Below are 44533 nucleotides of genomic sequence, written 5' to 3' on the forward strand. Positions count from 1 at the left end.
AAAAATGTGCTGGATGTTGTCGGCCACTTCGTTGGCCAGTTCGGCTTCGCGGGACGTGGAGGACGAAATCTGCTCGATCAGGTCGGCCAGGCGGCGCGACACGCGATCGATCTCGGTCAGGGCCGTACCGGCGCTGTCGGACAGTCGGGCCCCTTCCACCACACCCTGCGTGGAACGCTCCATGGCGGCCACGGCATCCTGCGTGTCGGTCTGAATGGCCTTCACCAGCGCCGAGATCTGGCGCGTGGCATCGGCGGAGCGCTCGGCCAGCCGCTGCACTTCTTCCGCCACCACCGAGAAGCCGCGACCGGCTTCACCGGCCGATGCGGCCTGGATGGCGGCGTTCAGTGCCAGCACGTTCGTCTGCTCGGTAATGTCGGAAATCAGCTCGGTGATTTCGCCGATCTCCTGCGACGATTCGCCCAGGCGCTTGATCCGCTTGGAGGTGTCCTGGATCTGGTCGCGGATGGAATTCATACCGCCGATGGCGTTCTGCACGGCTTGCAGGCCGGAATCGGCCGCTTGCAGCGACTGGCGCGCCACCGAGGCGGATTCCTGCGCCTGCGTGGACACTTCGTTGATTCGGCTCGCCATGTCGAGCACCGAGCGGCCGGTTTCGCGAATTTCGCGCAGTTGCTCGGTCGAAGCGGCCAGCAGCTCGGTCGAGGTGCTGTCCACCTGGGACGTCGTCTGTGCCACGCGGGTGGCCGTGTTCTGCACGCTGCCCACCAGCTGGCGCAACTCTTCCACCGTGTAGTTCACCGAGTCGGCGATGGCGCCGGTGATGTCTTCCGTCACGGTGGCTTCCTGGGTCAGATCGCCTTCGGCGACCGACTGCAGTTCGTTCATCAAACGCAAAATGGCGGCCTGGTTGGCGTCGTTCACGCGCTTGGCTTCCTGCTCCTGGCGGCGGGCGTCCTTTTGCTGCGATTCGGCAGAGGCCTGGCGCGAACGGCTGTCCATCAGCTGGACGCGCGAGATGCCGATACCGCACAACAGCACGAACAGGCCGGCGATGGCCAGCGCAGCGAACTGGCCGGCACCCAGGCCCGTCTGGGACGACAGCTTGGTCTGCAGGCCTTCCAGCTGGCGGCGCAGCGGTTCGCTGTCGGCAATGATGGCGGACTGCGCTTCACGGGCGGACACCAAGCCTTGCAGGTTACCCAGAATGGCGCTGGCTTGCGAACGCGTCTGTTCGTAGAGCTTGATCAGGCTTTCCAGCTGCTCGCGGGTCTGCGCGTCCCGGGTGGCGGCCAGGCGCAGGTCGGCGCTGCCGTCCAGCATGCCCTGGGCGATTTCCTTGAACGAGTTCAAGTCCTTGCCCAGCAGGAACACGGCCTCGGGGCTCACGCCTTCGGTGGTCTGGAATTCGTTGGCGGACTTGCCGATGCGCTGGGTCAGCATCACCAGCTGGCCGGCGGCGGAGATTTCAGCGGCCGGGGCGTTCTGCTGCAGCTTGAGCGAGGAGATCGTTTCGGCGATTTCCAGCAGGTCGGACGACTGGCGGTTGATGGTGCGAAGCGCGTCGCCCACCTGCGTCAGGATCTTCTGCTGGCCCATCACCACGCTGGCGTTGCGCTCGGCCCGCTCCATCAGCGGCGTCACGGCCTCCAGGTCGGGCTTGAACGTCTCGCCCAGCGCCTGCACGTTGCGTTCGTTGTCGCCGCTGTTCAATGCGCGCACGTCGCGTGCAAGCGAGCCCGAGCTTTCCATCACGTCCGGAAAGGCCTGTGGGCTGCCCACCAGCGCCTGCGAAACGGATTTGGCCAGGCGTTGCGACTGCATCAGCGACTGGCCGGTCGCGGCCAGCTGCTGTGCGGAACGGTCGGCCTGCTGCAGCACCCAGCCGGCGATCGCCGCCAGCACGATCACGCCGATGGCCAGCAGCATCAGCAGGCGGCGCTGGTGGCTGGCGGCCGTGGCCCGGCCCAGCAGGGGCAGCGAGATCAGGTCTTCGTCGGCGACTTCGCCCTCTGCGAACTGCGAGATCGCAGAAGGGTCACCCTGCACGCTGTTCATGGCGTCCGCCTGGTAGGAGTCACGCAGCGAGGACGCGTCGGACGTCAACGGATCCAGTCCGGCATCCGCTCCCGAAAGCCCTGGCTTGGCATCCGGCTCGGCGGGCTTGCGGTTGAACATTTTTGCAAATGGGTTGACGACGGACATGGTGCGGCCTTACAGAAAAACTCAAGCACTGATGCTGAGGAAAGCGGGGTGTTGGGACAGGGCTTGCAGGTTGAGCTCCTGCCATTGGACTCCCTGGGAATCCAGATACGTGGTGCCGTAGAACGGGGGCGCGTCTTCGGCGGGGGGCTCGGAGGAAACGAAGGCTTCCGTGCCGCGCAGGCCGGCCAGGCGATCGACCAGCAGCGCGGCGTTCACATCGAGCACCGCATTGAAAGCCAGCAGGCTGGCATCGGCCAGCGCCTGCTCAGTGCGGTGGGACGGCAAACCGAGCAGACCTGCCAGATCGACCACGCCGATCAGCGAGCCGCGCAGGTTGGCCACCCCGAGGAACCAAGCATGGGTATAGGGCACGGCTTGCACGCCCGCCCAGGGAAAGATCTCTCCCGACTGGCCCAGCGGCAGCAGGAAACGGCGCCCCGCCGACTCGACGGCCAGCCAGGACGAAACAGACACACCCTCGCCCCGCGCCGCCTGCAGGCGGGCTGCAAGGCGGGTCTGGAGCTCTCTCAGCGCTTCACGGTTGGCCATGGACGGTCCGGGCGCTTTTAGTTCAGTGCGTCGATCTTGGCTTGCAGCTCGGCAGGATCCACCGGCTTGGTGATGTAGCCGCGAGCGCCCTGGCGCATGCCCCACACCCGGTCGGTTTCCTGGTTCTTGCTGGTGCACATGATGATCGGCACGTCAGCGAACTGGGGGTCGCGGGTGATGGCGCGCGTGAGCTGAAAGCCGTTCTGGCCCGGCATCACGACGTCCATGAGGATCAGGTCGGGCTTTTCTTCCGCGAGGCGGCGGAAGGCTTCTTCGGCATTTTCCGCGGTGCGGACCTGCATGCCCTTTTTTTGCAGCAAGTCGGTCAGAAACATCAACTCGGTCTTCGAGTCGTCAACGACCAGTACTTTCTGGATAGGCATTACATCGCTCCTTGTTGGGCATTACCGAACTGCTGAACTGCTTTCAGCAGCTGGTCTTTGGTAAATGGTTTGGTGAGATATTCCTGGCACCCCACCATGCGTCCACGCGCCTTGTCGAAAACGCCGTCCTTGGAGGAGAGCATCACGACGGGCGTGTCGGCGAAGCGCGCGTTGCGCTTGATGATGGCGCAGGTCTGATAGCCGTCCAGCTTGGGCATCAGGATGTCGCAGAAGATCAACTGGGGCTGGTAGTCGTTGACCTTGGCCAAGGCATCGAAGCCATCGTCGGCGAGCAGCACTTCGTGGCCACCCTGCTTGAGAAAGATTTCTGCGCTGCGGCGGATGGTATTGCTGTCATCCACGACGAGCACCTTGAAGGATGCGCCTGTTGTAGTCAATTTCGTCACCGCTCCTGAAGGGGAAATAACAACGCTGGCAGGAGCCGCGCCTCAGATCTGGACCATTTCGAAGTCTTCCTTGCGAGCGCCACACTCCGGACAGGTCCAATTCATGGGCACTTGATCCCACGGCGTATTGGGCGCTATTCCGTGCTCAGGAGAACCTGTTGCCTCGTCATATATCCAACCGCAAATCAAGCACATCCAGGTTTTAGGGTCCGTCACAGCTTAAATGGCCTTCACATAGAATGCAACGATTGTATCCAAGCATCTCAACGGGAAGGCAGTTTCCGTGCCAACCGTTACGCTGGTGCGGCGCCATGACCACAGATTCCCCCCTCCCTCCAGACCTCTCCCCATCCCCCGATGAAGCCGATGACGACGGCGCCACCCCCGCCTGCGTGATGGTGTTCAACGCCAACGACCCGAGCGGGGCCGGCGGGCTGACGGCGGACATCGCCACCATCGCCTCCGTGGGCGGCCACCCGATCGCGGTGGCCACGGGCGCCTACATCCGCGACACGGCCGAGATCTTCGACCACTACGCCTTCGACGACGAGGCGGTGGCCGAGCAGGCCCGCACCGTGCTGGAAGACCTCACCGTGCAGGCCATCAAGGTGGGCTTCGCGGGCAGCCCCGAGAACCTGAGCGCCATCGCGTCCATCGCGTCCGACTACGACGACGTGCCCGTGATCGCCTACATGCCCAACCTGTCCTGGTGGCGGGACGACCTCATCGACCAGTACCTGGACGCCTTTCAGGAACTGCTGCTGCCCCAGGTCTCGCTGTTGGTAGGAAACCACAGCACCCTCTGGCGCTGGCTGCTGCCGGACTGGACCAGCGAGAAAAAGCCCTCCGCGCGCGACCTGGCCATGGCCGCGTCCGAACTGGGCGTGCCTTATGTATTGGTGACCGGCATTCCCGCGCCCGAGCAGTTCGTGGAGAACGTGCTCGCCTCACCGCAAACGGTGCTGGGCAGCGGCAAGTTCGAACTGTTCGAGGCCACCTTCGCCGGTGCCGGCGACACGCTCTCGGCCGCCCTGACGGCGCTGGTCGCCAGCGGCAACGACCTGGGCGAGGCCACGAGCGAGGCGCTCGCCTACCTGGACCGCTGCCTGGACGCCGGCTTTCGCCCGGGCATGGGCCACATCATCCCCGACCGCATGTTCTGGGCGCAGCCCGACGACGACGAGGATGACGAAGACGGCGAGCCCCCCACCGACCCCACCGCCATCGACGGCTTCGTGATGCCACCCCATGACACCCAGCACTGACCTCAACCTCTCCCTGTTCGAACGCGCCAAGGCGCTCATCCCCGGCGGCGTCAACTCGCCCGTGCGGGCCTTCAAGGCCGTGGGCGGCACGCCGCGCTTCGTGCAGCGTGCGCAAGGCGCCTACTTCTGGGACGCCAACGGCCAGCGGTTCATCGACTACATCGGCTCCTGGGGGCCGATGATCCTGGGCCACGGCCACCCGGCCGTGCTCGAGGCGGTGCAGAAGGCGGCGGTCGAGGGCTTCAGCTTCGGCGCCCCGACCGAGCGCGAGGTCGAGCTGGCCGAGGCCATCATCGCGCACGTGCCGTCGATGGAGATGATCCGCCTCGTCAGCTCGGGCACCGAGGCCGGCATGAGCGCCATCCGCCTGGCACGCGGCGCCACGGGCCGCAGCAAGATCATCAAGTTCAACGGCTGCTACCACGGCCATGCCGATGCCCTGCTGGTGAAGGCCGGCTCGGGCCTGGCCACCTTCGGCCACGCCACGAGCGCGGGCGTGCCGCCCGAGGTGGTGCAGCACACCCTGGTGCTCGAATACAACGACATCGCGCAACTGGAGGAGGCCTTCGCCCTGCATGGCCGGGATCTGGCCTGCCTGATGATCGAGCCGATCGCCGGCAACATGAACTTCGTGCGCGCCAGCGTGCCGTTCATGCAGCGCTGCCGCGAGCTGTGCACGCAGTACGGCGCACTGCTGGTGTTCGATGAGGTCATGACCGGTTTCCGCGTCGCGCTGGGCAGCGCCCAAAGCCTGTACGCCCGGAGCATTCCCGGCTTCCAGCCCGACCTCACGGTGCTGGGCAAGGTGATCGGCGGCGGCATGCCGCTGGCGGCGTTCGGCGGGCCGCGCGCGATCATGGAGCACCTGGCGCCGCTCGGGCCCGTGTACCAGGCCGGCACGCTGTCGGGCAACCCCGTGGCGACGGCCTGCGGCCTGGCCACGCTGCGCGAGATCGCCCGGCCGGGCTTCTATGACGCCCTGGGCGCACGCACCCGCTCGCTGGTCGAAGGCCTGGCGCAGGCCGCGCAGGCGGAAGGCGTGCCGTTCAGCGCCGACAGCGAAGGCGGCATGTTTGGCTTCTTCCTGCTGCCCGAGCTGCCGCAGAACTACCCCACGGTGATGGCGACGGACGGCGCGCGGTTCAACACGCTGTTCCATGGCTTGCTGGACCGCGGCGTGTACATCGCCCCGGCGCTGTATGAAGCCGGCTTCGTGAGCAGCGCGCACACCGCGCAGGACATCGACGAGACCGTGGCGATCGCGCGCGACGTGTTCCGCACGCTCGCCGCCCGCTAGGGACCGAGCCGCCCGCGGGGCAATCACCGCCCACCCACGGCGCTTCGGGTGGTGCGGCGCCGCTTCGTGCGGCCGCCCTGCAAAGCAGGCGCGCGGCGCACAGTGTTCGCGAAGCCACGCATGTTGCGTGGCATTTTGACCGACGGCCCGTTCCGCCGGGATCGCGAGCACCCATGAGCCCCATCGACCTTCTTTCTTCCTTCAGTGCCTGGAACACCCACCGCAAGGCCCAGGTCCAGTCCGGAAATTCCCCGTCCTCCGCCTCGGGCACCGACAGTCAGACGCTGCAGAAAGCCATCGAGTCCCTGCTCAAGGGGTTCCTGGAAAAGCTGATCAAGGACTTGACCGGCCAGCAGGGGTCCGGTTCATCCGGCGGCTCCGGCGGCGGGTCGCCGTCCCCTTCGCCGGCGCCATCTCCGGCCCCGTCTGCCTCGCCCTCGCCCGCCGCCGCGCCTTCTTCGGGACCGTCCCCCGGCGCAGCCACGCCAGCGCCCGCGCCCACGCAAGCCCCGGCGCCGACGGCAGCGGCGCCCACGCCCGACCCGTCCACGATCACGAACGCGCCCAAGCCATCGCCGACGCCTGCACCGCCGCCCCCCACGGAGGTGGGTTCGGGCGGCAAGGCACCGGCGACCGCGCCGTCGTCAGCCCCCACGCCAGCCCCATCCCCGTCAACGAATTCAGCCGTCACCAAGCCGCCGGCGAACATGAAGGTCGCCGAGCCCACGGGCGTGGAAGAGGTGAACAAGCCCATCATCGTGAAGGCGGGCACGACCTACGACGGGCAAGGCAAGCTGTTCAACGCCGGCGCCGGGCTGAACGGCGGCGGCACCGCCGAAACGCAGTTGCCGATGTTCATCCTCGAGCCGGGCGCATCGATCAAGAACCTGCAGTTCAAGGGCGGGGACGGCATCCACCTGCTGGGCGATGCCAAGCTGGACAACGTGCACGGCCTGCAGACCGGGGACGACTTCGTCACCGTGGACGGCGCGGAGAACAAGGCGGTCGACGCCCAGCGCGCCGGCATCTCGGCGAAGGACCTTCCGAGCGGCCCGGCCCAGGTGGAGATCACGAACTCGTCGTTCCAGAACAGCCACGACAAGGCGATCCAGATCAACGGCGACGTGAACCTGAAGCTCCAGGGCATCTACGCCGACAACATCGGCCAGCTGGCGGTCACGCGCGGCGGCTACCCGATCACGGCGAACGTGGACATCTCCGATTCGACCTTGCAGAACCTCAAGGCCTTCACCTTCCGCTTCGACTCCAAGCACTCCACCGTCAACATCTCGAACACCGACGTGGACGGCGGCAAGACGCCGGTGAATGTGATGGCGGGCGACCCCAGCAAGGTCCATGGCGCCGGCAGCGTGCGCCAGTCCGTGCAGACGGTCGGGTGACCTGACGCGCCGGAACGGCGAAGGCCCTGCCAGCGCAGGAAGGCAGGGTCTGCCTTTCCCGCGCTGGCAGGGCCTTCGCGCTTGGGGGAGGTTCCTGCCGCCCGGCTCAGTGGCGGAAGTGGCGCACGCCGCTGAACACCATGGCCACGCCGCGCTCGTCGGCGGCGTCGATCACTTCCTGGTCGCGCATGCTGCCGCCGGGCTGGATGACGCAGGTCGCGCCCGCGTCCACCACCACGTCCAGGCCGTCGCGGAAGGGGAAGAACGCGTCGCTCGCCACCACCGTGCCGGCCAGCGACAGGTTGGCGTGCTGCGCCTTGATGCTGGCGATGCGCGCCGAGTCCAGGCGGCTCATCTGGCCGGCGCCCACGCCCATCGTCATGCCGCCCTTGCAGAACACGATGGCGTTGCTCTTGACGTACTTGGCGACCTTCCAGGCGAACAGCAGGTCTTCCATCTCTTCCAGCGTGGGCTGCTTTTTCGTGACGACCTTGATGTCGATCATCGACAGCTCATGGTTGTCGGCCGACTGCAGCAGCATGCCCGAGCCGATGCGCTTGGCATCCATGGCGTTGCGGCCACGGTGCCAGGGCGTGTTGCTGCCCAGCGCGTATTCCGCCGCGTCCAGCGCCGGGGGCAGCGCGATCTTGAGCAGCCGCACGTTGGCCTTGGCCTTGAAGACCTCCAGCGCCTCGGCCGTGAAGTCGGGGGCCATCAGCACCTCCACGAACTGCTTGGCGATCTGCTGCGCCGCCGCGCCGTCCACCGGGCGGTTGAAGGCGATGATGCCGCCGAACGCGCTGGTGGGATCGGTCTGGAACGCCTTGCCGTAGGCGCCCAGGGCGTCGAGCCCCACGGCCACGCCGCACGGGTTGGCGTGCTTGACGATCACGCAGGCCGGCACGTCGAAGCTCTTGACGCATTCCCAGGCGGCGTCGGCGTCGGCGATGTTGTTGTACGAGAGTTCCTTGCCCTGCAACTGCACGCCGGTGACGATGGAGCCGGGCGCGGGGTACAGGTCGCGGTACAGCGCGGCCTGCTGGTGGCCGTTCTCTCCGTAGCGCAGGTCCTGCACCTTGGTAAAGATGCCGTTGCTCTGGCCGGGGAAGGCGGTGCGGGCGGGCACGTAGTCCTCGGCCAGCTTCTCGGCCTCGAACGTGACGGACGAGAGGTAGTCGCTGATGGCCGCGTCGTACTGCGCGATGCGGTTGAACGCGGCGACCGACAGGCCGAAGCGCAGGGCATCCGACAGCTTGCCCGACGCCTTCAGCTCGCCCAGCACGCTCTCGTACTGCGCGGCGTCGGTCACCACGCCCACGTCCTTCCAGTTCTTGGCAGCGCTGCGCACCATGGCGGGCCCGCCGATGTCGATGTTCTCGATCGCGTCGGCCAGCGTGCAGCCGGCCTTGGCCACCGTGGCCTCGAAGGGGTAGAGGTTGACCACCAGCAGGTCGATGGTGTCGATGCCGTGCGCGGCCAGCGCGGCCATGTGCTCGGGCAGCTCGCGGCGCGCCAGCAGGCCGCCGTGCACCTTGGGGTGCAGCGTCTTCACGCGGCCGTCCAGCATTTCGGGGAACTGCGTGACCTCGGCCACTTCGGTCACGGGCAGGCCGGCCTTGGCCAGCAGCTGGGCGGTGCCGCCGGTGGACAGCAGCCGGATGCCCAGCGCGTGCAGGGCCTGGGCGAATTCAACGATGCCGGTCTTGTCGGAGACGGAGAGAAGTGCGTTCATGGCAGGGGGTGGGGTTTGATTGAAATCGGGCTTCAGCACAATATCCACTAGGGCATATTGCTATTAAATATGCAGCAACCGCTGTTACAGCAGCTTGTGCTCCACCAGCTTCTTGCGCAAGGTGTTGCGGTTCAGTCCCAGCCATTCGGCGGCGCGGGACTGGTTGTTGTCGGCGTGGCTCATGACCACTTCCAGCAGGGGCTTTTCAACCACGCGCACCAGCATGTCGTACATGCCGTCCGGCGTCTCGCCCCCTAGGTCGCGAAAGTAGCCCTGCAGGCTCTCCCGCACGCACTCTTCGATGTGTTTCTTGCTCATGCCGCCAGGTCTTCCTGTTTTTCGCTGGGGTCTGCGTCCTCGGTGTGCGCGGGGGGCAGCCGGTCCATCCGTTGCCCGATCGCATCCAGATAGTGGGCCACCGCGTGCCACTGTTCGGAGCAGTCCTCGATGGTGTTGATGTGTTGCCTGAACGCCTCGCCGCCGGGCAGGGCCCGCACGTACCAGGCGATGTGCTTGCGCGCGCTGCGCATGCCGGTGAACTCGCCGTAGAGGCGATAGTGGTCCTGCAGGTGGTCCAGCAACAGGCGCCGCACCTCGGCCACCAGCGGCGGCGCCAGGTGCTCGCCCGTGGCGAGGTAGTGGCCAATCTCGCGGAAGATCCACGGCCGACCCTGCGCCGCGCGCCCGATCATGATCGCGTCGGCGCCCGTGGCGGCCAGCACCTCACGCGCCTTCTCGGGCGAGGTGATGTCGCCGTTGGCCACCACCGGCACGCGCACCGCGGCCTTCACGGCGGCGATGGTGTCGTACTCGGCCTGGCCTTTATAGCCCTGCTCTCTCGTGCGGCCGTGCACCGTCAGCATCTGGATGCCCACGCCCTCGAACGCCCGGGCCAGGGCCACGGCGTTCTTGTGCTCCTGGCTCCAGCCGGTGCGCATCTTGAGCGTGACGGGCACGTTGCGCGGGGCGCAGGCCCCGACGACGGCCTCGGCGATCTCCAGGGCCAGGGCCTCGTTCTGCATCAGGGCGGAGCCCGCCCATTTGTTGCAGACCTTCTTGGCCGGGCAGCCCATGTTGATGTCGATGATCTCGGCGCCCCGGTCCACGTTGTAGAGCGCGGCCTCGGCCATCATCTGCGCGTCGGTGCCGGCGATCTGCACGGCGATGGGGCCGGGCTCGCCCTCGTGGTTGGCCCGGCGCGAGGTCTTGAGGCTGTCCCACAGGTCCTTGCGCGAGGTGACCATCTCGCTCACCGCGTAGCCCGCCCCCAGCGCCTTGCACAACTGGCGGAACGGCCGGTCCGTGACGCCCGCCATCGGGGCGACGAACAGGCGGTTCGCCAAAGGAATGTGGCCGATGTGCATGGGAGGGGGGAGGCAGCGCGTGCTGAAAAAGGAGGCAGGATTGTAGCTGCTCAAAATTTCAGCAAATGAAAAGTGCGCGCGGCGCCGCCACCGCCCCCCATCGGCGGCCCGCCGCGCCGTTCTTCAGCGCGCCCCGCGGCGCTCGCGGGCCATGTGCTGCAGGTAGCTCACCAGATCGTCCAGATCGCTGTCGCTGAGCCGGTCCGGCGCGAAGCCGGGCATCGACTGCCCGGGCCACTGGCGCACGCTGGCCGGGTTGCGCACCAGCTGGCGCAGCGCCTGCGGCTGGAAGTACTCCACGGGGCTCATCGGCAGGTTCAGGTCGGGCCCCAGGCGCGCCTCGCCGCCGCCGTTCATGGTGTGGCAGACGAAGCACTGCGCCACGAAGATCGCCTGGCCGCGCCGACGCGCATCGCCCGCGGGCACCTCGGGCGCGACGCCGATCCGGGGCCAGCGCTTTTCCGGGGCCTCGCGCACGTGCAGCCGGGCCACGGCATAGGGCCACTGCTCGCTGAGCACGCCGTCGGCTACCGGCCAGACGATGTAGAACGGGCCGGGGCCCGACGCCTTGCCCGGCAGCGCGGGCCAGGGCGCACCGGCCGGCTCGACCGCCAGCCAGGCCTGGCCCCGACCCGGGCGCAGCACCAGCGCGCCGGGCAACTGGGCGACGAAGCCATCGAGCGCGACCGCCTCCAGCACGTCGCCCGCGCCCAGGCCCAGGCCGTTCAGCACGGCGGCCAGGGGCACGGCACGGTAGCGCATGGGCCGGTGGTAGGCCACGTCCGCCGGCACGTCGATGTCGCGCGCCTCGGGGTGGCGCAGCAGCGTTTCGGTATCGACCTGCCGGGCACCGCCCGGCCCCTCCAGGTGCAGGACAGCGGCCTGCGCCGCACCGGCCAGCCAGCAGGCCAGGCCGAGCACGCCCACGGCCAGGGCCCGGCGCACGGCCGGGACGGAAACATCGAACCATTGCATGGTGGGGAACCTCCTCTTGTATGGGTGTGCGGCAGCGGCCCACCGGCGGGCCGCACCGCGGCGCGATCGTAGCGGAGCCCAAGCGCCTGTCCGACAGCGAAGGCTTGCCGGCGTCCCCTAAACTGCGCCCCAGTTATGGAAATCTGGATGAACCACCTCATGGACCTGCTGGCGCTGCCCCAGTACGGCCTCAGCACGGTGTTCATGGTGTCGTTCATCTCCGCCACGCTGCTGCCGCTGGGCTCCGAGCCCGCGGTGTTCGGCCTCATCAAGCTCAACCCGGAACTCTTCTGGCCCGCCGTGCTGGTGGCCACCGCAGGCAACACGCTGGGCGGCGCCCTCAGTTGGTGGATGGGCCTGGGCGCGCACAAAGCCGTGGACCGCGCCCGGGGCGAGCATTCCAACCCCCGCGCCCTCGCCTGGCTGCAGCGCTTCGGCCCCAAGGCCTGCCTGCTGAGCTGGCTGCCCGTCGTGGGCGACCCGCTGTGCGCGGTGGCCGGCTGGCTCAAGCTGCCCTTCTGGCCCTGCGTGGCCTACATGGCGGTGGGCAAGTTCGGGCGCTACCTGGCCATGACGGCCGGGCTGCTGTACCTCTGGCCCGAGGCCGGGCGCTGAATTTCATTTGCTATTAATTCAATAGCAATATGCCCTAGTGATTCATGCGCTGGGGCCGGTTTTCACCTTGAACCGGCTGAATGCACCTGGCCCGGGTTCGGGCATGCGTCGGCACTTCACACCCCGCCCCGCCCGGCGTTCTTGCCCAAGGTTTGCATCCAGGACGGTCCGGAACGCATCACGCCCCGGGCGCGGGGGACTCGCCTTGCGAAGCATCGGGGCCGCCCCAGTCTTCCGGCAGCGCCGCCCTGTCGCGCAGCACCCCGTTGACCTCCGCGCCGAAGATCAACGTGGTGGCGCTGATGTACAGGAACACCAGCGTGGCCACCACGCCCGCGAAGCTGCCGTACACCAGCGCGAGCTTGCCGGCGCTGCGCAACGTGTACGACAGGTTGGCCGCCGCCCCCACCCACATCGCCGCGCCCACGATGGCGCCCGGCACCACGGTGCGCAGCCGCTGCCGCAGATCGGGCAGCCAGCCGTAGAGCAGCGCGTACAGCACCGTCAGCACCAAAAACGCCGAGCCGTAGCGCACGCTGTTGCGCAGCCAGGGCGTCTCCTGGCCCACGCCCACGTTACGCTCCAGCAGCTGCCACACGTAAGGCATGACGATCACCGAACTGAACGCCGCGAAGATGCCGCCGCCCACCACCACCGTGAACACCGTCACCTTGATGCGCGCCTTCCAGAACGGCAGGCCGCGCTCGATGCCGTACGAGCGGTTGAGCGCCGTGCGCACCGCCTGCATGCCCGACGACGCCGTCCACAGCGTGACCAGAAAGCCGATCGCCAGCAGCGCCTGGTTGCGCTGCGCCAGCACCTGCTGGATCACCGGCTGCATCGCGTCGCGCACCACCGGCGGCGCGTATTCGAGCACGCGCTGGGCCAGCGCGGCAGCATCGCCGGGCTCGCCCACATAGGCCGCCGTGGCCGACAGCAGGATCAGCAGCGGGAACATCGCCAGCACCGACGAGAACGCCATGCTCCCGGCCTGGTTGGCGCTCTGGTGGAGGATGTAGTTGCGGACCGCCAGGGCGATGACGGGCAGCCCCGGCACGGACCAGGCGATTTGCCGTACGCGGTGCAGGATGGTCTTCGGTGCCATGCGTTTGTCCAACTCTGCATCCTTCTTCGTTCCGCCGATCGACCGGCGCTCAGGTGAAACCAACCCATCGACACGCGAAGCGCCAGGAGGACCTGCGGCGCGGGGCCGCACCCGCTGACTGTCGCCCAAGCCACGCAGGCCCTCTGTAGGACTCGAAGAACATCCGAAGCCGCCCAAGGGGGACCGCCGCACCACGATGCCAGCGCCGCTGGCTGCAGCGCGCAAGCCCTTGGACAGCCTGCGCAGGTTACAGATGCATCCAGTGGTGACCGACCCAAAATTCCGAACAGCGGAAAGATAGACTGCGCGCGGTCGTTTGCGGAGAAGTCCGGACGACCGGGTTCATTCAATCAATACAACGGAGGAATTTCATGAAACGATTTCTGTGGGGCCTGGGAATGGCCCTGGCGCTGATCGCCCCCGGGGCGCAGGCGCATGGGAGCGCAGCAGCAGAAGCAGTAGACGGCCGCTGGACCCGGCTGGTCACCACGGGCGAGGGGCCGTCCGTGCGCTCGACGCCCGCCGTGGCACCGGTCCTCGGATCCATCTACTTGTTCGGCGGGGTCAAGGACGATTTCGCCAGCGGCGAGAACACGTTCTACGACGACCTGTACCGCTTCGACCCCCGCCTGGCCCGGTGGACGCCGCTTTCGCCCTCCGGCGCCAAGCCACCGGCCCGGGCCTTCGCCGCGAGTGCCGCCGTGCCGGCGCGGCACTGGATGCTGGTGTTCGGCGGCGCCAACTACAGCGCCGACCTTTCTTCGCTCACGTTCTTCGACGATTTGTGGGCCTACAGCGCCCTGCTGAACCGCTGGACGCAGTTGCAGCCCGGCAATCCGGGGCCCTCGGCCCGATCGCGCCCCGCCATGTGGGTGGATGGCGAGAAGGTCTATGTGTTCGGCGGTATCCAGACCGACTTCCACACCTTGAACGACCTGTGGGCCTTCGACCTGCGCACCAACCTGTGGACCCAGATCATTGCCAATGGCGACGCGAACTCGCCGACCTCGCGCCATGAGGCGGCGGTGGCCGGGCGCGCATGGGACGGGCAATTGACGCTGTACGGCGGGCAATTCAGCGACAGCGACGGCTTCGTCTCGTTGAACGACACCTGGCGCTTCGACCTCGCCACCCGCCAGTGGCAGAACATCACGCCCGCCGAAGCCGACAAAAACGTCGATGCGCCCCGCCACCAGGGATCGACCGTGCAGATCGGCCACGCGCTGCTGATGGCCGGGGGCGATCTTCCCGGGGGAAGCTCAGGATGCGGCGCTGCGTTCCCGCAGAACGCCACGTCCGAACTGTGGCGCTTCAACCTGCACGACCGCACATGGCGCCTGCTTGCCCCGGGCGGCGACGCCTTCCCGGCGATCAAACGCACCAACGCGGCCGCGGTGGGCGGGGTGATGTATGTGTTCTCGGGCTTCGGCTTCTCGTGCCAGAACGATGAGGGCGGGCAGGTGTGGAACCCTGACGTCTACGCCTTCCGGCCTCGCTGACCGGGGGCGCCCGTGGGCTGCACAAGGCAACCTGCGGGCGCTGGTCTGGGCGCTCAGGCATGAGCAGGATTCGATGGGTAGTCGTCTCTCTGCTTTGACGCTTGATGTACCCAGACGGGCCATGGAAATCCATCGGATAAAGGTGAGCACCGACGAACAGACGGGCGCTGTAATCGACCCAGAGCGTGTACTGGTCAAGTCAACTTGAAGGTCGACTAGCAGCGATCTCGGTCGGTCAGCGCGGTTCATCGTGTTAACGGTGACAGGCTCACTACGGTCATCGAGGCGTCAAACAGGCCGCAGTTTCAGTGACGGGTCTGCGAGTTAAAGCTGACGCTCGCGGAACTCATCGCAGCGAAGAGCCCAATCGGATGTCCGCCTCTCGTGACCGCGAACTCACGTAAATCGACCCGGTGCCCTCCTTCGCGGCACCGATTTAAACGACATGAACGAGTTCTTTGAAAGTCCATGCGCCACTCTGCGTCTCAACTTGGTTTTCGTGCAAAATGTAACGAGAATGAACTGGCGACTCTTCAAGTCCAGCACATGGGAGGGATATGTGGTACGTGAGGCGCACGCCCTGTTTTAATGTCGGAGCCACGTCATGAAGCAAGAAGATGTAGACGCCTGTCGCGCGCTTGCGACGAAGTACGTCTCGGCTCGCGGCGGCGGTGAAGTTGGCGCCAATCTGGGCGATGGCGGATCAGCAGCGGTTTTTCGCTGGGAAACAAGGTCAACCACTAAAGCTCTCAAGGTCTACGACCCCAAGTTCCTGAGTGGCCCGGCCGCTCCTGCGGAGCGCTCTCGCCTCGACTTGCAGCGTCGCTTCATCGGAAATCATTGCGGGGCCCTTATCGACACGTTGGCGGTCGAGGAAGAACATGGCACCTGCTTCGTCGAGATGGAGTTCTTTGCTGGCAAAGAGCTCAAGCGGGTTCTGCCCGATGTACCTGACTACGCTATCGCGCCTCTAATCGGTCAGTTGGTTGCCGCCGTTCAGTTCTTGGATTCGCTGGGGATTGTTCATCGTGACATAAAGCCAGAGAACATCCTAGTGTCGGCCGACTTCAGTGAGATGAAGCTACTGGACCTGGGTATCATCCGCGAAATCACCGAAGTGGAGGACCGCCCAGATGGTACGGACCACGGTGAACGGCGCCCCTTCATCGCCACAGCTCAATACAGCTCGCCTGAGTATCTTTTCAGACTTGAAGCCCCTTCGCCATCGCTGTGGAAGGCGCTCAGTATCTACCAGGTCGGGGGCGTTCTTCACGACTTGGTCTGCAGACGGCCACTCTTCGAGCGAACCGTTGCCGCTGACAACAAATACGCGCTGGCAATGGCGGTGATGAAAGAACAGCCGGATTTCGCGGGTGTACCGATCCATCTCTCGGCCTGGGCCGCCTTGGCCGCCAGATGCCTCGCGAAAGATAGCAGGGTCAGATTGCAATCTGTCGACTGGGGAGACTTCACCGTCGCGACTGAATCGCCCGCAGACCGCCTTCGCCGAGCCCTTTCGGGCCGCGCTGCTCGCGCTGTCCAAGCAGAAGAGGTACTGGCTCAAGCGGTGACCTTGGGCCGACAACGCGCGCTTGCCTTGGACGACTTGGTCAATGGGGTCAGGCGCCAACTCTTGACCGACTTCTCTCCTCAGCTTCGAATCGCGCTGCAAACTGTAGATGAGCACCGGGGTATCCTGCGTCTGACACTAGACGCCTGCGCACTCGAAGTGCTGGTCGCGCTGGAATGTCGCTGGGAGGAAGGCATCCGCGAAGCGATCGGAACCGTTTCGCTGGCTGCGATGTCAGTCCAGCAGCAGGGGGAGAACTCGCCTCCGGATGCCTTCAGCGGTGCCCGACGATTCGTCGGAGAGCTTTCTATTGGTTCTACTTCAACTGTCCTGTCGACGGGCGTCATTGAAGCTGTGAGTCAATTTACGGTCAAGCATGCCGAACTGGTCGATGCCGCCATCGCCACAGCAGGTCTTGACCTCGTCGCGATTTGCTGGCCACCAGCTTGATCGAGCACAGCATACGAAAGGAGAGGTGATGAAAGGTAGTGGGTGGACAACAATCGAGCAGATGGATACCGATCAGCGGGCGTTCGTTCGAATCGGCGCCGACGGTCGACACCTGCTGGTTGGACCGCCTGGGTGCGGGAAAACAAATCTCTTGGTGATGCGGGCTAGGTACATCTTTGGTCTAGGCCTAAAGAATGTACTCTTCCTGACTTACACGCGGGCCCTTGCAGACTTCATCCGCGCCGGCGTGGCCTCCAAGAAGGGGCTTCTTGAGCCGGAACAAGTCCAGACGTTTTCACATTGGGCTCTCATGCACATTGCGACTTATGCACCCGAGATGATGTCCAGGCTCGACCGCAATGCACCCTACGACACCCATCGGCAACAGGTTATTGAGGCGCTGACGACTGCCAATACCCGCATCGAGGGGGTGAACCTTTACGACGCGGTGCTGGTAGACGAGGTGCAGGATTTGCATATCGACGAGATTCAGGCACTCATGCGCGTGTCCGAGCGCGTAACCGTTGCAGGCGATGCGAAGCAGATGGTTTACGAGTCGGGCGGCAGCATTGGCAAGCTAGAAGCTTTCGGATTCAACAAGACAGAGCTGCGCTTTCACTACCGCATCGGTACGGCGATTGCCGATGTGGCCGACAAAGCTCTCCAGCCTGCGGATCCCGCCAACCGCCTCCGCGCAAACTGCAACTACCGCGAAGACGAGCAGCAGTCTCGCGCGCGCCTGACCGAGTTCGCCAGCCGTGATGAGCAGTTCGCAGCCATGCACAAGAGCATCGCCAGACAGTTACGTACCTATCCCAATGAAGGCATTGGCGTCATCGTTCCCCGTACCTTCCTACTGCAGGAACTCAAGGCACAGTTTGCGGCAGCAGACCCACTGCCGGGCGGCGTCGCCTTTCACGACATGGATGATGAAGAACATAGCTTCAGTTCAGGCAAGAATGTGCATGTCATTTCGCTGAAGTCGTCGAAGGGTGCTGAATTTCGTGCAGTGCACCTATACGGCCTCGAAGAGCTCAAATTTCCCCAGATCCGCCGCGAACTCGTATTTACTGCGGTCACGCGTGCCAAGACCTCGCTCGATGGCTATTTCACTGGAAAGGTACTGAACTCTGTCGCTTCGGCTTTTGCTGAGGCACCCGTGGCGCCCCTGTCTCCCGAAGAACTCATCTGAAGCGAGCGGAATATGAAATTACACTGGCATTCCGCGGATCGAGAGCAGGTCATCGACGCTCTGCGTAGGGTCGACAAGTCGCTGCGGTCCGGATTAGGTATCCCGAGCATTAACGCCCCTGGGCAAATTCGCTACGCGGTCTCACATGACGACGAAGTAATAAATCGTCGCGTCAAAATTGTTCTTCTTGGCGATAAAGGCAAAGAGTTCTTTTCCTGGGCATCGACTTACGCCGAAGACGTGTTTCCGGTGTCGATGTGTGCACGCGTCATGCTCGCGAGCGATTGGCACGCACTCAAGTTCGACGATCAGAGCGACCGGGTCGACTTTAAGAACTCGAGTGTCTGGGCCTCCATCGTATTAGGCGAGCTTCTCGGTCAGTCGCAGGGGGACGTAGATGCCACGTCGGCGCCTATCGGCCGCGCGCCCGCGTGCTTCAGCTATGCGGTTGCTCGCGCCGAACTCCTCTACCCAGGAAACCCGAGCGCCAGTACGGAGGTGATCAAACGACTTACGGCGACGGGAAAAGATGGGCGATTCGGACGGCGTGCGATAAGTCCAGACGCCTTATCTCCGGTTTGGTCTACCTATCGGCAGCTCTCTCACCTGCCAAGCGAAGACCTTGCCTCGCCTAGCACCATCATCAAAATTCTGGAAGTGGTAGACCCTGAAGCGGCTGCGCTTCTGAGCCGTACGGAGCACCTGTCCAGCGATTTCGCAGAACATCGAATTGAAGGATTCGATGCGGTGATCGACCAGTTGTTCTACCATCGCCCGCCGATGGAGCACAGAGAAGGCGGAATCGCACCCGCACTTGCGGCAGCAGCGTTGCTTGCAGGAAGAGGCACGAGCCATCTACAGTTGCTGGCCCCTGTGGGACGCGAGCTTCCCCAGGTCTTCGCGTGGTTCGGAATGTTCGCGGGCCTCCTCGGTCAAGGCTCTTGGGACCTTGCTTGGACCCGAGGTGCGAAGTCAGTCGATCGGTTCCTGCGTCAGCCGTTTCGCGTGGACGAGCCGGTTAGAGCCGACCTCTGCTGGATTGAGTTCGAGTGGCTGTCGGAGATGTTTGGCTCTGGGGATGTTTTCAACGAACTGCCCAAGAGCGCACCGAGAAGCCTCTTGATTGAAGTCGTTCCTGGGGTGGAATTTCAATTGAGTCTGCATCCAAGAGAACGCGCAAATGAGCAAGCCTCGACGTTTAGCGGGCCAGTAATCTCGCCCAAGGCTGTAGGTGAGGCTTTGAAGTTCATCGAAGCTGCGCATTCGCTGCTGCGTGAGATCTCGCCCAGTAAGCAGTCGGATCTCTTCGGCACTGTGAGCCCACCAGCCCCCAAGAAGAAGGCCAAGGCCGGCAGCACGGGTTCTCGTGGTGCCAAGCAGAAGTCTTGACGAATGTCCGCTATGTCGTCCGGCAGCAGCCCAGTGCCCTGTCTCGCAATGGGTCGGGATTTTCAGTTCGCCTCAGGCTCGACCGGCCGTTCGTGGCCGCATCGCGGCCAACCCACCGCTGAGTACCCGGTCTCGAATGTGAGGCGGTCGTAGACCGGGTTTCCTGTCGGATGACAGGTGGCCGCCGCTGACTGCATTCAGATCGCGAACAGCGTATGAATTGATTCAGCCTGAAGCAGCTCATGCACCTCTCCACACATCACGCTGTAGGCTTGGCCGCGCTCAATCCTTGAGGCTCACCCCCAGATTGCCCAGCTTTTTTGCATACGAGTCCCTGCGTTTTGCTGCCTTTGCAGCGGTTTCGGAGGCGGCTTGGACTGCCTTGGGGCCCTTAGCCGCAGCAGCTTTGATCAATGCGAACTTGTGAGCGGCATCTGCCTCGGCCCGCTTGAAAGTGGCGATGAGTGCAGCATGGGCAACGGATGGATTCACAAGTACTCCATATCGATCAGCGGCGTCACCCTTGAATTTGGACGTCGGTGCGAAGCAAGGCGGTTCTCAATTCCCGATTAGCAGGTTTTGAAACATCCACCTTTTGAACAGCCAGGTCGAACGGTGAGCCTGGCTTGATGCTGGTTGGCAGTATCTTTTTTGCTGGATTCTTGGCGGGGTACGTGCCCTGACCCGGACACATGCGAACGGAGAACCCGAATTCTTCGAGTGCACCTTTCGCATACAACTCCGCTAATTGTTGAAACGTTACGAAGGTCGAACGTTTGACGTCTTTGAATCCCGGCCGACTGACGTCACGAACGATCTCGAATTTACCAAGCGAATCTCGTTGTGTATCGGTAAACGGATGGAGCAAGAAAGTCTGACGAACCCCATTTTTGGACACCAGAGTGTGCTCGACGGCTATATCGGTTAACAGCATATTTTTCTCGCTCTTCAAGCTGCAGTTGCACAGCAGATCATTCGCCATCCCACCCAGGTCGCAGATCGTGTTTTCACGCCACGCCAATGGGAACCAATCGCTTTGGGACTAAAACTGCCTGCCAATGGGGGATTGGGTAAAAGCCCGAAATCAGCCTGAAACTGCTGTTCAGCCGAAAGAGAGCATGCCGGCCGATAGATGTCTGATGCGAGAAGCTTATCGCGAGCGTTCAGGTCAACGAACTGGCCGAACTCCACCAATGCAATATGCATCTGCGGCAAGGCTCTATCCAAGAAGCGCTATTTCGCTCTTGTTGAAATCAAGGAATCGAGCGCGCACTAGACAGTGCTTGCATTTTCCTGAGCGCTGGCCGACGCCCGCAAACGTCGGCCAAGCTTGAAAACCAACGCGTGCCGGTTTAAACGTTGAACAGGAAGTTCATCACGTCGCCATCCTTGACGACGTATTCCTTGCCTTCCGCGCGCATCTTGCCCGCGTCTTTGGCGCCCTGTTCGCCCTTGAAGGCGATGAAGTCCTCGAAGGCGATCGTCTGCGCACGGATGAAGCCGCGCTCGAAGTCGCCGTGGATCACGCCCGCGGCCTGGGGCGCGGTGTCGCCCACGTGGATGGTCCAGGCGCGCACTTCCTTCACGCCCGCCGTGAAGTAGGTCTGCAGGCCCAGCAGGTTGAAGCCGGCGCGGATCAGGCGGTTCAGGCCGGGCTCGGCCTGGCCCATCTCGGCCAGGAACATGTCGCGGTCCTCGTCGCTCATCTCGGACATTTCCGCTTCCATCTTGGCGCAGATGGCCACGACGGGCGCGTTCTGGGCAGCGGCGTATTCCTTGAGGCGCTCCAGCAGCGGGTTGTTCTCGAAGCCGTCTTCGCTCACGTTGCCCACGAACATGGCGGGCTTGGCGGTGATGAGGCAGAAGGGCTTGAGCAGCGGCGCGTCTTCCTTGCTCAAGGGCACGGTGCGCGCGGGCTTGCCCTGGTCGAGCGCGGCCTGGATGGGCGTGAGCAGGGACACCAGCTTGGCGGCTTCCTTGTCGTTGCCCGACTTGGCGGCCTTGCTGTAGCGGTTGAGCGCCTTTTCCACCGTGGCGAGGTCGGCCAGGCACAGCTCGGTCTGGATGACTTCGATGTCGGAGATCGGGTCCACGCGGCCGGCCACGTGGATGACGTTATCGTCTTCGAAGCAGCGCACCACGTTCACGATGGCGTCGGTCTCGCGGATGTGCGCGAGGAACTGGTTGCCCAGGCCTTCGCCCTGGCTGGCGCCGGCCACGAGGCCCGCGATGTCCACGAACTCGACGATGGCCGGCACGATGCGCTCGGGCGTGATGATGCCGGCGAGTTGCTGCAGGCGGGGATCGGGCACTTCCACCACGCCCGTGTTGGGCTCGATGGTGCAGAACGGATAGTTCTCGGCGGCGATGCCGGCCTTGGTCAGCGCGTTGAAGAGGGTGGACTTGCCCACATTGGGCAGGCCCACGATGCCGCATTTCAGGCTCATGGCAGGGCTTTCAGGTGTTCGGGAGACAAACCCGCGATTTTACGGGGTGGGCCCGGGGCCCTGGCGGCCGGGCGGATCCCGGCCCTTTTCGAACGGGCGATTCAGTCGAAGCGCAGATCGGCCGCGACGGGCTGGCCCACGCGCAGCATGCGGCCCGCGCCTTCGCGCACGATGGCGTTCATGCCGAAGGTGATGGCGCCGCCCAGCCGGCGATCGTGGCGGTAGGTGCGCATCATGTCGCTCACCTCGGGGCTGCTGGCGGCGGTGGCCGGGTCGATGTCCGGGATGGGGCAGCGCGCGCAGGGCTTGGTGGGCTGCAGGTGCACTTCCTCGCCCTCCCCGGTGCCGATGTAGAGCCGGTCGATGCGGTCCTCGTCGTGCGCGTGCAGTCCATCGACCACGATGTTGGGGCGAAAGCGCTCCATGCCCACGGCCGCGTGGCCGGCGGCCCGCAGCCGCTCGTTCAGCCCGTCCAGCGACGCCTGGCTGGTCAGCAGCAGCGGAAAGCCATCGGAAAAGAGGTTGGGCACCTCCAGGCCGTCGGTCCACTTGGGGCTGGACAGCCGGGGGTGCTCGGGGTCGAACCGCACCATGCGGCAGGGCTGGCCCAGGAAGTCGGTGAACCACTGGGCGGCCAGCGGGCCCATGTCCCAGGCGGGCACCGTGTCGTCCCACAGCCGCACGGTGGCGGGGCCTTCCACCTGGTCGATCGCCACGTGCAGCGCCAGCATGCCGGGGGCGCGCAGCACCATTTCGTGCACCTTGAGCTGGGGCCGGACCAGGGCCATGCGCGGCAGCGTGCGCTGGGTGAGGAAGTGGCCAGCCGCGTCCACCACCATCCAGGCGCGGTCCAGGTCCAGCCCGGTGTCGGTGAGCAGCGCCTGGCGCACTTCGATGCCGGCGCAGGATTTGACGGGGTGGACGAACAGGCGCGCGATGGTGCCGGCAAGGTCGTGGTCGGGGCGGAAAGTCACAGGGAAAAAGCTCCAGGGGCGCGGGCGCGAAACCCATCGGTGAAAGCGGGATTGTGCCCGCCCGTGCCGCCTTGGCCGGCTCCTACAATGCCCGGCATGGCCCAAACCTTTGATGTATGTATCCGTGGCGCTGGCGTCGTGGGCCGCACCCTGGCCCTGCTGCTGGCCCGCGAACGGCTCCGTGTGGCCCTGGTCGGCACGCCCGCCCCCGCGGCGGCCGATGTGCGCGCCTATGCCTTGAACGCCGCCTCGCGCGGGCTGCTCGAATCGGTGCGCGGATGGCCCGATGCCGCCCACGCCACCGCGGTGCGGCAGATGCAGGTGCATGGCGACCAGGGCGGCGAGGTGACGTTCGATGCCGGACGCCAGGGCACCGAAGCGCTGGCCTGGATCGTGGACGTGCCCGCGCTGGAGGCCCGCCTGGCCGATGCCTTGCGGTTCCAGCCCCAGGCCGAATGGGTGGACGCCCCGGTGCCCGCCGCGCTCACCGTGGTGTGCGAGGGCCGCGCCAGCCGCACGCGCGAGGAATTCGGCGTGGACTTCGCCACCATGCCGTATGGGCAGCACGCGGTCGCCACCCGGCTGCAATGCGAGCGGCCCCACGGCCAGGTGGCGCGGCAGTGGTTCCTGCCCGATGGCATCCTGGCCTTTTTGCCGCTGGACGGCGCCGCGGGGAACTCCGTCGCGGTCGTCTGGTCAGTCTCGCAGGACCGGGCGCAGCGCCTGGCGGCCCTGGACCCCGCCGAATTCGAGCAACAGATTCAGCAAGCCAGCCAGAACACGCTGGGCACCCTGCAGTTGAGCGCGGACCGCACGGCCTGGCCGCTGCAGCAGGCCCGCGCGGACCGCTGGTGCGGCCCCATGGCGGCGCCGGGCCAACCGGGCGCCGGGCGCAGCTGGGTATTGGCGGGCGATGCGGCGCACAACGTGCATCCGCTGGCCGGCCAGGGCCTGAACCTGGGGCTGGGCGATGCGCAGGCGCTGGCCCGCGTGCTGAACGGGCGCGATTACTGGCGCGGCGTGGGCGACCTGCGGCTGCTGCGCCAGTACGAGCGCGAACGCAAGGCGGCCCTGCTGCCGATGGGCTGGACGATGGACGGGCTGCAGCAGCTTTTCTCGCGCAGCGAGGGGCCTTTGACGGCGTTGCGCAACTGGGGCATGAAGGGCTTCGAGCGCAGCGGCCCGCTCAAGGATTGGGTGACGCGCCAGGCCATGGGCCTGCGCTGACGGGATGGACCGAAGGGCCGCAAGGCGGGCCGCTGGCGACCGCCGCGGCGCATTGATGAACAACGAGTTGAAGAACGAAAGAATCGCATGAAACTGATCTCCTCCCTGCTGGCCGGCGCCGCGCTCACCCTGTCCCTCGGCGCGTTCGCCCAGGAAACGGTCATCCGCAAGGCCCTGTCCGACCGCATTCCGCAGCTGGAGAAGATCGACGAGGTGCGCAGCACGCCCATGCAGGGCCTGTACGAGGTGCGCATCGGCACCGACCTGTTCTACACCGATGCCAAGGGCAACTACCTGATCCAGGGCGAGCTGATCGACACCAAGGCCCGGCGCAACCTGACCGAAGACCGCATCAACAAGCTCACCGCGGTGGACTTCGACGCACTGCCCTTCAAGGATGCCTTCACCATCGTGCGCGGCAACGGCAAGCGCAAGATCGCGGTGTTCGAGGACCCCAACTGCGGCTACTGCAAGCGCTTCGAGAAGGACCTGCAGAACGTGGACAACGTCACCGTGTACATGTTCCTGTACCCCATCCTGAGCCCCGATTCGGCCGAGAAGTCCCGCAACATCTGGTGCGCCAAGGACCGCGTTGTGGCCTGGCAGGACCAGATGGTGCGCGACAAGCCGGCACCCGCCGCCAGTTGCGACACCGCGGCCGTGCAGCGCAACCTGGCCTTCGGCAAGAAGCACAAGATCACCGGCACGCCGACGATCATCTTCGCCGACGGCTCCCGCGTGCCGGGCGCGATAAACGCGCAGGAAGTCGAAAAGCGCATGGCCGACGCCGGCGGCTCCGGCAATTGAGCCCCGGCGTGCGCGGCGGCCACCGCGGCGCACGCTCCTGACCGCCGGGCGGCGCGGACCACTCCCCGCGCCGGCCCGGGCCTTCCCCGACCCTTCAGCGCCGCACGCACCATGTCCGCCCTTCGCCACGTCCACCCCGCCGTCCACTACCGCGTCGAGCCCGCGCAGCTGCACGCCCACCTGTTCAGCGTGACGCTGACGGTGGCCAGGCCCGCGACCCGGCAGGCGCTGTCGCTGCCCGTCTGGATTCCCGGCAGCTACCTGGTGCGCGAATTCGCCAAGAACCTGCAGAACCTGCGCGCGCAGCAGGACGGCAAGGACGTGCCCCTCGCCCAGATGGACAAGTGCCGCTGGGAGGTGCAGTGCCGCAACGACCACCCGCTGGTGCTGACGTACGAAGTCTGCGCCTACGACACCTCGGTGCGCACCGCCTTTCTGGATGCCACGCGCGGTTTCTTCAACGGCACCAGCCTGTGCCTGCGCATGCACGGCCAGGAGGCGGCGCGCCACGACCTGGAAATCGTGAGCACGCCCGCCGTGGCGCGCTGGTCCGTCGCCACCGGGCTCGCCGCCGAGAAGACCACGCGCGCCGGCTTCGGAACCTACCGCGCCGAGCACTACGACGAACTGGTGGACTGCCCCGTGGAGATGGGCCCGTTCTGGAGCATCCGCTTCACGGCCTGCGGCGTGCCGCACCGGCTGGTGATCGCGGGCGCCGCCCCCTCGTTCGACGGCAACCGCATCGTGGCCGATGTGCGCCGCATCTGCGAGGCCGGCATCCGCTTCTGGCACGGCAGCGGCAAGCCGCCCTACCAGAACTACCTGTTCCTGCTGAACGTGGTGGACGACGGCTACGGGGGCCTGGAGCACCGCAACTCCACCGCGCTGATCTGCGGGCGGCGCGACCTGCCCCGCATCGGCCAGGCACGCGCGCCCGAGGGCTACAACACGCTGCTCGGGCTGGTGAGCCACGAGCACTTCCACACCTGGAACGTCAAGCGCCTGCGCCCGGCGGAGTTCGCGCAGTACGACTACACGCAGGAGAACTACACGCGCCTGCTGTGGTTCTTCGAGGGCTTCACGAGCTACTACGACGACCTGCTGCTGCGCCGCGCGGGCCTGATCGACAACGCCACCTACCTTCGCCTGCTTGCCAAGACCGTCAACCAGGTGCTGCAGACACCCGGCCGCAAGGTGCAGTCGGTGGCGCAGGCCAGCTTCGACGCCTGGGTCAAGTACTACCGCCAGGACGAGAACACGCCCAACAGCACGGTGAGCTACTACACCAAGGGCTCGCTGGTGGCGCTGTGCCTGGACCTCGCACTGCGCCGCGAAGGCCAGGCCACGCTGGACGACGTGATGCGCGCCCTGTGGGAACGCTGCGCTGCCGGCCCCATGTCCGAAGCCGACCTGCTCGACGCGATCCAGGCGCTGGCGGGCCGCTCGTTCGCCACTGAGATCGCGCAGTGGGTGCACGGCACCGACGACCTGCCCCTGGCCGAGTTGCTGGCGGCCAACGGCGTGACGCTGCAGGGCGAGCCGGCGCAGCTGGCCCAGCGCCTGGGCGTGCGGGTGGCGGAGGGCCAGGGCCTGCAGATCAAGGTGGTGCTGCGCGGCGGCCTGGCCGAGCAGGCGGGCTTCGCGGCGGGCGACGAATGGCTGGGGATCGAGGTGCAGGGCGAGGCCTGGCGCGTGCAGCGGCTGGACGACGTGCCGCTCTACGCCGGCGTGGAGCCCCGCGTGACGGCGCTGGTGGCGCGGGACCGGCGGCTGCTCGAGTTGCCGCTGGAACTGCCCTCGACGGTCCATGCGGGCGCCGAGGCCGAGGTCGACACCATCGGCCTGTCGGTGGCCGACGCGGCCCTGGCCAACCGGTGGCTGGACGGCGGCACGGGCCAATAGAGAAAGCTTGCAGAGGCTTTCCGGAGCCCCTTGGGTATAGTCTGCCGATCACAACGAGCAACGGAGATACCCCTTGGCCTACGAAGTCATCGAGGTCCGCATCGAGGCGGACAAGGTCGGCGTCATCACGCTGAACCGGCCCAAGCAACTGAACGCGCTGAACGACCAGCTCATGAACGAGCTGGGCGAGGCGCTGCAGGCCTTCGACGCCGACGAGAAGATCGGCTGCGTCATCGTCACCGGCAGCGAAAAGGCCTTCGCCGCGGGCGCGGACATCGGCGCCATGGCGCAGTACAGCTTCGCCGATGCGTACAAGGGCGACTACATCACGCGCAACTGGGAGCGCATCCGCTCCATCCGCAAGCCGGTGATCGCCGCGGTGAGCGGCTTCGCCCTGGGCGGCGGCTGCGAGCTGGCCATGATGTGCGACTTCATCATCGCGGCCGACAACGCCAAGTTCGGCCAGCCCGAGATCAAGCTGGGCGTCATCCCCGGGGCCGGCGGCACGCAGCGCCTGCCGCGCGCGGTGGGCAAGTCCAAGGCCATGGACATGGCCCTCACCGGCCGCATGATGGATGCCGCCGAGGCCGAGCGCGCTGGCTTGGTCAGCCGCGTCGTGCCCTTTGCCCAGCTGATGGACGAGGCCCTGGGCGCCGCGCTGCAGATCAGCGACTTCTCGCAGATCGCCGTGATGGCGGCCAAGGAATCGGTCAACCGCGCGTTCGAGAGCGGGCTGTCGGACGGCGTGATGTTCGAGCGCCGCCTGTTCCACGCGCTGTTCGCCACCAGCGACCAGAAGGAAGGCATGGACGCCTTCGTGAACAAGCGCAAGGCGACCTTCACCCACCAGTGAGGCACCCCGCCGCGCGGCCCCTGCCACGGGGCTGCGCCACCACCCCCGCCGCTGCCTTCAGCGGCTTTTTTTCGCCCGCGACGGCGCCTTGGCGGCCGGCACCGGCAGCCCGGCCTGCCAGTGCGCCGGATCGGCGAAGCGCTCCACCAGGAAGTCCAGCAGCGCGCGCAGCGCCGGCGGCACCTGCCGGCGCGAGGCGTACACGCCGTGCACGCCCAGCGTGCGCGGCGCATGGGCCGGCAGCAGCGCCGTGAGCCGTCCCTGCGCGATCAGCGGCGCGGCGGCATAGACCGGCTGCAGCGTCACGCCCGCGCCGTGCAGCGCGGCGGCCAGCAGCACTTGCGATTCGTTGGCGCTCAGGTTGCCGCCCACCGGCACCGCGATGCGCTCGCCCCGGTGCGTGAACTCCCACAGGCTGCGCCCGAAGTACGAATACGTGAGGCAGTTGTGCGTCGCCAGGTCCTGCGCACGGCGCGGCGTGCCGTGCGCGGCCAGGTAGGCGGGCGCGGCGCACACCACCGATGCGCATTCGCCCAGCGTGCGGGCGATGAGGTTGGGGTCCAGGTCGTTGCTGATGCGCACCGCCAGGTCAATGCGCTCCTGCACGAGGTTGACCGGCCGGGAATCGATGTGCAGGTCGATGGCCACCAGCGGATGGCGGCGCAGGAACTCGGCCACCGCGGGCGACAGCACCTCCTGCGCGAGCGACTGCGAACTGGCGATGCGCAGCAGGCCGCGCGGCACCTCGGCCCCCTCGCCCACCGGCACCGCCATCTCGGCGGCCAGATCCAGCATGCGCCGGCAGCGCGCCAGGGCCTGCTCGCCGGCCGCCGTGAGGCCCAGGCGGCGCGTGGTGCGGTGCAGGAGGCGGGCGCCGGCCCAGGCCTCCATCTGCGCGAGGTAGCGCGTGACCATGGCGCGCGACATGTCCAGCGATTCGGCGGCGGCGGTCATGCTGCCGCGCTCGGCGATGCGCACGAAGACATCGGCGGCGGTGAGGCGGTCCATATTCGATCGATCGATGCAACAAAGCTTTGCATGGTAGGGGGTTTTTCGGCCGATCCAGGCAACCTACGATCCAGCCCATTCCTTATTTCCTTTATCCAAACCCTCGCTGACCAGGAGCCCGCCATGTCCCGCACCCCCCGATTCCTTCGCACCCTGATCGCCGGCGCCGCCAGCCTCGGTTTCGCCGCCGTGGCGCTGGCCGCCGGCCCGCTGCAGCTGCAGGTGTACAACCCCGGCACGAAGAGCCTGTTCCCCGTGTCGTCGGAGCTGATCACGGGCGAGACCGAAGCCGTGCTGATCGACGCGCAATTCCAGCGCGACGACGCCCAGGCGCTGGTGGAGAAAATCCGCGCCAGCGGCAAGAAGCTGACCACGGTGTACATCAGCCACAAGGACCCCGATTTCTACTTCGGCCTGGACGTCATCCAAGCCGCCTTCCCCGCGGCCCGCATCGTCGCCACGCCGCAGACGGTGGCCGGCATCCAGGCCTCCAAGGACGGCAAGCTCGCCCACTGGGGCCCCATCCTCAAGGGCAACGCGCCCCAGGCCCTGGTGGTGCCCGAGCCGCTGCAGGGCGACACCATCACGCTGGAAGGCCAGGCCATCCAGGTGGTCGGCCTGAAGGGCCCGACGCCCGGCCGCACGGTGGTGTGGATTCCCTCGCTGAAGGCCGTGGTGGGCGGCGTGCCGGTGGCCGCCAACATCCACGTCTGGATGGCCGACACGCAGACGCCCGAATCGCGCCGCGACTGGCTCGCCACGCTTGACCAGATCGACGCGCTGCAGCCAGAGGTCGTGGTACCGGGCCACTTCGTGCAGGACGCCAGCGGCCGGGAGCCGCGCAGCACGGCCTCGGTGGCATTCACCCGCGGCTACGTGAAGGCCTTCGAGGAAGAAGCCGCCCGCGCCAAGGACTCGGCCGCGCTGGTCGCCGCCATGAAGAAGCGCTACCCGCAACTGGGCGAATCGTCTTCGCTGGAGCTGGGCGCCAAGGTCATCAAGGGCGAAATGAAATGGCCGCAGTGAACGCCGCCGCACCGTCTGCGGTGCTGCACTACGTCTTCGACCCGCTGTGCGGCTGGTGCTACGCCGCCGCGCCGCTGGTGCAAGCCGCGCGGCAGGTGCCGGGCCTGGCGATCGCGCTGCACGGCGGCGGCATGCTGGCCGGCCCCAACCGCATCGCCATCACACCCCGGTGGCGCGACCACGTGGTGCCGCACGACCGGCGCATCGCCCAGCTCACCGGCCAGCCCTTCGGCGAGGCGTACTTCGAAGGCCTGCTGCGCGACCCGACGGCGGTGATGGATTCGGAACCACCGACCACCGCCATCCTGGCCGCCCAGGGCCTGGGCCAGCGCGGGCTGGACATGGCGCACCGCATCCAGCAGGCGCACTATGTGCAAGGCCGCCGCGTGGCGGACGCCGCCGCGCTGCAGGATCTGGCGGCCGAACTGGGCCTGGACGCCGAGGCGTTCCGCGCCGCCTTCGCGCAATGGCAAGGCGCACCCACGCAGGCGCACTTCGCGGAAAGCCGCCAATGGCTGGCCCGCGCGGGCGGCCAGGGCTTTCCCACCCTGGCGCTGGAGCAGCCCGGCGCGCCGCTGCAGACGCTGGACATCGGCCCCTGGCTGGGCCAGCCCGAGGCCTGGAAGACCGTGCTGCGCCAGCACCTGAAGGCCGGGCGGACCGCCATCGCGCCGGCCGGCAGTGCCCTGGCCTGTGGCCCGGACGGCTGCGCGATCTGATGGCGGGCGGGCATCCCCTGCCCTGCGGTTTTCAGCCGGGGAACACCGGCTCGCCCAGGTTGAGCATCAGCCGGTTGGCCCAGGCGAAGATGGCCACGGCGTGCACGGCGTCGAGGATTTCCAGGTCCGACAGGCCGGCCGCGCGCAGCGGCCGCACCTGGTCCGCACCGAACGCGCCGGGCGCGCGCGTGAGGTCGATGCTGGCCTGCACGATGGCCTGCTCGCGCGCGGTGGTGCCCGCGCCCTGTGGCTCGGTGAACACCTGCACGATCACGTCGTTGCGCTTGGCCAGCTGCTCGAACCGCTGCGCATGCACCGAGGCGCAGTACACGCAGCCGTTCACGCGCGAGACCACGGCACTGGCCAGTTCGCGCTCGGCGCGCGACAGGCCGCCGGGCGCGTACATGATCGCGTTGAACACGATCGACCGCTCCTCCAGGATGCGCGGCTGGTGCACCAGCACGCGGTAGTAGTCGCTGGTCTTGGCCTTGGGGTGGCTGGCCTCGAGCACCGCCAGTTGCGCGGGCAAGGCCTGCGCCAGGTCCAGCACGGGCAGCCAGGCTTTCCACTCCAGCGTCTCGCTGGTGTAGCCGTTCACGCGCACGGGCTCGCCGGGCTTCGGGAGATTGGCCGGGTGCACGAACGGCGCGGCGGCCGGGGCCGGTTCGCCAGCGGCGGCGGCGGGCGAAGCCGCCGGCGTGCCGAGCGCCGCCAGGGCCTGCAGCCCCGCCACCACGCGCACCTGGTAGGCCACGAAGGCGATGAGCTGCGCCAGCGCCACCACGGCGGGCGTGGACAGGCCGGCGGCGGGCAGCTGCAGCAGCGCCTCGCGGTCGCCCTCCACCGGCCGCGCGGCCAGCAGGTCGGCAAAGCGCAGGATGGCCTGCAGGCGCGGGTCCTGCACTGTCGAATCGCCCGGGTCCAGGGCCGCGCGCTGCGCGGGCGTGAGGTCGGCCAGGCCCAGCAGCCGCGCCGTGTAGTGCGCCGCCACCGGCGCGCTGCCGGCCTGGGCGGCGATGGCCCGCGCCGCCAGCAGGCGTTCGGCCAGGGAGAGGCCCTCCAGCGCGGGATCGAACAGGCTGTCGTAGCTGCCCTGGGTGGCGGCGACCACCTTGTCGCGCTGGTGGCGCACGGCGTGCACGGGGTCGCCTGCGGTCAGTGGCACCAGGGTGTCCACCAGGTCGGGGGAAAGGGATGCATCGGTCATGGTCGGCTCCGGTGGGGCGGCCCGTCGGCCGCCAGGAATATCAGTGTTTTAGGGCTGCAGCACAGATTCTTCTATGGCAGCTTGCTTCAAAAACGATAGCACCTGCCGCCACGAGTGTTCGTCGGCCCAGGCGTTGGGCGCGGGGGCGCCGCCGCCGGTGCTGAGCCGGCCCGAGACCGGGTGGGCGTACACGGTCTGCGTGGTGGGCAGGTAGGGAAACAAAATCGAATGCCCCGCGCCCGCGTAGTCGTACTGCGCCACCGGGTGCGGGTGCGCATGGGCCTTCAGCCGCTCCACGACCATGCGGCCGTAGCGCGACGAGGGCCAGGAGCCGTCGTCCTCGGCGGTCAGCAGCAGCACCGGCCCGCGGATGCGCTCCACGCGGATGCGGGCGCGCTCCACGGCCTCCTCGTCCTGCAGCGCGGTGAGCAGCGCGTTGGCATGGCGGCGCGGCTCGGGTCCCTCGTCCCACGGCGCCCAGGTGGCCGTGCGGTTGTTCTCCCACAGGTGCGGCAGCGGCTGGCCGCGGAAGATCCACGCCGGGCCGTTGCGGCTGTCGGGGCCGTTGGCGGGGTTGCACGCGTTCTGCGCGCTGTGCACCACCGCGCCCGGCACGTAGCCGATGACGGCCGAGACCTGCTCCGGGAACAGCGTGCCCAGCAGCAGCACCAGCTCGCCGCCGCGCGACTGCCCACTCAGCGCGACGAAGCCGCCGCGCGGGCGCACCGTGCGGTGCAGCCAGGCGAGCGCGGTCTCGAAGTATTCGAGGTGCGTGTCCGAGATGTGGTCGGGCCGCCCCGGCGACTGGAAGTAGCCCAGCGCCAGCGCCGCGTAGCCGTGCGAGGCGTACAGCGCCGCACGCGGCTCGTTGATGCCCCCGCCCGAGCCGTTGAGCACCAGCACGGCCGGGTGCGGTCCCGGGCCCGGCGGCAGGAACAGCGTGCCCGACAGGCCCTCGTCGCGCACGTCGCGCCGCACCACGCCGGGGCCGACCAGGTGCTGCACGAAGCGGCCCGGGAGCTGCGCGCCGCCCGGCGCGCCGCGCTCCAGGGTGACCTCGGTGGCCAGCGGCGCGGCCGGGGTGCTGGCGAACAGCGCGCGCGGCGCCTGCCCGCCGTCGGGCACCTGCGACCACACCAGGCCCATGGGCGACACGCCGGCGTAGCTGCCCGACCGCGGCGCATCGCGCGACAGGTCCACCGTGCCCTGGGCATCGGCCTCGAAGACGGCCTCGGCGCGCCAGGCGACGCCCGGGCCGCGCAGGGTGTGGCTGCGCAGCGTGACGGTCTCGCCCGGCACGAGTCCGCTGGCCACGATGTGGCGCGGCACGTCGATCAGCGCGTCGGCGGGGGTGATGGTGAGCGCGGCCACGCCTTACTTGCCCACGCGGGTGACTTGCAGGGCGGTGGTGCGGTCGCTCAGGATCGGCTCGACCTTCAGCCCCTTCTTGGCCGCCCAGATGTTCTGGTAGTGGAACAGCGGGATCTGGCCCACGTCGTCGGTGACCAGCTTGGCGGCATGGCGGAACACGGCCTCGCGGCGGCGCGCATCGAACTCCACCGTGGCGGCATCGAGTGCCTTGTCCACCGCTTCATTGCTGTAGCGGCCCCAGTTGTTGGCGCCCCGGCCGCGCTGGGCGTCGGTGGTGGCCAGCGTCTGCAGCAGGCCGTAGCCGGCCTCTCCCGTGCCGTTGCCCCAGGCGATCACGCTGACGGCGAAGTCGTTCTTGTTGGCGCGGCTGGCATACGAGGCCCAGGGCAGCACCTCCACCTTGGTCTTCACGCCCGCGCGGCTCCAGAACTGGGCCACGGCCTGCACGGTCTCGGGGGCCTGCGGGTAGCGGTCGCCGGGTACGTGGATGGTGATCTGAAAGCCCTGCGGAAAGCCGGCCTCGGCCAGCAGCTTTTTGGCCTGCTCCACGTTGTAGGGAATGTCCTTGACCTCGGGGTTGTAGCCGAAGCTGCCCTTGGGCATCCACTGGTTGGCCTCGGTCACCGTGCCCTGCAGCACGCGGTCCACGATGGCCTTGCGGTTGATGGCCAGCGACAGCGCCTGGCGCACGCGCACGTCCCGCAACGGATTCTGCGCGAGCGGCTTGCCCGCGTTGTCGGTGACGAACTCGTTGGCGCCGGCCTTGAAGCTGGGCTGCAGCAGCAGCGCGCGCAGGCCGGGGTAGGTGTACACGCTCACGCTGGGCGTCTTGCGCAGCTTCTCCACGTCGGTCACGGCGACCTTGTCGATCACGTCCACGTCGCCCGCCAGCAGCGCGGCGGTGCGTGCCGCGCCGTTGTTGATGTAGCGGTAGTTCACCTTCTCCCACAGCGGCTTGGTGCCGTAGTAGCTCGCGCTGCGCTCGAACACCGTGCGGTCGCCCGGCACGTAGGAGACGAATTTGTACGGCCCCGTGCCCACGACGGCGCGGCCGGCGTTGTAGTCCTCGGTCTTGGATTTTTCGCCCACGTGCTTGCTCACGATGTAGATCGAGGCGATCTCCAGCGGCAGCATGGGGTTGGGCGTGTTGGTCTTGACGATGACGGTGTGCGCGTCCTTGGCCGTGGTCGATTCGACCGTGCGCAGCGCGCCCGCATAGGACGCCACGCTGCCGGGCACGTTGCGCGCGCGCTGGAACGAGAACACGATGTCGTCGGCCGTGAAGGGCGTGCCGTCCTGCCACTTCACGTCGGTGCGCAGCTTGAACTCCCAGGTCTTGTCGTCCAGCGTCTTCCAGCTGGCGGCCAGGCCCGGCTCCAGCTTGCCGCCGTCGCGCGAGTTGACCAGCGAGTCCCAGAAATGCAGCGCCAGCGAGCGGTCGCCCGCGTGGTTGTTGAGCTGCGGATCGACCGACGACACCGGGTCGGCGAAGCCGATGGACAGCGTGTTGCCGTTCTGCGCGAGCGCGCCGGTGCCGGCGAGCAGCGCGGCAGCGGCCAGGGTGGCGAGGCGGAAGGAAGTCATGGCGGGCCTTTCAGGAAAAAACGAACGGGATACGGCGGGGGCAACGGGCGTTGGACGGTGAGCGCTCAGCCGTCGTTGAGATGGCAGGCGCTCTCGTGCCGCACGGCGATGCCGCGCAGCCGCGGCACCTCGATGGCGCAGCGCGGCATGGCGTGCGGGCACCGGGGGTGGAAATGGCAGCCCGAGGGCGGCGAAATGGGGCTGGGGATCTCGCCGCGGATGGACGAAAAGCGCGTGCGCCGCGCGGCCACGCTCGGGATCTCGGCCAGCAGCGCCTGCGTGTAAGGGTGGTTGGGCCGGGCGAAGAGCTCCTCGACCGGCGCGCTCTCGACCACGCGGCCCAGGTACATCACCACCACGCGGTCGCACACGTGCTCCACCACGCCCAGGTCGTGGCTGATGAACAGGTAGGTCAGGCCCAGCTGGTCGCGCAGGTCCATGAACAGGTTGAGGATCTGCGCCTGGATCGACACGTCCAGCGCCGCCACGGCCTCGTCGCACACCAGCAGGCCCGGCTGCACCGCCAGCGCGCGGGCGATGCCGATGCGCTGGCGCTGGCCGCCGCTGAATTGGTGCGGGTAGCGGTGGCGCAGCGCCGGGTCCAGCCCCGCGCGGCGCAACTGGGCGCTCACGTAGTCATCGAGCCCGGCGGCATCGGTCAGGCCGTGCAGCAGCGCCGCCTCGCCCACGATGCGCGAGACACGCAGGCGCGGGTTCAGGCTGGCGAACGGGTCCTGGAACACCATCTGCGTGCGCAGCCGCGCGGCCAGCCGGTCGCGGCCGTTCAATGCTTCGAGCGGGCGCCCGTCCACCCGCACCTCGCCCTCGGTGGCCGGCAGCAGCCCGGCGGCGATGCGGCCCAGCGTGGACTTGCCGCAGCCCGACTCGCCCACCAGGCCCACGACCTCGCCCGCGTGCACCGCCAGGTCCACGCCGTCGACCGCGTGGGTGACGACCGGCGCTTTGGAAAGGCCCAGGCGCCGCAGCGCCCGGCCCACGGGGCCCGGCGGCGGCTGCTGGCCGAAGCGCTTGGCCACGCCGCGCAGCTCCACCAGCGGCGGGGCGGCGGCCGTGGCCGGGTTGGCGCCGCCAGGGCCTGGCGGCGAAAGAACGTCGCGAACCTCGCTCATGCCGCGCCCTCCGAAGCACCGGGATGGAAGCACCGCACCGCGTGCGCCGGGGCCTGGGCGCGCGGGTGCGTGATGGCCGGCGATACGCCGCAGGCGGCGCTGGCGCGTGGGCAGCGCGGCGCGAAGGCGCAGCCCGGCGGCATGTGCAGCAGCGACGGCGCCATGCCGGGAATCTGCCGCAGCCGCTCGCCGCGCCGGTTGGCGCTGGGCAGGCTGCCGATCAGGCCCTGGGTGTAGGGGTGCTGCGGGTGGTCGAGCACGTCGTCCACCGTGCCGTGCTCCACGATGCGCCCGGCATACATCACGGCGATCTCGTCGGCCAGGCCCGCCACCACCGACAGGTCGTGGCTGATCCAGATCAGCGAGGTGCCGCGCTCGCGCACCAGCTTTTGCACCTCGGACAGGATCTGCGCCTGGATGGTCACATCCAGCGCCGTGGTCGGCTCGTCGGCGATGACGAGGTCGGGCCCGTGCAGCAGCGCGATGGCGATCGCCACGCGCTGGCGCATGCCGCCCGACAGCTGGTGCGGGTAGGCCCGCAGCCGGTCGTCGGGGCTGGGAATGCCCATCAGCGCCAGCGTGTCGCGCGACAGGGCGCGGGCCTCGGCGGTGGTGGCGCGGCGGTGGACCTTGACGGCCTCGATCATCTGCGTGTCCACGCGCAGCACCGGGTTGAGCGTGGCCATCGGGTCCTGGAAGATCATGGCGATGCGGTTGCCCTGCAGCGCGCGCCGCTCGGCGGCCGGCAGCGTGGTGAGGTCGCGGCCCTGGAACAGCATCTGCCCGCCCTCCACGCGGCCGGGCGGATCGACCAGCCCCATGATCGAGAAGCCGGTGACGGATTTGCCCGAGCCCGACTCGCCCACCAGGCCCAGCACCTTGCCGCGCCCGAGCGTGAACGACACGCCGTCCACCACCGGCAGCACGCCGGCGCGGGTGTGAAAGCGCGTGCGCAGATCGCGCACCTCCAGCGTGGGAACGCCGGCGGGCACCGCGGCAGCGGACGCCGGGATCGGGGAAGACGATGCGGTGCCCATCATTTCTGCAGCCTCGGGTTGAGCACGTCGCGCAGCTGGTCGCCCACGAGGTTGATCGCGACGATGGTGAACAGCAGCGCCAGGCCGGGAAAGAAGCTGATCCAGTATTCGTTGGACAGCAGGTACTGGTAGCCGTTGGAGATCAGGAGGCCCAGCGAGGGCTCCGTGATCGGCACGCCCAGGCCCAGGAACGACAGCGTGGCCTCCAGCGTGATGGCGCGCGCCACCTGCAGCGCGCCGATCACCAAGAGCGGCGGCAGGCAGTTGGGCAGGATGTGCCCGGTGACGATGCGCCAGCCGGGAATGCCCTGGCCGCGCGCGGCCTCCACGTATTCGCGGCGCGCCTCCACCAGCGCCTGGCCGCGCGCCGTGCGGGCGTAGTAGGCCCACTCCAGCAGCACCAGCGTGAGCACCACGTTGCCCACGCCCTTGCCCACGTAGGCCAGGATCATCAGCGCCATGAGGATGGTCGGGAACGACAGCAATAGATCGACCACGCGCATCAGCAGCGCATCGACCTTGCCGCCCGCGTAGGCCGCGAGCAGCCCCACCAGCGTGCCGATCACCGCCGCCACCACGGCCGAGCCCACGCCCACCAGCAGGCTGATGCGCAGGCCGTACACGATGGCCGAGTACAGGTCGCGCCCCTGCCCGTCCGTGCCCAGCCAGTAGGTGAAGGTGCCCTCGGCGTTGGCCGCGCCGGGCTTCAGGCGCGCATCCAGCACATCGAGCTGCATCAGGTCGTAGGGGTTCTGCGGCGTGATCCAGGGCGCGGCCAGCGCCGCGATCACCACCAACGCCAGCACGGCCAGCGCGACGGCCGCGGTGCGCGAGCGCAGGAAATCCACCGCCACGCGGTACCAGATCGACCGGTCGTCGAAGCCCCGCGCCACGGGGGCGTCGGGCGAAACCACAGGCTGCGTCATGCCGCGCCCTCCACCCGGGCGCGCGGGTCCAGCAGGCGGTAGAGCACATCCACCACCAGGTTGAGCGTCACGAAGATCACGACCACCACCATCAGGTAGGCCACCACCACGGGGCGGTCCAGGCTGTTGATGCTGTCCAGGATCAGCTTGCCCGCGCCGGGCCACGCGAAGATGCTCTCCGTCACCACCGCATAGGCGATGGTCGAGCCCAGCTCCAGGCCCAGCACCGTGACGAGCGGAATCAGCGTGTTGCGCAGCACATGCATGCACATCACCCGCGCGGGCGACAGGCCCTTGGCGCGCGCGAACTTCACGAAGTCCTGCGGCAGCACCTCGCGCACGCCGGCCCGCGTGAGCCGCAGCACCAGCGAGATCTTGAACAGCGCCAGGTTGAACGCCGGCAGCGCCAGGTGCTGCAGGCCATCGAGCGTGAGGAACGACCACGGCACGCCGAACAGCTCGCGCGTGGCGCCGCGGCCGCTGGCGGGCATCCACCCCAGCTGCACGCTGAACACCATGATGAGCATCAGCGCCACCCAGAACGCCGGCAGCGAAAAGCCCGCGATGCTGACCGCCATGAGCGCCTTGGACACCGCGCTGTCCGGCCGCATGCCGGCATAAAGCCCCAGCGGCACGCCCAGCACCACCGCCAGCACCAGCGCGGCCAGGGCCAGCTCCAGCGTGGCGGGCAGGCGCTGCAGGATCAGGCGCACGGCGTCTTCCTGGTACACGAAGCTCTTGCCCAGGCTGCCGTGCAGCGCGCCGTCGATGAAGGCCAGGTACTGGCGCCACAGCGGCTGGTCGAGCCCCAGCCGCGCGATGGCGGCCAGGCGCTCCTGCTGGTTCATGTCGTCGCCGATCAGGATGTCCACCGGGTTGCCGATGGCGTGCAGGCCCACGAACACGATCACCGTCATGGCCAGCACCACCAGCAGCGCCTGGCCCAGGCGGCGCAGCAGCCAGCCGGTCATGGCCGCGGGGCCGCGGGCGGCCGCGAGCGCTTCAAGGCAAAAAGGCCTCCAGTGCAATATCCACTAGGGCATATAGCTATTATTTTAATAGCAATCATCGCGTGACCTCCGGGACGCTTTCGGGGAGGGCCGGGGCGCTGGCGGCCGGCGAGGCGCCCTCGGGACCATAGGCCGAGAAGGCCGCCGGCGTCCATTCGTCGCCGTCCAGCTCGGGTTCTTCGTAGCGCTGCATGGCCGCGTAGTGCAGCGCGGCGTCGTCGGCCAGCAGGCGGGCGGCCAGGCCCCGCGCCAGGCGCTGGGCGCCATCGCTGATCTGCGGGATGTCGCCCGCGCCCGCGCCCTGCGACAGCGCGCCGCCGTAGTTGAAGCAGTGCACGCGGTCCAGGCCTGGGCAGGCGCCGGGCGCCTTCTCCTGGAACTCGAACAGCGGCCCCAGGTCGGGCGAGGCGGCCAGCTCGGCATCGTCCTCGCCGGCCGGCGGCACGAAGCGGTCCTGCCACAGGCGCACGGCCGGCGCGAACGCGGCGAACTCCGGGCGCAGCGCCCAGTCGGTGCGAAAGCCGGTGCAGAAAACCACGAAGTCGGCGGCCAGCGGGCCCTTGGCGGTCTCCAGGCGCAGCGCGCCATCGGGCCGCACGGACGCGCCGTGCACGCCGGCCCCCAGGTGGAAGTGCGCATTGGCGTGGCGCGACACGCGCAGGGTGCTGCCGTGCGGCGGCGGCACCTGCTGCACGTTCAGGTAATGGCGAAAGCGCCACTTCCATTCGTCCGGCAGCGACCAAAAGCCGTGTGCCATGCCAGGGTTGCCCGCGCCCTTGCCCTTGTTCACGCGGGGCAGCTCGGCGCGGCGCACCAGCAGGTCCACACGCGCGGCGCCGGCCTCCAGCGCCGTGGCGGCCGAATCCATGGCCGAGGCCCCGCCGCCCACCACCGCCACGCGCAGGCCGCGCAGCGCGGCGCCGTCCCACACATCGGCCGAGTGCGCCCAGCGGCCCGCCGGCAGCGCCCGCGCCCAGTCGGGCACCCAGGGGCCGCCCAGGCCGTCGCGGCCCGTGGCCAGCACCGCATGGCGGGCCAGCACGTGGTGGGGCGCGCCGCCGTTGGCATCGTCGGCCAGGTCAATCCGCACCAGGCCGTCGGCGCGCGGATGCACGGCCAGCACGCGCTGGCGGTTGCGCACGTCCAGGCCCAGCACGCGGCGGTACCAGCGCAGGTAATCCATCCACTGCAGGCGCGGGATCTTGTCGAGCGCCGCCCAGGCCGGCAGGCCGAACTGCGATTCGAACCAGGCGCGGAAGGTGAGCGCCGGCAGGCCCAGTGCGGGCCCGGTCAGCTCCTTGGGCGAGCGCAGGGTCTCCATGCGCGCGGTGGTCGCCCAGGGGCCCTCGAAGCCCTCGGGCGCACGATCGAACAGCGGTGCCTGCACACCCATGTGCGCCAGCGAGGCGCCCAGCGCCAGCCCGGCCATGCCGCCGCCGACGATGGCCACGTCCAGCACCGGCTCGCCTGCCTCGGTCAGCCGCGGCGGCACCCAGCGCCGCGCGGGCAGGCCCAGCCATTGCAGGTCCTGGCGCAGGCGCGCCTCCAGGGCGGCGAGCCCGGCGGGCGCGGGCGCAAGGGTGGAATCGGTGGGGGTGGCAATCGTCATTCGGAAACCTCGGAAGCAGTGGGGCCGGCATCGCCGCCGTAGAGCGCCTGCAGCAGCGCGGCATGCGCTTGCGGGGCGTGTTGCACGAAGCCCGGCAGCGGCCGGGCCGCCTGCAGCAGTGCATCCGCCACGGCCTGGACCTGCGGCGTGACGGGCTGCGCCTGGGGCGTGATGACCCCGAAGAAAAAAGGAATGTCGGTGTCCAGCGGCCGCACGGCCACGCCGTCGCAGGGCAGGCCCAGCGCGGTCAGCGGCTCCAGCACGGCCACGCCCAGCCCGGCGCGCACGGCGGCCTGGGCGTTGACGGACGAATTGGTCTCGATCGCATCGCGGCGCGCCAGCCCCGGCTGGCCGACCTGGGCCAGCGCCCGGTCGATGCGCCCGCGCAGGCGAAACGGATTGCTCAAGGTGATGAGTCGGCGCTCGGCCAGCGCGGCCAGCGGCACCACGGCCTGGGCGGTGAGCGGGTCATCCTGCGGGAGCACGGCCATGCAGGCGGTCTGGGCGATCCAGTGCACCTGCAGCCCACGGTGCTCCAGCGGCAGGCTGGTGGCCCCCAATTGCACCGCGCCCGTGAGCACGGCATGCACCACCTCTTCGGGCGAGGTGCTGCGCAACTAGATGGCGGCGCTGCCGGTGTGCGGCTCGGCCAGCCGCAGCGCCTGGGGCAGCAGGCCCACGGCCAGCGCCGAGGTGGCGGCCAGGCGCAGGGGGCGGGCCTCGCCGCGCGCGATCTCGGCGGCGCGATCGCGGATCTGCCGCAGGCCGCCGAGCGCGCGCTCCACATCCTCGTACAACAGAAAGCCCTGCTCGGTGGGCGTGACGCGCGGGCCGCCGCGGGCGAAGAGCGCATAGCCGATCTCGGCCTCCAGTTCCTGCAGCGAGCGGCTGACGGAGGGCTGCGAGCGGTCCAGCAGGCGCGCGGCCGCGGTCACGCTGCCGGTGGACATCACCGCGGCGAAGGCTTCGAGCTGGCGCAATTCCATGGGCTTGATTTCATGCGTTTTGTGAAATCATGAGGCCCTTGCATGCGAATTACAAATACTTTGACCACATATGCAAATGCCGAAGGGGCGCAAGCGGGGGCTTGACGCTCGCCTTCGGCAACGCCCGGCCGTGTGCGACCGGCCGGGATCTACGCGGGGGTGGGGGTAGCCTGGGCCTGCTAACTCAGGATTTCAGGGCTTCGCTCACCGACGCCGCCAGAGGCGTCGTGGGCCGGCCGATCAGCGCACTGAGCTGGCGACCGCTGTCGAACAACGCACCTTTGGCAGCGCTGGCGTCGCTTTGCGCGAGCATCTCGGCCACAGGCGCAGGCAGCCCCACCTGCACCAGCAGGTCGCGGTAGGCGGCTTCGGGCATGTCCTGATAAGCCAGCGGCTTGCCGGCTTGGCGTGACACTTCCTGCGCCAGCTCGGCCCGGGTGTAGGCATCGTCGCCCGCGAGTTCATAGACCTTGCCGGCATGGCTGTCCTTCGCGGCCAGCACGGCGGCGGCCGCGGCGGCGTAGTCGTCCCGCGACGCCGAAGCGAACCGGCCTTCGCCCGAGCTGCCCACCAGCACGCCGCGGCCGAGCGCATCGGCAATGCCCATCAGATTGTTCTCGGTGTACCAGCTGTTGCGCAGCAGCACGAAGGGAACACCCGACTCCTGGAGCAGCACCTCGGTCGCCAGATGCTCTTTCGCCAAGCCCAGCGGAGACACGTCGGCATGCAGCACGCTCGTGTAGGCGATCAGTTGCACCTTTGCCCGGGCTGCCGCGCTGATGACATTGCCATGCTGCGCGACCCGGCTGCCGACCTCGCTGGACGAAATCAACAGCACGCGGTCGATGCCCTGCAGCGCGGCGTCCCAAGAGGCCGCATCGCCGTAGTCCGCCTGGCGCAGCTCGATGCCTGCGGGCAGCACGGCCGAGCTTTTCTCCACGTTGCGCACCGAGGCCACGATCTGCGAGGCCGGCACCCGCGTGAGAAGCTGCTGGATGACGAGGCGGCCAAGCTGGCCATTGGCACCGGTGACGAGCAGGCGAGGGGAAGAAGTGGACATGCAAAGATCCTCTGGGTATGGATTGGAGAGGAGGTCTATATTAGGAACCGCCCCAACTTCCACAAGAAGGCAGCTTTTCATGCCCTGGTTACCTGACGCTCACCCCCCTGCCCCGGCCGCCCCCGAGGCCCTGGAAGCCCTGGCCGCCACCCAGGCCTGGATGCGCGAGCGCCCCGACGGGCTGGACCTCGGCCAGTGCCCGGTGCGCGACGTGCTGGACCACATCGGCGACAAATGGACCACGCTGATCCTGCTGACGCTCGCCCCGGCCCCCTTGCGCTTCGGCGCACTGCAAAGGGCCGTGCCCGACATCTCCAAGCGCATGCTGGCCCAGACCCTGCGGTCCCTGGAGCGCGACGGCCTGCTGACCCGGCACGTCTTTCCGACCAAGCCGCCCAGTGTGTAGTACCGGCTGTCGGCTTTGGGGCAGTCGGTGCTGGCGCCGCTATCGCAGTTGCTGCAGTGGGCGGACGAGCATCACGGGAGCATCCGCAGCGCTCGGGAAAGGTACGACGAAGAGGCGTTGGGGAAGCAAATACCGGCCATGATGGAAGCGCCAGCGGTGTAAGTTCCTAGGCATGCACCTGCCATGCCTCGGGTCACAGGCATGCCGGTCGAGCGAACTGCACTGAGGGTCGGTTAGTGTCCATAGACGTACGTGTTCTAACTTTAGGCATTGGGGACCTCCAACACCATTAGCATTTCGGCGACCACCGCAAATCCCTCTTCGTCGCGCCCCACGTGGAGGACGATCGGTTCGAAGCCCGGTTGATCGGAGTCGGGGCTTAACGTGATGCGCTCATGTGTCAACTCACCACTATCGTTTGGAGCCTTCTTGCTCGAGTAGAGCTTGACTGTATACCTGCCGCCCGTCTCCGGATCGGCGAGATCGCGATGCTGGACGACTACGACCTTTCCCTGGCGGGTACCACTCGGATTGCTACGAAAAAGACACCATGCACCGCTCGGAATGCGTCGGTTCATCGACTCGCCAATTACCTGCGCGACGAATAGGCCAGGCTGAGGACGAACCCAGTCGGGTAGCGCCACCCAATCGGTTGCTTGTCCTTCGAAGGCCTGAATGTCTGAAAATGATCCTGCGGCGAAGCGCAAGTCGATGACGGGCGCGGAAGCGATTCCAGCGAGTCTCTCTTCCGGTGAAACACGCTTCAGAGGAATCACATTAGACGCTGTGGCCGCCTCCACCTGGGCAATCCGGGCCTTCTTCTGCACATTCGCGACACTCGGAGCCGATATCAGGCGCGAGCGCAGATACGCAGCCAGCGATGCATCAGCGCAATACACGTAGCATCCCTTCATGCCGCGAGTCATCAGGGTTCTGTACGTGTTCTTGACGATGGCGTCGGCCAGCACCCTTGCCCGGTCCGGATACTCGGCCATCATTTTCTTAAGACCCCTGACCGATTGGTCAGAGGAGGCTCGCTTCGTCGCATCGGTCACAATTCGCCCATCGCGATAAATCAGATCGGGCCCGATGATGACGCCGACGTAGTCCAATTCCAGGCCTTGACAGGTGTGAATGCATCCAACCTGTTCGACAGATCCAGATTTCACGATCCACAAACTTCCATCGGTGCCGAGATTCCAGCGACGTTGATAGTCGAATTCGGGGAGCTCGATATCCCATGCCTCTGGATTTTTCTTGCTCGGCCACTCCCAGCAGTAACCGGCGACGACACGTGAACGATTGTTCGATCTGTTTTTCAGTGCAATGAGTGCGTGTAGATCGGAAGGGCTATCGAAGACTCGGAAGTCGTACTCGCCCGTGTCAAGAATCGGATTCGCAGTCTCACGAATGTCGAAGGTGTCGTCGAGCCAAGCAAGGTAGCCGTCGGATCCGTTGCACCGGAACTGTGACGAAAGCTTCAACTCAGTGACCTCGGCGTCGAGATCAAACGCGTGCCGACGTAGCTCCTCGGAGTTTCCGATGTCGAGCAAGGTGACGCGCTGGTCGTTATCAACGAAGAACACGGTACAGCGAGCAGACTCAATTAGCTCCCTTATTTGGTTGCTGCCGAGATTGCGATAGAGGCCGCTTTTTTCGTTGAGCCGATGCGCCTCGTCGACGACGAGTGTGTCGTAAGTATCGGGTGCCAGATTCACAAATGCGCCTGAACCACTAAACAGGTTACTGATGCGTGTCTTTGGGCTTCCCCCGGTTTCCCGGACACATCGAATGACATGATGTGTTTAGGAGGCAAACATGCCAAGGACGAGAAGAGCATTTACGGACGAGTTCAAACGGGAAGCGGTGAAGCTGGTGAAGCAACC

Annotated in this window: 40 protein-coding genes and 2 pseudogenes (1 of these 42 running past the window's edge); 15 read left to right on the plus strand and 27 right to left on the minus strand. The window is 67.4% G+C overall.

Annotated elements, in window-relative coordinates; genetic code table 11:
- The 5 genes in view from AVMA1855_RS17175 to AVMA1855_RS17195 are tightly spaced (at most 51 nt apart) and all read right to left on the minus strand, a layout consistent with a single transcriptional unit that may run on beyond the window.
- A protein-coding gene (locus tag AVMA1855_RS17175) for a methyl-accepting chemotaxis protein (RefSeq protein WP_284426639.1) crosses the window boundary here: on the minus strand, positions 1-2166 show its 5' portion. 114 nt of this gene lie to the left of the window's left edge; 2166 of the gene's 2280 nt are visible here — the first part of the coding sequence; its start codon is at positions 2164-2166; the stop codon falls past the left edge of the window.
- Positions 2167-2187: 21 nt separating this feature from the next.
- Positions 2188-2715, minus strand: a complete 528-nt coding sequence (locus tag AVMA1855_RS17180) for a chemotaxis protein CheW (protein WP_284426640.1) — start codon at positions 2713-2715, stop codon at positions 2188-2190.
- Positions 2716-2732: 17 nt separating this feature from the next.
- Positions 2733-3098: a response regulator gene (locus AVMA1855_RS17185; protein ID WP_092741674.1), complete on the minus strand. Its 366-nt coding sequence runs from the start codon at positions 3096-3098 to the stop codon at positions 2733-2735.
- Positions 3098-3496 (minus strand): response regulator, encoded by a 399-nt coding sequence (locus AVMA1855_RS17190; RefSeq protein WP_092741676.1) that lies wholly within the window; start codon positions 3494-3496, stop codon positions 3098-3100. Before AVMA1855_RS17190 ends, AVMA1855_RS17185 begins: the two co-directional genes overlap by 1 nt.
- Positions 3497-3547: 51 nt before the next feature.
- On the minus strand, positions 3548-3721 hold the full coding sequence (locus AVMA1855_RS17195; protein WP_272567365.1) for a rubredoxin: 174 nt from the start codon (positions 3719-3721) through the stop codon (positions 3548-3550).
- 95 nt (positions 3722-3816) lie between these two features.
- Between AVMA1855_RS17195 and thiD the strand changes: the two genes are divergently transcribed.
- The 3 genes from thiD to AVMA1855_RS17210 all read left to right on the plus strand — a co-directional run bounded on the left by thiD (position 3817) and on the right by AVMA1855_RS17210 (position 7467).
- Entirely contained in the window at positions 3817-4770 is a 954-nt protein-coding gene (thiD, locus tag AVMA1855_RS17200; protein ID WP_284426641.1) for a bifunctional hydroxymethylpyrimidine kinase/phosphomethylpyrimidine kinase, read from the plus strand.
- Positions 4754-6067, plus strand: coding sequence for a glutamate-1-semialdehyde 2,1-aminomutase (gene hemL / locus AVMA1855_RS17205; protein ID WP_272567360.1), 1314 nt, complete (start codon positions 4754-4756; stop codon positions 6065-6067). Before thiD ends, hemL begins: the two co-directional genes overlap by 17 nt.
- Positions 6068-6240: 173 nt before the next feature.
- Positions 6241-7467: a pectate lyase gene (locus AVMA1855_RS17210; protein WP_284426642.1), complete on the plus strand. Its 1227-nt coding sequence runs from the start codon at positions 6241-6243 to the stop codon at positions 7465-7467.
- Between the two features lie 106 nt (positions 7468-7573).
- Here the strand turns inward: AVMA1855_RS17210 and purH are convergent, their stop codons facing one another.
- The 4 genes from purH to AVMA1855_RS17230 form a co-directional block, all read right to left on the minus strand.
- A complete protein-coding gene (gene purH / locus AVMA1855_RS17215; RefSeq protein WP_284426643.1) occupies positions 7574-9199 on the minus strand; it encodes a bifunctional phosphoribosylaminoimidazolecarboxamide formyltransferase/IMP cyclohydrolase in 1626 nt (541 codons plus the stop codon).
- Between the two features lie 84 nt (positions 9200-9283).
- On the minus strand, positions 9284-9517 hold the full coding sequence (locus AVMA1855_RS17220; RefSeq protein WP_005799570.1) for a Fis family transcriptional regulator: 234 nt from the start codon (positions 9515-9517) through the stop codon (positions 9284-9286).
- Positions 9514-10563 carry a tRNA dihydrouridine synthase DusB gene (dusB, locus tag AVMA1855_RS17225; RefSeq protein ID WP_284426644.1) on the minus strand — a complete coding sequence of 350 codons (1050 nt, stop codon included), beginning with the start codon at positions 10561-10563 and terminating at the stop codon, positions 9514-9516. Before dusB ends, AVMA1855_RS17220 begins: the two co-directional genes overlap by 4 nt.
- A 123-nt stretch (positions 10564-10686) precedes the next feature.
- Positions 10687-11538: a cytochrome c gene (locus tag AVMA1855_RS17230; protein WP_284426645.1), complete on the minus strand. Its 852-nt coding sequence runs from the start codon at positions 11536-11538 to the stop codon at positions 10687-10689.
- Positions 11539-11673: 135 nt separating this feature from the next.
- Here AVMA1855_RS17230 and AVMA1855_RS17235 point away from each other — a divergent pair, with 135 nt between their 5' ends.
- Positions 11674-12153 (plus strand): YqaA family protein, encoded by a 480-nt coding sequence (locus AVMA1855_RS17235; protein WP_372588224.1) that lies wholly within the window; start codon positions 11674-11676, stop codon positions 12151-12153.
- 178 nt (positions 12154-12331) lie between these two features.
- Here AVMA1855_RS17235 and AVMA1855_RS17240 read toward each other — a convergent pair whose 3' ends face one another.
- Positions 12332-13258 carry a YihY/virulence factor BrkB family protein gene (locus AVMA1855_RS17240; RefSeq protein WP_284426646.1) on the minus strand — a complete coding sequence of 309 codons (927 nt, stop codon included), beginning with the start codon at positions 13256-13258 and terminating at the stop codon, positions 12332-12334.
- Between the two features lie 371 nt (positions 13259-13629).
- Between AVMA1855_RS17240 and AVMA1855_RS17245 the strand changes: the two genes are divergently transcribed.
- From AVMA1855_RS17245 to AVMA1855_RS17260, 4 genes are all read left to right on the plus strand, one after another.
- Positions 13630-14757 carry a Kelch repeat-containing protein gene (locus tag AVMA1855_RS17245; protein ID WP_284426647.1) on the plus strand — a complete coding sequence of 376 codons (1128 nt, stop codon included), beginning with the start codon at positions 13630-13632 and terminating at the stop codon, positions 14755-14757.
- A 604-nt stretch (positions 14758-15361) separates the two neighbouring features.
- On the plus strand, positions 15362-16777 hold the full coding sequence (locus tag AVMA1855_RS17250; protein WP_284426648.1) for a protein kinase domain-containing protein: 1416 nt from the start codon (positions 15362-15364) through the stop codon (positions 16775-16777).
- Positions 16778-16838: 61 nt separating this feature from the next.
- Positions 16839-17969, plus strand: coding sequence for a UvrD-helicase domain-containing protein (locus AVMA1855_RS17255; RefSeq protein WP_284426649.1), 1131 nt, complete (start codon positions 16839-16841; stop codon positions 17967-17969).
- 12 nt (positions 17970-17981) lie between these two features.
- Positions 17982-19358 carry a hypothetical protein gene (locus AVMA1855_RS17260; RefSeq protein ID WP_284426650.1) on the plus strand — a complete coding sequence of 459 codons (1377 nt, stop codon included), beginning with the start codon at positions 17982-17984 and terminating at the stop codon, positions 19356-19358.
- Positions 19359-19640: 282 nt separating this feature from the next.
- Here the strand turns inward: AVMA1855_RS17260 and AVMA1855_RS17265 are convergent, their stop codons facing one another.
- The 5 genes from AVMA1855_RS17265 to AVMA1855_RS17285 form a co-directional block, all read right to left on the minus strand.
- Positions 19641-19850, minus strand: a complete 210-nt coding sequence (locus tag AVMA1855_RS17265) for a hypothetical protein (protein ID WP_284426651.1) — start codon at positions 19848-19850, stop codon at positions 19641-19643.
- 25 nt (positions 19851-19875) lie between these two features.
- Complete coding sequence (locus tag AVMA1855_RS17270) at positions 19876-20292, minus strand: hypothetical protein (RefSeq protein ID WP_284426652.1); 417 nt, start codon at positions 20290-20292, stop codon at positions 19876-19878.
- Between the two features lie 14 nt (positions 20293-20306).
- Positions 20307-20573, minus strand: coding sequence for a hypothetical protein (locus AVMA1855_RS17275; RefSeq protein WP_284426653.1), 267 nt, complete (start codon positions 20571-20573; stop codon positions 20307-20309).
- Positions 20574-20710: 137 nt separating this feature from the next.
- Entirely contained in the window at positions 20711-21805 is a 1095-nt protein-coding gene (gene ychF, locus AVMA1855_RS17280; protein ID WP_272567328.1) for a redox-regulated ATPase YchF, read from the minus strand.
- 101 nt (positions 21806-21906) lie between these two features.
- Complete coding sequence (locus tag AVMA1855_RS17285; RefSeq protein WP_284426654.1) at positions 21907-22779, minus strand: MOSC domain-containing protein; 873 nt, start codon at positions 22777-22779, stop codon at positions 21907-21909.
- Positions 22780-22875: 96 nt separating this feature from the next.
- On the opposite strand from AVMA1855_RS17285, the gene AVMA1855_RS17290 reads away from it, so the two are divergent.
- The 4 genes from AVMA1855_RS17290 (at position 22876) to AVMA1855_RS17305 (ending at position 27568) form a co-directional block, all read left to right on the plus strand.
- A complete protein-coding gene (locus AVMA1855_RS17290) occupies positions 22876-24006 on the plus strand; it encodes an FAD-dependent monooxygenase (RefSeq protein ID WP_284426655.1) in 1131 nt (376 codons plus the stop codon).
- 87 nt (positions 24007-24093) lie between these two features.
- Positions 24094-24813, plus strand: coding sequence for a DsbC family protein (locus tag AVMA1855_RS17295; RefSeq protein WP_284393166.1), 720 nt, complete (start codon positions 24094-24096; stop codon positions 24811-24813).
- Between the two features lie 111 nt (positions 24814-24924).
- Positions 24925-26715 (plus strand): M61 family metallopeptidase, encoded by a 1791-nt coding sequence (locus AVMA1855_RS17300; RefSeq protein WP_284426656.1) that lies wholly within the window; start codon positions 24925-24927, stop codon positions 26713-26715.
- Between the two features lie 73 nt (positions 26716-26788).
- Complete coding sequence (locus tag AVMA1855_RS17305) at positions 26789-27568, plus strand: enoyl-CoA hydratase (RefSeq protein WP_284405319.1); 780 nt, start codon at positions 26789-26791, stop codon at positions 27566-27568.
- 57 nt (positions 27569-27625) lie between these two features.
- On the opposite strand, the gene AVMA1855_RS17310 is transcribed toward AVMA1855_RS17305, so the two are convergent.
- On the minus strand, positions 27626-28576 hold the full coding sequence (locus tag AVMA1855_RS17310) for a LysR family transcriptional regulator (RefSeq protein ID WP_284426657.1): 951 nt from the start codon (positions 28574-28576) through the stop codon (positions 27626-27628).
- Between the two features lie 123 nt (positions 28577-28699).
- Here AVMA1855_RS17310 and AVMA1855_RS17315 point away from each other — a divergent pair.
- Positions 28700-29596: pseudogene (locus AVMA1855_RS17315) on the plus strand (MBL fold metallo-hydrolase); the annotation flags it as partial.
- Positions 29590-30321, plus strand: coding sequence for a DsbA family protein (locus AVMA1855_RS17320; protein WP_284426659.1), 732 nt, complete (start codon positions 29590-29592; stop codon positions 30319-30321). The pseudogene AVMA1855_RS17315 and the gene AVMA1855_RS17320, both read left to right, overlap by 7 nt.
- 31 nt (positions 30322-30352) lie before the next feature.
- Here AVMA1855_RS17320 and AVMA1855_RS17325 read toward each other — a convergent pair whose 3' ends face one another.
- The 10 genes and pseudogenes from AVMA1855_RS17325 to AVMA1855_RS17370 form a co-directional block, all read right to left on the minus strand.
- The gene (locus AVMA1855_RS17325; protein WP_284426660.1) at positions 30353-31528 is read right to left on the minus strand and encodes a CMD domain-containing protein; all 1176 of its coding nucleotides are present in this window, start codon (positions 31526-31528) and stop codon (positions 30353-30355) included.
- 48 nt (positions 31529-31576) lie between these two features.
- Positions 31577-32899 (minus strand): acyl-CoA thioesterase/bile acid-CoA:amino acid N-acyltransferase family protein, encoded by a 1323-nt coding sequence (locus AVMA1855_RS17330; RefSeq protein ID WP_284426661.1) that lies wholly within the window; start codon positions 32897-32899, stop codon positions 31577-31579.
- 3 nt (positions 32900-32902) lie between these two features.
- Positions 32903-34483, minus strand: coding sequence for an ABC transporter substrate-binding protein (locus tag AVMA1855_RS17335; RefSeq protein ID WP_284426662.1), 1581 nt, complete (start codon positions 34481-34483; stop codon positions 32903-32905).
- Positions 34484-34548: 65 nt separating this feature from the next.
- Complete coding sequence (locus AVMA1855_RS17340; protein WP_284426663.1) at positions 34549-35613, minus strand: ABC transporter ATP-binding protein; 1065 nt, start codon at positions 35611-35613, stop codon at positions 34549-34551.
- Positions 35610-36653: an ABC transporter ATP-binding protein gene (locus AVMA1855_RS17345; protein WP_284426664.1), complete on the minus strand. Its 1044-nt coding sequence runs from the start codon at positions 36651-36653 to the stop codon at positions 35610-35612. Before AVMA1855_RS17345 ends, AVMA1855_RS17340 begins: the two co-directional genes overlap by 4 nt.
- The gene (locus AVMA1855_RS17350; RefSeq protein ID WP_284426665.1) at positions 36650-37576 is read right to left on the minus strand and encodes an ABC transporter permease; all 927 of its coding nucleotides are present in this window, start codon (positions 37574-37576) and stop codon (positions 36650-36652) included. The genes AVMA1855_RS17345 and AVMA1855_RS17350 overlap by 4 nt, the downstream gene beginning before the upstream one ends.
- Positions 37573-38547, minus strand: coding sequence for an ABC transporter permease (locus AVMA1855_RS17355; RefSeq protein WP_284426666.1), 975 nt, complete (start codon positions 38545-38547; stop codon positions 37573-37575). The genes AVMA1855_RS17350 and AVMA1855_RS17355 overlap by 4 nt, the downstream gene beginning before the upstream one ends.
- A gap of 94 nt (positions 38548-38641) precedes the next feature.
- The gene (locus AVMA1855_RS17360; protein ID WP_284426667.1) at positions 38642-40195 is read right to left on the minus strand and encodes a flavin-containing monooxygenase; all 1554 of its coding nucleotides are present in this window, start codon (positions 40193-40195) and stop codon (positions 38642-38644) included.
- Positions 40192-41181: pseudogene (locus tag AVMA1855_RS17365) on the minus strand (LysR substrate-binding domain-containing protein). The gene AVMA1855_RS17360 and the pseudogene AVMA1855_RS17365 overlap by 4 nt, the downstream one beginning before the upstream one ends.
- Before the next feature lie 184 nt (positions 41182-41365).
- Entirely contained in the window at positions 41366-42241 is an 876-nt protein-coding gene (locus AVMA1855_RS17370; RefSeq protein WP_284426668.1) for an SDR family oxidoreductase, read from the minus strand.
- 79 nt (positions 42242-42320) lie between these two features.
- Here AVMA1855_RS17370 and AVMA1855_RS26645 point away from each other — a divergent pair, with 79 nt between their 5' ends.
- Complete coding sequence (locus AVMA1855_RS26645; protein WP_349817119.1) at positions 42321-42647, plus strand: winged helix-turn-helix transcriptional regulator; 327 nt, start codon at positions 42321-42323, stop codon at positions 42645-42647.
- 263 nt (positions 42648-42910) lie between these two features.
- Here AVMA1855_RS26645 and AVMA1855_RS17380 read toward each other — a convergent pair whose 3' ends face one another.
- Positions 42911-44365 carry a DNA/RNA helicase domain-containing protein gene (locus AVMA1855_RS17380; protein ID WP_502870345.1) on the minus strand — a complete coding sequence of 485 codons (1455 nt, stop codon included), beginning with the start codon at positions 44363-44365 and terminating at the stop codon, positions 42911-42913.
- Positions 44366-44533 lie beyond the last annotated feature (168 nt).

It is taken from the genome of Acidovorax sp. SUPP1855 (genome assembly GCF_030158955.1).
Taxonomy (GTDB): domain Bacteria; phylum Pseudomonadota; class Gammaproteobacteria; order Burkholderiales; family Burkholderiaceae_C; genus Paracidovorax.

Coding starts and splice junctions, on each gene's coding strand:
- AVMA1855_RS17180 (WP_284426640.1), bottom strand. CDS start 2,715: ATGGCCAACCGTGAAGCGCTGAGAGAGCTCCAGACCCGCCTTGCAGCC.
- AVMA1855_RS17185 (WP_092741674.1), bottom strand. CDS start 3,098: ATGCCTATCCAGAAAGTACTGGTCGTTGACGACTCGAAGACCGAGTTG.
- thiD (WP_284426641.1), top strand. CDS start 3,817: ATGACCACAGATTCCCCCCTCCCTCCAGACCTCTCCCCATCCCCCGAT.
- hemL (WP_272567360.1), top strand. CDS start 4,754: ATGACACCCAGCACTGACCTCAACCTCTCCCTGTTCGAACGCGCCAAG.
- AVMA1855_RS17210 (WP_284426642.1), top strand. CDS start 6,241: ATGAGCCCCATCGACCTTCTTTCTTCCTTCAGTGCCTGGAACACCCAC.
- purH (WP_284426643.1), bottom strand. CDS start 9,199: ATGAACGCACTTCTCTCCGTCTCCGACAAGACCGGCATCGTTGAATTC.
- AVMA1855_RS17220 (WP_005799570.1), bottom strand. CDS start 9,517: ATGAGCAAGAAACACATCGAAGAGTGCGTGCGGGAGAGCCTGCAGGGC.
- dusB (WP_284426644.1), bottom strand. CDS start 10,563: ATGCACATCGGCCACATTCCTTTGGCGAACCGCCTGTTCGTCGCCCCG.
- AVMA1855_RS17230 (WP_284426645.1), bottom strand. CDS start 11,538: ATGCAATGGTTCGATGTTTCCGTCCCGGCCGTGCGCCGGGCCCTGGCC.
- AVMA1855_RS17235 (WP_372588224.1), top strand. CDS start 11,674: ATGGAAATCTGGATGAACCACCTCATGGACCTGCTGGCGCTGCCCCAG.
- AVMA1855_RS17240 (WP_284426646.1), bottom strand. CDS start 13,258: ATGGCACCGAAGACCATCCTGCACCGCGTACGGCAAATCGCCTGGTCC.
- AVMA1855_RS17245 (WP_284426647.1), top strand. CDS start 13,630: ATGAAACGATTTCTGTGGGGCCTGGGAATGGCCCTGGCGCTGATCGCC.
- AVMA1855_RS17250 (WP_284426648.1), top strand. CDS start 15,362: ATGAAGCAAGAAGATGTAGACGCCTGTCGCGCGCTTGCGACGAAGTAC.
- AVMA1855_RS17255 (WP_284426649.1), top strand. CDS start 16,839: ATGGATACCGATCAGCGGGCGTTCGTTCGAATCGGCGCCGACGGTCGA.
- AVMA1855_RS17260 (WP_284426650.1), top strand. CDS start 17,982: ATGAAATTACACTGGCATTCCGCGGATCGAGAGCAGGTCATCGACGCT.
- AVMA1855_RS17270 (WP_284426652.1), bottom strand. CDS start 20,292: ATGCTGTTAACCGATATAGCCGTCGAGCACACTCTGGTGTCCAAAAAT.
- ychF (WP_272567328.1), bottom strand. CDS start 21,805: ATGAGCCTGAAATGCGGCATCGTGGGCCTGCCCAATGTGGGCAAGTCC.
- AVMA1855_RS17290 (WP_284426655.1), top strand. CDS start 22,876: ATGGCCCAAACCTTTGATGTATGTATCCGTGGCGCTGGCGTCGTGGGC.
- AVMA1855_RS17295 (WP_284393166.1), top strand. CDS start 24,094: ATGAAACTGATCTCCTCCCTGCTGGCCGGCGCCGCGCTCACCCTGTCC.
- AVMA1855_RS17300 (WP_284426656.1), top strand. CDS start 24,925: ATGTCCGCCCTTCGCCACGTCCACCCCGCCGTCCACTACCGCGTCGAG.
- AVMA1855_RS17310 (WP_284426657.1), bottom strand. CDS start 28,576: ATGGACCGCCTCACCGCCGCCGATGTCTTCGTGCGCATCGCCGAGCGC.
- AVMA1855_RS17320 (WP_284426659.1), top strand. CDS start 29,590: ATGGCCGCAGTGAACGCCGCCGCACCGTCTGCGGTGCTGCACTACGTC.
- AVMA1855_RS17325 (WP_284426660.1), bottom strand. CDS start 31,528: ATGACCGATGCATCCCTTTCCCCCGACCTGGTGGACACCCTGGTGCCA.
- AVMA1855_RS17335 (WP_284426662.1), bottom strand. CDS start 34,483: ATGACTTCCTTCCGCCTCGCCACCCTGGCCGCTGCCGCGCTGCTCGCC.
- AVMA1855_RS17340 (WP_284426663.1), bottom strand. CDS start 35,613: ATGAGCGAGGTTCGCGACGTTCTTTCGCCGCCAGGCCCTGGCGGCGCC.
- AVMA1855_RS17345 (WP_284426664.1), bottom strand. CDS start 36,653: ATGATGGGCACCGCATCGTCTTCCCCGATCCCGGCGTCCGCTGCCGCG.
- AVMA1855_RS17350 (WP_284426665.1), bottom strand. CDS start 37,576: ATGACGCAGCCTGTGGTTTCGCCCGACGCCCCCGTGGCGCGGGGCTTC.
- AVMA1855_RS17355 (WP_284426666.1), bottom strand. CDS start 38,547: ATGACCGGCTGGCTGCTGCGCCGCCTGGGCCAGGCGCTGCTGGTGGTG.
- AVMA1855_RS17360 (WP_284426667.1), bottom strand. CDS start 40,195: ATGACGATTGCCACCCCCACCGATTCCACCCTTGCGCCCGCGCCCGCC.
- AVMA1855_RS17370 (WP_284426668.1), bottom strand. CDS start 42,241: ATGTCCACTTCTTCCCCTCGCCTGCTCGTCACCGGTGCCAATGGCCAG.
- AVMA1855_RS26645 (WP_349817119.1), top strand. CDS start 42,321: ATGCCCTGGTTACCTGACGCTCACCCCCCTGCCCCGGCCGCCCCCGAG.